Raw genomic sequence first — 57,269 nt, 5'->3', positions numbered from 1 at the left:
TAAAGCTTGGCAGCTTCAATCGCAAATGTCTTACGTTCACCAACTCCCACCGTATCACCTAAAATTGAAAACGATGTATTTTTCTTAACCTTAGCCACGCACTGTTCCTTTTAATAGAGCGCTTATTATCCTATGGGTAAAGGCTTAACCTTTACCACGCGTTGCTGTTCTTTTTGATGCCGCTGTTTTTTCAATAAACTCAACGATCATGCCAGCAATATCTTTTCCAGTTGCCACTTCAATACCTTCTAGGCCTGGTGATGAGTTAACTTCCATCACCAATGGACCACGTGCAGAACGAAGTAAATCAACACCTGCCACGTTTAAGCCCATTGCTTTAGCAGCTGCAACCGCTGTTCTTCTTTCTTCAGGAGTAATACGAACCAACGTCGCGCTACCACCACGGTGTAAGTTAGAGCGGAACTCACCTTCTTGCGCTTGACGCTTCATCGCAGCAATTACTTTATCGCCTAACACGAAACAACGAATGTCTGCACCACCGGCTTCTTTGATGTACTCTTGCACCATGATATTCGCTTTTAAGCCCATAAACGCTTCAATTACGCTTTCTGCTGCTTTACGTGTTTCCGCTAAAACCACACCGATACCTTGCGTACCTTCAAGTAGTTTAATTACTACAGGCGTGCCGCCAACCATGCTTAATAAGTCTTTAACGTCATCAGGCTTACTCGCAAAGCCTGTCACTGGCATACCTACGCCTTTACGTGACAATAATTGTAATGAACGTAACTTGTCACGAGAGCGGCTAATAGCGACCGATTCATTCACTGGGAATACACCCATCATTTCAAACTGACGTAAAACCGCACAGCCATAGAAAGTCACCGACGAACCGATGCGCGGAACGATGGCATCAAAATCTTTTAAATTTTCACCGCGGTAGTGAATTTCTGGTTGCTCTGAGTTGATGTTCATATAACAACGAAGTGCATCAATTACCTTCACTTCGTGGCCACGTTGCTCTGCAGCTTCGATTAAGCGACGTGTTGAATATAAGTTTTGGTTGCGAGATAAAATACCAAGTTTCATAGTTAAAAACCTTAACTGATAAACTCACACACGTAGCAACGTGTGATAAGTCTTTTTCCTATAATAAATGAGATAAAGCCGGGTCAACGACTATGCGATTTTCCATTGCTGTACGTCCTAACAACATTCTAAACTTCATTGTTGAACGGTTACTTAAAGTAACCCTTACAGGCCAGCTTTGGTCACCTGCGACTAATTTTGTTTCGATAAAGTAGCGAAGTTCACGTTGACCGCTTGAACTGGTCACGTATTTACGCTCAACCACTTTGGCACGGCACTCTACCGTTGTTTCTACATCTTCTTGCAGAGGATGGGTAGTAAATTTCACCCATGTTTCGCCATTTTCTGAAAATTCCTCAATGTCAAAAGCATGAATGCATGAAGTTCTCGCTCCAGTATCAACTTTTGCTTTGATTTTTTCTATTCCCAGTTCAGGCAGGCCAAGCCATTCTCGCCAGCCAACAATAATTTTTGCGCTCATTAATGTGCCCTCTTTAAAAAAGTGTCTTATACGCTACAGAGCTAGAAACACCAACGAAAATAATTTATCCCCTCGATAAATCGATTTAATTGACGTAGGCTAAACTATAATCAACTATATCGCACTATTTGTAAAACGAGAGTTCAATATGATCAATGGGTTACTTCATGTCTTAATTTTAGACGAACTAGGCGGCGCACGTGCTATAGAAAATAGTACTGAGCTGCAAAATTGGCAACCTGAGCACGGTAAACTTTGGGTGCACATGGATTACAGCCAAGCTGAAGCCGTTACATGGCTTGAGCAAAGTAACTTATTAACTGATTACGAGCTTGAATCCCTGATTGCCGATGAAACACGTCCGCGTCTGACCAAGGTCACTAATGGTAACATGCTGTTTTTACGAGGTGTTAACTTAAATCCTGCACAAAGCCCTGAAGACATGGTCTCGTTGCGCTTATTCATCAATGAAAACATTCTGATCACAACACGTAAGCGCCGTTTGCTATCCGTGCAGGATGTTGTCGAATCATTTGATGGCAGCAATGGTCCTTGCTCAATCTCTGAATTAGTATGCCAATTGGCGCAAAACCTAACCTCACGTATGCAAGCTGTTATCGACAGTTTAGATGACACACTCGATGGTTTTGAAGATGAAATTGACGAGCCAAACAAAGGCTTTGATCATCAATCATTAGCGCAAATTCGCCGCCAAACAATCGCATTAAAACGTTATTTAAGGCCACAGAAAGAAGCGCTTATTACTTTGTTAAACAACAAATATAAGTGGTTAGCTGAGGACGATAAGGCACGCCTAAACGAAACAACCAATATGTTGATCCGTTACTTAGAAGAGCTAGATAGCTCAATTGAACGCGCGCAAATTATTCAACAAGCGATTACTAGCCAAGTGTCTGAGCAACTAAACCAGCGCATGTATGTGATGTCGGTGGTTGCTGCACTGTTTTTACCACTTGGTTTCTTAACAGGCTTACTAGGTGTAAACGTAGGCGGTATTCCGGGCACTGAAAGCCCTTACGCATTTAGCTTATTTATTATTTTCTTGGTGGTGCTCACCGTTGGGATTGGCATTTACTTTAAAAATAAGAAGTGGCTATAACTCGACAACCTTTTTAATTAAATCAAGGCGGACGGCATATTCGCCTTTTTTTGTTGCCAAAATCAGGTGCTCACCATCGGGGTTCAGTATCTTCAAGGTATCAGCTTTTCCCTCTAGTAACTCACCAGATACTAAGGTAATGCGTAATAAGGATTTATGCATGCACCATAGTTCGTATTTATCGTAGTCACCACAGGCGATGGGTTGATAAGTCATTGGCTTTTGAGATTGCTAAAGGAATAAATCGAGCTTAGAAGATATTAACGTGAAGAGCAAATGGCGCTCTCGGCAGGGATCGAACCTGCAACTTAGCCTCCGGAGGGCCACGTGATATCCATTTCACCACGAGAGCACATTTGTCGTCATCAATACTGACTCGCGATATCAGCATGACAACCCGGCAATGATAATGGCATCTTGCACTAAATGCTAGCGTCGAGGCCTTTATATGCGCACAAATTCAGCAATTTGCATTAAAACACTTCACTTTCGTGCAGAACCAAGGTATTAACGTATACTTAATAAAATTAATAACAAGGTGGCAGTATTGCCATGTAAGGGGAATTTGATCATGAGTTTAATGTCTACAGAGCAAGTCGCGGAGTTTTTAGGTGTAAAAGTCGAACGCGTAAAACGTCTTGCTCGCGAACATTTACTGATCTCGAAATCACAAGATGACAAAGGTGAACCTTTGTTTGATCCAGAAGACGTAAAAAAATATAAAGAACTTGCCGAGCGAATTGGTGGTCTTTAATTTTTAGCTTTTTCTATGAAGTGGTTAAGCTGTGTTAGCAGTGGCGCCACTTTATCCACCGCGCCACGTTGTTCGTACCAGCAAATACATAAAAGCAAAAACAGCGCATGAAATGCCGCAAGCTTTTCAACTGATAAGTTAAACGCGTGATGTTCGCACACAAGCGCTTGGTAACGTTTAAGTAACGCCAGTTGCTGCTCATCATTTAACGCAAAGCTCACCACCAGCGCAGCTAAGTCGAAGTAAACATCATTACTTTTGGCATATTCAAAGTCGATTAAAAACATCCCCGTCTCATTCACAATGATATTTTCTTTCACTAAATCATTATGACAAAAACCCATGTCTTTAGGTGCTGAAGCAATATAAGTCAGTGACTGTTTAATTAGCTCAGCATATTGCTGGTAACGCGCTGTTTGCTGGTAGTAGTTAATTTCGTAGGCAATATCCATCGGCTCGGTGAGCACAGGGTAGCGATGTAAATTAACTAAATCGGGTAATAAGCTACTACAAAAATCACCGCTGGCAATGCTACCTGCCACGTATTCGAAAATAGCCGTATCGGTTGCTTGTTCTAACCAAAGTGGGGCTGGGCAGCAGCTTTGCTTTGCAAAATGCGCTTGCGCTGCAAGGCCTATCGCCGGCCAGTGGTCGCGATAGTGCTTAACCAAAAAATCTTGGCTTGCTGTTTTAACGAGGTAGTTATCATTACTTAGCCCCTCAACCAGCGGGCTGATTGAGGTGATAACTAAGCGTGAGTTGAAGCGCGTAAAGAGCGCATGAATTTGTTGCTCAGTTTTCATCTATAGCTGTGCAAGTGGCTTAGCCTGATGCTGCTCGTATTCTTCATACCAAGTTTTAAAGCCCCATGCGGCCATAATGGTATAAAACACGAAAAGTACTAAGGTTGGGTAATACCCTTTCTCAAAGTATAGATACATAGATGCTGCATCAATCACAATCCAGTACAACCAGTTTTCCAGCACCTTCTTGGCAACAAGATAGGTTGTCACCACTGCAAAACAGGTAGTAAAGCTGTCTAAATAAGCAAAATCAGCGTGAGTGTAATTGGTCATCACATAACCAATGGCAACTGAAGCCAGTGAGGTGGTAAGCAAAATCACGGCATGACGCTTTAACGACCATGAAATAATGGGCAGATGATCTTTATTATTCATGCCCCTGCGCCAAACCACCCAACCATATACCGCCATATACATGTAGTAAAAATTAAGGAGCGACTCCATCAACAGTGCGCCATTCCAGTACATTACGGTATAAATAAAGGTGCTTACAAACGCGGCTGGCCAACACCATAAGCTTTCTTTAATCGCTAACAGTAAATACGCCATCGATAAGGCAACGGCAATATATTCCCAATGCGACATGGCAGTAAAGCCAGAGAAAGTTTCCCTTAAAAATTCCATAACACGCGCTACTTTAGGTTTTAGTCTTCGCTAGGCGACAAGTCACCATGTAAGAATTTACAGACGAAAATAGCTTTACCAAACTCTTCATAAGAACGTTTGATTTCAGTATTAAGTACAGACATCACTAAATCATAGTCACCAAAAATCTGGGTAGATAAGGTGTTAGTGATCACTTTAAGCCCTTCGTAACTGTTTACACGGTCAATAAAACCTTTGATAAACGGAATGTAGTCTTGATGAAGTGGGTACTTACTGATCTCTACTGAAAGTTTCATTATGAGTTACCGAGTCTTTGAAAAGTATTGCATTGTAACCCGCTTGTACTAACAAGTCATGGCTATGGCTATTTTTTAGTGTAAAATCAGCCCCGATAAACATTGAGGATTCATTATGGCACGCCGCATCACTTACAAATTTAAAAACCAGCCTCGCGAAATCAATTTTGCAAAAGATAAATACCGCGATATGTACCATGCTATTGCAGCGGCTGAAGGCATTGATTTAACCAATTATTTAAAGATGGAACAGCAAGTCGAAATGACTTCAAAAGGCTCTGCGGCAGTACGTAACTTTCGTGACCAAGAGTTCGCACGAATGGGTTTCAGTGACGTGTATTTTATTAAAGAGTAACAAAGTTACTCTTGATACTCGTAGCTTACACGTGGGGTGATATTACACAGTAATTCGTAAGGAATGGTTGTTGCGCACTGGGCAATCTCTTCAACGGGAAGCTCAGGCCCCCACATAATCACCTCATCACCCACTTTGATGTTGTCGCGGTTATCACCAATATCCACCGTGATCATATCCATCGCTACACTACCAACAATACCATAGCGTTGTGATTTGATAACCACAGGTGTGCCCTGCTCAGCATGACGTGGATAACCATCACCATAGCCCATCGCAACCACCGCAAGCTTAGTCGGTTTATCGCTATGCCAGCGGCCACCATAGCCAACACACTGTTCGGCATCAACATCGCGTATCGCGATAACTCGCGTTGTTAAACGCATAACAGGCTCTAGTCCGTGCTGCTGCCCTACGCCATTAAGCATTGGCGATACGCCATAGAGCATCAAACCTGGGCGTACCCACTCACCGTGGCCTTTTGGCCAAGCAATAATGCCAGCAGAGTTTGCAAGGCAATGCTGCTCGCTTTTGCCATCTGCCAGTGAATCAAATAAGGCAATTTGCTGAGCGGTCTTTTCATCATTGATGTCGTCGGCGCACGAGAAATGCGTCATTAATTTAATGTCATCACGCGCATTTGGGCTTGCTTTTAAGCGATTGTAAAAAGACTCGAATTGCGAAGGAGCAATACCCAGTCGATGCATACCCGTATTCACTTTTAACCAGCATGCAATTGGTGCATCAAGGCTTGTGTTTTCAAGCGTTGTCAGCTGATTTTCATCGTGAATAATGGTTTGAAAGTTATTGGCAAGCAAGATAGGTAAATCGTCTTGGTGAAAAAAGCCTTCAAGCAACACAATCGGTTTTGTCTGTCCGCCAGCACGCAGTGCTAATGCTTCGTCAATACGTGCAACCGCAAAAGCGTCGGCATCATTTAAGTATTGGGCAATTTTTACTAAGCCATGGCCATAGGCGTTGGCTTTTAGCACCGCCATAACTTTACAACCAGGCGCAAAGCGTTTCACTTGCGCTAAATTATGAGCGAGTGCTTGTAGGTTGATTTCGGCAATGGCTAAACGCATTAGTATTCGTCGTCTATCGCTGGGCCCGCGTAGTTATCAAAACGCGAGAATTGACCTTGGAACGTTAAGCGTACTTTACCGATTGGACCGTTACGCTGTTTACCGATGATGATTTCAGCCACGCCTTTTTCTGTACTGTCTTCGTTATACACTTCATCACGGTAAATAAACATGATTAAGTCGGCATCCTGCTCAATTGAGCCTGATTCACGTAAGTCGGAGTTGATTGGGCGTTTATCAGCACGTTGCTCTAGGGTACGGTTCAGCTGCGATAGTGCAATAACCGGACACTGTAGCTCTTTTGCCAGTGCTTTTAATGAACGAGAGATTTCAGCAATCTCTAAGGTACGGTTATCCGACAAGCTTGGCACACGCATTAACTGCAAGTAATCGACCATGATCATACTAATACCGCCATGGTCGCGGGCAATACGACGTGCACGTGAGCGCACATCCGTTGGTGTTAGGCCTGATGCATCATCCACATACATTTTACCTTTTTCCATCAACAAGCCCATGGTTGACGACAGACGTGCCCAATCATCATCATCAAGCTGACCCGTACGCACCTTAGTTTGGTTAATACGACCCAGTGATGCCAGCATCCTCATCATGATTTGCTCTGAAGGCATCTCTAGTGAGTAAATGAGTACAGGCTTATCTTGTGTCATAGCTGCGTGTTCGGCTAAGTTCATCGCAAAGGTCGTTTTACCCATTGATGGACGTGCCGCCACAATGATTAGATCAGAAGGCTGCATACCCGCCGTCATTTTATCCAGATCGGTATAACCCGTACTTACGCCGGTCACACCATCTTGCGGCGACTGGTAAAGCTCTTCAATCTTATCAACGGTTTTTTCTAAGATACTGTGTAAGCTTTGTGGACCTTCAGTGCTTTTACTGCGCTGCTCAGCAATTTTGAATACTTTACTTTCAGCAAAGTCGAGCAGGTCATGGCTGGTACGCCCTTCTGGGCTAAAACCCGCTTCTGCAATTTCGTTCGCAACACCAATCATTTCACGAATAACAGCGCGCTCCCGTACGATATTCGCGTAAGCATCAATGTTCGCCGCACTTGGCGTGTTCTTGGCAATTTCAGCAAGGTAAGCAAAGCCACCAACACTACTTAACTGATTGTTTTTCTCTAAGCTCTCAGAAATAGTGATCAAATCGATTGGATCACCCCCTTCAGCAAGACTAACCATAGCCTCAAAAATCAGCTTATGGGTTCGGGTATAAAAATCCTGCGCAACCACTAACTCAGCAACACGGTCAAACGCTTGATTATCAAGCATTAAACCACCTAAAACAGATTGCTCAGCTTCTATTGAATGGGGAGGGACTTTTAACGTATCGACTTGCTTATCTGGTTTGGCCATAACATCACAAAACTAAAATTGAATGGCTCTATTCTATCGACTTGCTAAGGCTGTGCAAATAGTTAATACCAATCGACTTAAATATTTGGTCATTCTAGCGTGCTAAATAAAGCGCTAACTGCGTTAGAAATGTCTAAAGTAGAGTAACTACATGTCAAAATTTCTGCCTTGTTATCACTTCATTTATCTGTCGCTATTTAAGACCAACAACTTAACAAGATTGGTATAAGCGGGAAGTCTTCCCGCTTTATTGTAATTGAGTGAACTGTAATCGTTATTTCTGTTTACGAAGTTCAATGCGTCCGCTAATCGTATCCATTTCGATATCAGCATCCCCACCGTTAATACTAAATTCTAAGTCGCTAGATGGGCCGTATTTCGCCTTCGTTGCTTTGTCATCGCTTAGCTCATTAACGATTTTGCCGTTAGCGTGAGCTTCAATTTCAAACTTTGCCGATACATCCGCTGGAAAGTAAAACTCGGCGTCACCACTGACTGATTCAAAACGAATATTGGCATCTTCAAGCAGCTTATTGATGTGAACTTCAGCTTCACCGTTTACGGTATTGATTCGCAGTTTTTTAATTGCATCAAAAGCAAAGTCGATATCACCGTTTACGTTTTCAAGACGCACATCTTGCGCTTTGGTTTTTGACTTAATGTCGCCATTCACCGCGGTAAAGCGTAAAGCACCTTGCGAGTTTTTATCGTTAATTTCACCATTGACTGTTTCAAAGCGAATATCACCGTTTAAGTCGTGGGCATTTACATCACCATTGACCGTTTCAAAGCTCATGTTGCCGCTAATATCTTGCACTGTAATATCACCGTTAACGGTATCAATCTCTGCGCCCGCCTCAAGCTCTTTAGCACTAACCGTGACATTGACTCCGGCAAATTCAAGCTCACTGCTTTTTGGCATATAAATGGTTAAACGAGAGCCGTCACCGCTATTCCAGCCACCTAAATTACGCGGCATTTTTACAATAAATTCAACACGGCTGCCTTCAACCTCTAAACGATAACCTTGTGCCTTATCGTCAAGCTCACCTTCGATTTTAAGTTGTGGTTTATCCCACCCTTCAATACGTACATCACCACGTTGGTTTTCAATAAAAATGCGTTTATTAGCAGGTACATCAATTTGTTCATTAATGGTTTGTCCTGCCATTGCCATCAGTGGCAGTAATCCTAAAGTTAAGGCTAGTAATTTCATAATTGTCACTCCTAAATCGTTTGCCACTTCGGTGCATGCACCTTGTTAATTAAGTCCAGTTGTTGCTGATAAACCTGCGATAGCATTTGTAATAAAGCCGGGTTTTCAGGTTCATTCTCAAGTGCTTGCTTAATGGCACTTTCGGCTTCTTCTAACTCTTTTAGTTGTTGCTGCCAGTTGTCGGTTAATGCAGGTTGATTTTGATACTGCACCAACAAGCCTTGCTTTTGCTTAGTAAAATAATCGCTCATTGCCATCATGCTATTTGGCTCACCTTGGCCAACAAAAAGCTGTACGGTCAAAAGTGCTGCTATACAACAAGCGGCGATAGCAGCGAGCTTATTCCAACCATGCGTTGGCTTATCAGCTTGCTGTGTTTGCCCTGTTGCAATTGCTCGCTCAATCCCCGGCCAGAGATCTTTGTCTGGGCTAATATCTTGCTGCTGGTTAAGCGAGTCATTTAAAAATTGTTCAAATTCTGGCTTACTCATTTTCATACCACTCTTTTAATAACTGCCTTGCACGGTGAAATTGCGATTTACTTGAACCGACTGCCATATCAAGCATGCTTGCAATCTCTTCATGGCGATAACCTTCAATTGCATGGAGCACAAACACCATACGTGCTCTCTCAGGTAGTCTCAGTACTAATTTGTCGAGGCCGTTAAAGCCGTCGCAATCTGCTGCGCTTTGCTCATCCATACCGCTTTGTTCAAAACTCACTACTTTTTGAAACCAACTTTTATGTTTGCGAATGTAGCTAATCGCAATATTGCTGGTAACACTGTGTAACCAAGTCGAAAATTGTGAGCGTCCATCAAAGTTCGCGATTTTGTGCCACAACTGTACAAACACTTCTTGTGTTGCATCTTCGGCGTGCTCTTTGTCTGCAAGTAATCGCAAACAAAGGCTATAAACCCGCTTCACATGCAACTCATAAAGTGTTGCATAGGCTGCTTGATCACCGCTTTTTACGCGCTCTATCAAGGCATGCTCACTTTGCTGGGCGAACGCTTGTTCTGCATCTATCAACATCCTGGATGTTGTCCTTTATGATTATTGTTGTGAATTTAGTGTATTAGACGTAAGGAGGGATTCAAAAGGTTTAAATGAAATTAATTTTTTTTGTGTAAGCTACAAATAATTGAGCTTACACAATTTTATTTGGGGATTTGCATTATTCGGCAGGGGATGCTTCGCTTTCTTCTTCAGTTTTTTCTGCGTTTTTGTAGCTCCAACCTAAAAATACGATACGTGCCGATGAAGCAGGCGTCCCGCCATTTTGTACTTGTAGTAAACCTGCATCATAGTGAGCACCACTGCCCCCTGTTGCGGTAATTGTAGAGCCACGTACACTGCCAAACAGCTCACCACTGCCCGATAGTTTCACCGTTGTCAAAGGCGCATAAATCGCCGCATATAAATTCGCAGCACCGCTAAATTGCACCCCATTTACACCATTAAATGATGAGTAGAATGATAACGACGGATGACCACTAGTAGTTAACCCTTCTTGCTCAGTAATAACTTTTGCACCTGCGCCAATATTGACTTTTCCGGTTAACAACACCGTTAAGCTACTGTCCTTTTTAATTGTTAGGCTAGTATCCCCTTCCATCGAAAAGTCACCATCAATCAGTAAAATTACATCACCACCAGAAACTTCCATTTTGCCGTCACTGGTCATCTTGAGTCTATCAAGTGCAAAAATATACTCTTTGCTATTGCTACCATTAGCTTGGTTCTGTGCTTTAGAGTTAAACAAGAAAACATCAGCAAGGCTTGGCAAAATAACTTGGCTACCACCGCTACTAAAAAAGCCCCTTTCAGTATTAAGTTTAAATTGTTGCGTAGGACCAATCGAAACAGAACTATAACTGCTCACTTGGTCTGTGATGTCTGTCATTTTCTCTGGCAAAATTAACGGGTCACAACTGGTATCTGGGTTTGTAGGGTCATAATCGGGTGCTGTTGGGTCAGCAACGGTTATCGGTTCAACATTCGGGTTTACGTTAAACTTGCTGTCACTGTAGTGCACACCATCTTGTTGATTATTGTAGGTATCTTTAAAATCGCCTGAACCGCCATACATAATATCGAGTGCTTCGCCTTGGCTATTCGTGATGAATGTTGACCACTGCATTTTTGCATCACCATTGGCTCGCACCACACCCGAAACAGTTCCACCACGATGGGTATAATAACCCCGGGTAAAGACATTACCGTCAACACGTAAACCACTGCCAGGAGAGATATAAACGCCGGTATTTGAATGGATGTTACCAATAATTGGTGATGAACCATTTAAGTAGATAACCCCGGTCGCTTTTACATCACCCTTAATCGGTGAATGACCTGATAGCACCACGTCTGAGTCGCCAGCAATCGTTGAAACATCACCATCATTCGACTTGGTTTCTTCGTAGGTGCCTTTGCTCGAGTCGTAGCTATCGATACTACCACTCCCCGACAGATTAACCCCTTTACAGCCCACCATCGCATTAGTGAAAATCGAGCTGCCTTTCGCGCCTTGTACAGCAAAACGGGCGACTAAATTACTTTGTGCATCACCATCAAATCGTTGACCAAGGCTTGCAATTTCAAGCTCACCAGCAGCATTTTTACTTAAACTGGCATTAAAAATGGCATCATCAGCAATCACACCTGAGCCCGATGCATTACTGGTTTTACTGATCAAATCTTCAACCGCTAATACACCTTCCTCATTCAAGGTTTGTTGTAATAACTTAGCTTGTTCAAACACCCCTTTTTCAGCCATTAAGCGACTGTTTAATTTCTTTTGAAAGTTACCACTTAAGCGCTCTTGAACAATGTTTTCACGCGACGAACTAAGCACCACGATGCTGGCCATACTGGTCAAGATCAACACTGTTATTAGGGTAAAACCACCTTGCTTGTTAGACACCGCCAGCTCCGTATGCTTTGACTAATATTGCATTGGTTAAGGCAATATCAATGTTAATACCATTACCAAACTGCGCAGGTAAGTCATTTGGCTTCACACTCACAGTGACAAGTTCACCAGCGATACTAAAACTCAGCGTTTCGATACCTGTGAGTAATCGCTCTGAGGCAGCGCCATCGAGTGAACACATTAAGTTGCTACCATTTAAGCTATATACTTCAATCACCTGCGCAGTTGTCGCAGAGCCATCACAGGCAATGACACCACTTGGCTGAGTAATAGTAATCGTGCTTTTATCTGCACTGACAGTCGGTGGTAGTTGTGTTTGCTTAATGCTGCGGTTGAATACTTTACTGGTATAGCGAATCACTTCTTGAGCGTTTTCCAGCTCTTTACTCACCTCAATCGTGCTTTTAATCGCTGAGTACGACAAGCTCACTCCCGCTAGTAAAAAAGCCCCGGCTGCCAATGCCACCATCAGTTCAACTAAGGTAAAACCCTGAACGCGTTTGTTCATGAGCATACCGCCGTTAAATCAGGAAAACTGGCATTTAGACTAATTTGATTTTCTGCATTGTCTGTCATGCGCTTATCAACCCAAGCCACATTAATTTGCATGTCATCACTGTAAGTAGCTGGAATAGTCAGTTGATAAACACTTACTTGCGGCGCGAGCGAAGCTCTAAACGTCGCATCTTGGAAAAGTGCGGTATTGGTTTTTTGAATTTCACAAATGCGCGGCCACAAACGCTCAATGGTGTTTTGGCCTTGAATCAGTGACACGGTGTAATTAAAGCTATTAGTTGCATATTGCAGCGATTTTAGCTGCGCTGCCGCCAAGCCTAATAATGCGATGCCAGCGATCACCACCGAAATCATCACTTCTAATAATGAAAAGCCTGCCTGCTTATTCATGCACATCCTCGCTGTGAATTTTCTACTAACCAGTTTTGGCCACTTTTAAGCACACACATCACGTAATCTGTGGTATTTGTGTGTTCATCTTTCACTAAAATTTCAGCTTGTTTATCAACTTCACCACTGGCATTAATAGCTAATGCAACTAAGTTGACGGTAACTCCGCTTTTAGTGACCGAAAATTCTTTTAAAACCGTGTCTACGCCCCCCTCGTTGAGGGTCACTTGCCAGCTACTATTATTAACAACCAGATTGATAGGTTTGTCGCGTTTGACCGCTTCACTACGTGCAAATTTATAAGCACTATTTAACTGATTTGCAGTAGTTACGACGCGATCTTGCAAGATTTGTTGGCTAAAAGACGGAAAAGCCACAGCTGCCATAATGCCGATAACACTCAGCACAACCATTAACTCAATTAAGGTAAACCCTGCAATTCGACGCAAATGTGTTACTCCCAGCAATCAGTAAATGAAGCGCTGTAACTACCATCATGTTTCACGGTTAAGTCACCACAGCGATCGCTTGCTTGCGCCGAGCCCGATTTAGGAGCGGCTTTTAAACTGTAGCCACGATTTTTAAAATCGCTTACAGCACCTGATACTTTATCTGTTGCTGTATAAGTAAAGGTGTAATAGTCAGTATTTTGAGTTGCAAATGCATTGGGATAGCCACCATTTCGTGAATAAATACGTTCGAGGCTGGCGCTGTATTGCAGTAGCTCTTGTTGAATATCAGCACGGCGACTACGTTGCATGTGCTCAGTGTAAGCAGGTAGTGCTACGCTATACAGAATCCCTAAAATAGCGATCACGATAAGAATTTCTACTAGTGTAAAGCCTGTTTGTTTACCCACTCCATGTGATACTAATGCACTTTTCAACCTCAACCCCTTAATACTTTTTAACCAGCACAATATAAATGACAGCGTTGTCAGTGTCAATTTTAACCAATTTACTTTTATTCATTCGATTATACTAATAAGAAAAATAAAATTAAGAAAAAAGAACGTATGTTTGCAAAATAGGTAAGATTATAGGATTGGTATTTATGTGTTTTAAATTTAGAAACCAGTACTATTGAATGAGTAACGATGAACTCATAGTGGTACAAAACGCTACAATTCATAAATTTCAGGCACAAAAAAGCCGCACATAAGCGCGGCTTTTTTTACTTAATATTGCTATTAAGCTTCAGCGATAACGATTACTTTGATAGTAGCCGATACGTCTGAGTGTACTGCGATTGCTACGTCAAATTCGCCAGTCTCACGGATAGTACCTAGAGGTAAACGAACTTCTGATTTAGCAACTTCAACGCCAACAGCTGAAATAGCTTCAGCGATGTCGCGAGTACCGATAGAACCGAATAACTTGCCTTCGTCACCAGCTTTAGAAACTAGTGTAACTTCAGCTAATGCTTCTAACTTGTCAGCGCGAGCTTGAGCAGCAGCTAGATCTTCAGCGATCTTAGCTTCTAAATCAGCACGACGTGCTTCGAAAGTTTCGATGTTAGCTTTAGTTGCAGGAACTGCCTTACCTTGTGGGAAAAGGAAGTTACGTGCGAAGCCAGATTTAACTACAACCTGGTCACCTAGGCCACCTAGGTTTGCGATCTTGTCTAGTAGAATAACTTGCATGTCTCTACACCTTTTAAAAACTGTTAATCCGCTGCTTACTTATGTAAGTCAGTGTATGGAAGAAGGGCTAAGTAGCGAGCACGCTTGATAGCAGTTGCTAGCTGACGCTGATATTTAGCGCTAGTACCTGTGATACGGCTAGGTACGATTTTGCCACTTTCTGTAACATAGTTTCTAAGAGTAGCTAGATCTTTATAATCGATTTGTTGTACGCCTTCCGCTTTAAAGCGGCAGAACTTACGACGTCTGAAATAACGTGCCATGAGTAAAATTCCTCAAAAAATTCTTTCTATATGTTGAGCATGCAAGACCAATTGGCTTAAGCCGTTTCGGCCTTCGTGACGGTTTAAAAAACCCGTCACTTGCACTTGTTGCCCAACGTGCAATTGTTGAGTCTGTTGTTGCATTGGCGTGCCGCTGGCAACAACTTGAAGCCTGACATAACTATTACGGTTAAGGTCTGCTTCAACTTGCATCGATTTATGTTCAAGAACAAAAATACAATGCGGTATACCAGCAGGGCTTTGACTATATTTGGGGGTTTTACAAACAACCCCAGATAGTGTCAGCTGATTCATATAAGGATTAAGCGGTTGGCTCATCTTTTTGTCTCAACTGCAAGCGCCATGCTTGAACTCAAAACGATTAAGCAGCTGGTGCTTCTTTCTTCTCTTCTTTCGCAAGAGGAGATGCTTCAGTTACAGCGTCTTTAGTACGCATAACTAAGTTACGAAGCACTGCATCGTTGTAGCGGAAAGTAGTTTCTAGCTCGCTGATTACTTCAGTAGGTGCTTCAACGTTCATAAGAACATAATGAGCTTTGTGAAGCTTGTCGATTGGGTAAGCCAATTGACGACGGCCCCAGTCTTCAAGACGGTGGATAGTACCACCAGCTTCAGTGATAGAACCAGTATAACGTTCGATCATACCAGGTACTTGCTCACTCTGATCAGGGTGAACCATGAATACGATTTCGTAATGACGCATGGATATTCCTTACGGTTAATAGAGCCTTCTACCGTTTCGGCCAGTCGGTTTAAGGCAAGGAATTAAATTTAATAAGCCGAAATGAGCGCGCATTTTACGCTTAGATTGATAATTAAGCAAGATAAAACAGCAAACCAAACTAGATATTCTGCTCTAATAAAAATTTCTAAACGCTAAAAACAAAAAACCCAGCCGAGGCTGGGTTTTTGAGATTCTGAAAACTAAAATTACTTGATTTTAGCTTCTTTGAAAATCACGTGTTTACGAGCTTTAGGATCGTATTTTTTGATTTCCATTTTTTCAGGCATGTTACGCTTGTTCTTGTCGGTAGTGTAGAAAAAACCAGTACCAGCAGTTGAAACTAAACGGATCTTATCGCGCATGATTCAGTTCCTTAAACTTTTTCGCCACGAGCACGGATTTCTGTAAGAACCGCGTCGATGCCTTTTTTATCGATAATACGCATACCTTTAGTAGTAGTGCGTAGTGTTACAAAACGTTTTTCACTTTCAACCCAAAAACGGTGAGTTTGTAGGTTAGGTAGGAAACGACGTTTAGTCGCGTTTCTCGCGTGTGAACGGTGGTTACCAACCGCTGGACGCTTACCTGTAACTTGACATACTTTAGACATGTCTATATATCTCCAATAACTTCGCTCGAGCTTAATTTTCCCTTAGGCCAGTATTTGTGCCCCGGGATAAATCGAAGGGCGCTCTTTATACAGCTTATACAGGCAAAGATCAAGTAACAGATCTTATCCAATCAGCTCATGTGTAAATTTGATAGCGGCTAATTATAAAGATCGAATGCCCTTAGGGAAAGTAAAAACTGCATTTAAATTAAACTAATTTCTAAAATCAGCCTAAACTGCTCATTTTTAACACACTCTCTAAGCTATCAGGCTTTATATAAGCCCCCTTTCGGCAAACGACACACAATTTTCACCACCCACAATGATGTGATCCAGCACATTTATGTCAATTAAGGCTAAGGCTTGCTGTAATTTTGTAGTGATCAATTTATCGGCCTGACTAGGTTCAGCAACCCCACTTGGGTGGTTATGAGCAAGTATTAGTGCCGCCGCATTATTACGCAGTGCAGCTTTAACCACTTCGCGTGGGTACACAGAAGCGGCATTAATAGTGCCGTAAAAAAGTACTTCGTCTTTAATTAACTGGTTTTGACTATCTAAGTACAGCACCATAAATACTTCTTGCTGTAAGCCTCGCAGCTGAATAGTTAAATAGTCATACACAGCTTGCGGTGAATTAAAGAGTGCCTCGCGCTTACATTGCTCAAGCATATAGCGCCGGCTTAGTTCAAGTACCGCTTGAAGCTGCACATACTTAGCCGCTCCTAAACCCTTTTGAGCGCAAAACTCTTGCTCAGATGCATTAAATAAGTCGTGCAAAGTGCTGTTTATATTAAGCAGATGCTCAGCCAGCTCAATGGCATTCATGCCCGGCACACCGGTGCGTAAGAATATTGCTAATAACTCTGCATCTGAAAGTGCTTTGGCGCCTTGGGCAAGTAACTTCTCCCGCGGCCTTGCTGATAAAGGTAAATCGGTTAATGGCATTGCTTCATCCTTAAAACAACTATTCCATTTATTAAACTGTACTATAAAATCCAGTTTTTTCCTGTCAGGAATAAAGAAAACTTCATGCTATCGGTAAAGATTTGCTATCGTTAGCCCATATCGACAAAGGTTAAATTTCACGTAATGACAAAATCAGTAAATAAAAAAATCCTGCTAGGTATGAGTGGTGGTATTGCAGCCTATAAATGTGCAGAACTTGTTCGCCGCTTAAAAGATCAAGGCTGTGAAGTAAAAGTTGTCATGACCGACTCAGCCAAACACTTTATTACTCCTTTAACTATGCAAGCGGTAAGCGGTGAGATTGTTTCTGATTCATTACTCGACCCCGCAGCAGAAGCCGCAATGGGTCATATCGAATTTGCCAAATGGGCAGACCTTATTTTAGTTGCGCCTGCAACCAGTAATATTTTAGCAAAAATGGCGATGGGTATTGCAGATGACTTACTAACAACCCTACTACTGGCGACCCCTGCAAAAGTGGCGGTTGCACCTGCAATGAACCAACAAATGTATGCCCACCCTGCTACACAAGCAAATCTTGCCACACTTAGCGAACGTGGTGTGGCTATTTGGGGCCCTGGTAAAGGCGAGCAAGCCTGTGGCGATGTAGGCGCAGGCCGTATGTTAGAGCCTCATGAGTTAGTCGCACTTTGTACACAACCTGAAGTAGAGCCATTACTTGCAGGCAAAACCATCACAATTACTGCAGGACCAACCCGAGAAGCCCTCGACCCAGTTCGCTATATCTCTAATCACAGCTCTGGCAAAATGGGCTATGCCCTTGCAGAGGCTGCGCTTGCGCTAGGTGCAAAGGTAAACCTAATTTCAGGCCCCGTGACAATTAAAGCACCTGCGAATGCCCTGCTCACTAATATAGAAAGTGCTGAACAATTACTCGCCGCCTCAATGAAGCTAGCTGTGCAATCAGATGCATTTATCGGCTGTGCGGCAGTAGCTGATTACCGTGCAGCTGCAATTCATGAGCAAAAGATGAAAAAGCAGGGCGATGAACTGACCCTTAGCTTAGTTAAAAACCCAGATGTCATCGCTAATGTCGCGACGCTGAAAGAAAGTCGCCCTTATACCGTTGGCTTTGCGGCAGAAACTCAAGATGTTGCAAGCTATGCTCAAGGTAAATTAAAGAACAAAAATCTCGATATGATCTGCGCAAATGACGTATCAAAAGAGGGTCTTGGCTTTAATTCTGATCATAATGCTTTAACACTTTTCTGGCACAATGAGCAGCTAGATTTAGCAATGGGAAGTAAAAAAGATTTGGCCATGAGCGTGATGACTGAGCTTGCCAAGCGTTTGTAAAAATGCTGGAAAGAAACTGAATAAAACATTAACATAAGCCACTCATTTGCACAAAAAATGGCTTGTCTGACTCCCAACAGCGCAAGTAATAAATTATAAGAAAGGAATGGTCATGCCTGCGACAAAAAGAAGTAATCGCAAAGAGCAGATTCTGCAAGCACTCGCACAAATGTTAGAAACCAGCCCAGGTCAACGTATCACAACCGCAAAACTAGCGGCTGAGGTAGGTGTGTCTGAAGCTGCGTTATATCGTCATTTTCCGAGTAAAGCACGGATGTTTGAGGGCCTAATCGAGTTTATTGAAGATACCCTGTTATCACGCATTAACCTCATTTTAGAAAATGAGAAAGAAAGCCAAACACGTGTGTACAATATTTTACTGTTATTGTTAGCCTTCGCTGAGAAAAACCCGGGCATTACCCGCATTTTGACCGGTGATGCCTTACAAGGTGAACAAGAGCGTTTACGTGAACGTGTACAAGGCTTATTTGAAAAGCTAGAAACTCAGTTCAAGCAAGTGCTACGCGAGCGCAAACTGCGCGAAGGCAAAGCATTCCAGTCAGACGAAACCACCCTAGCCAACTTCTTACTCGCCTATGTAGAAGGTAAGATGAACCAATTCGTGCGCGACGACTTTAAAGCAAAACCAAGTGCACAATTTGAAAAACAATGGCCAGAGCTACAAAAAATTTGGTTGTAGTGAGTTGCTAGGGGAAAGTTTGAGCTGTCAGCCGTCAGCTATCAGGTTGAATTCCGAAAAGTTAGCGAGCTTCTAGGGGAAAGAGTAAAGTTAGCAAGCTGCTTTCTAACTTTCCCCTTTCTAACTTTCCCCTTTCTAACTTTCCTCTTTCTAACTTTCCCCTTTCTAACTTTCCCCTCGAAACTTTCTCCTCGAAACTTTCCCCTAGCAACTTTCCCCTTCCACCTCCCCAAACACGCCACTTATCGTATCTACTCGAATTGTTTATTAAAAACGCTACACTGGGTGCGTAAATTTAAAAACAACGAGAAAGATGAATGAAAGCGCAATTATCACTTTTGAGCTTAGCCTTGGTGACAAGCCTTGGTAGTGCACAGGTTGGTGCGAAAGAAGCTCTGCAATTTAAAGACGTGTTTGATTTTAAATACGCAAAAGGCACCCAACTTTCTGAAGATGGCCAAATTCTTAGCTTTAGTGCCGACCCGTATCGCGGTAATGCACAAGGTCAGGTTTATACATTAAACAACAACACCCTGCTAACTAGTGTTGAGCGCGGTACTCGCCCAACTATTAATAAAGCAGCAAACTGGGTGGCTTTTACTCAGGTACCAAGCTTACTTGAAAAAGAAACCACCAAGAAAAAAGACGAGCTAAAAAACAACCTTGTTTTAGTGAATACTATCAATGGTGAGCAACAAACCTTTAACGATGTAAAAGACTATGCACTATCGGATGATGGTGTATGGCTTGCTTACCGACTCGATAAAAAAGCAGAAAAAACAGATAAAAAAGACAGCGAAGAAAAAGACGAAAACAGCAGCGAAATAAAGCCAGACAAAAAAGATAAAAGCTTTGATTTAGTGCTTGTTAACCTTCAAGACAAAACCACTCACACCCTAAACAACGTATTCAGCTATGCGATTAACAGCACCGGTGAGCAATTATTAGCAAGCCAAAGCTTCAGTGATGGTGCCGACAACCAAGTTGTATTAGTTGCACTTAATAATGACTTTGCAACGAGTGTACTGATTGATGAGCCGGGCGTTGTGGCAAACAAAATAGCTTGGCAGCCAAACAGCAATACCGCGACGCTGTTAATTGGTAATTACGTGAATGATGATACACGCCGTCGTGATCACAGCTTACAGCTTTTACAAAACGGGGCGCTTTCAACCCTTCACTCTGCAGATAGCAGCTGGACTATTGGCAAAACAGCATCGCTAAAATGGTCTGAAGATGGTGCTCGTTTATACTTTGAAAACCACCCTAAACTCGCTGCAAAAGTTGCCGCAAAAGAATACAAAGATGAAGCCTCTTTATATGATTTCGATACCATTCGCGACCAAAAGGGCCTAAATGTTTGGCACAATAATGACGCTGAAATTAAGCCTCGCGAAGAGCAGCAATGGAACAGCACAAATAAGCTTCGTCACTACCAAGCGGTATATCATGTAAACGGTCAGCACGTTGTGCAGTTAAGCACGCCAAACATGCCTGAGGTTTCGCTTAATACTCATCGCGAAGCGCTATTAGGTTATTCAGATCTTCCATACCAAGAGCGTGTTATGTATGGCGGTTTCTACGCAGATTACTTCAGTGTTGATGTTAAAACCGGTAAACAAACCGCTATCGTCAGCGACTACCCGTTTAGACCAAGCCTTGCGCCAAATGGTCAATTTGCGGCATTTTTCCAAGACAGCCAAGTGCAACTTAAAGATTTAGGTAACAACAAGGTTTCGACCTTATCTAAAGCAATTAACGCTATTTTTGCTGATGATAAACATGACTACCCGTCACCTCAGCCGGGTTATGGTTTTGCAGGCTGGTTAAACGACAGCAGCCAAGTGCTGGTTTACAGTAAATTTGATATTTGGGCTTTTGATGTCGCAACACACAAGGCAACACGCCTAACTCAAGGTAAAGAAAGCAATACCCAATATCGTGTTATTAAACTAGATAAAGACCAAGTGGGCTTTGCCAAAGACGAGACTTTATTGCTAAGCGCAACTAACCTGCAAGATAAGCAAACTGAAATTGCAAAACTTGATTTAACAAGCAATAAAGTAAGCAAAGTACTTTCGGGTAAAAAGCGCTATGATGTAGTGAAAAAGGCAAAAAATGCCGATAAATATCTTTTTACAGCACAAACATATCAGCAATTCCCTGATTACTACCAAACTGACTTTAGCTTCAAAAAGCCACAGCGTGTTACCAACCTAAACCCACAAATTAGCAACTTTGCATGGGGCGAAAAACCTGAGCTTATTAGCTATAAAGGGTTTGATGGTGAAGATTTACAAGGTGTATTAATTAAGCCTGCGGGCTACAAAAAAGGCGATAAGGTTCCAGTGGTTGTGTACTTCTACCGCTATATGAGCCAACGCATGTATGACTTCCCGAAAATGGAATTAAATCATCGCCCTAACTTCCCGATGTTTACTTCAAATGGCTATGCGATTTTCTTACCTGATATCCGTTTTGAAATTGGTCATCCGGGTAAATCGTCAACCCAAACGATGATCAACGCCACTCAAAAGTTGATTGATTTAGGCATTGCTGATCCAGATAAAATTGGTTTACAAGGTCACTCATGGGCAGGCTACCAAAGTGCCTTTATGATCACCCAAACAGATATGTTTAAGGCTGTTGTATCGGGTGCGCCAGTATCTAACATGACCAGTGCATACAGCGGTATTCGCTTAAAATCAGGCCTTGCGCGTCAGTTCCAATACGAAACAGGGCAAAGCCGCATTGGTAAAACGTTATTCGAAGCGCCAGAGCTATACATCGAAAACTCACCGGTGTTCTTCGCCGATAAAGTGAATACCCCAATTCTGATTATGTTTGGCGACAAAGATGATGCTGTACCGTGGCACGAAGGGGTTCAATACTACCTCGCGCTTCGTCGTGCGGGTAAAGATGCCACCTTCTTACAATACGAAGGTGAACCACATCACCTGAAGAAATTCCCTAACCAAGTGGATTTCTCAGTACGCATGATGGAATATTTTGATCACTACTTAAAAGGCAAACCAGCTGCTGAGTGGATCAAAAACGGCGTACCCTTTATTGAAGAATAAGCAATAAGCTGAATTTAAGCTTACTGCACACCTCCCCCAGAGCCAGCATTTTTGCTGGCTTTGTTCTATAAAATCAATCACACCATCTATTTTTTCGATTTTATCAATCGATTTAAACCCCAGTTTGTAAGTGGAAAGTTAATCAGAACAAATCTATATTTCACCCAACTTCTAACTGGAGACAACACAATGTTTAAGAAATCAACGTCAGCTTTGTCTAAAGTAGCTGTTGCGGTATCACTGTTGGTGGCAACAGGCGTACAAGCTACAAACGACATCAAATCAAACCAATTCTGGTGGCCAGAGCAATTAGATCTTAGCCAACTTCGTGCCCATGGCACAGAGTCTGATCCTATGGGTCCTTACTTTGATTACAAAAAAGAATTCTTAAAGTTAGACCTAAATGCAGTGAAAGCTGATATTGAGAAAGTATTAACTGATTCTCAAGATTGGTGGCCTGCTGACTACGGTCACTATGGTCCGTTCTTCATCCGTATGGCGTGGCACGCATCAGGTACGTACCGTACTTTTGATGGTCGTGGTGGCGCAGGCGGTGGTCAACAACGTTTCGACCCATTAAACAGCTGGCCTGATAACGCGAACCTTGATAAGGCGCGTCGTTTACTTTGGCCTGTAAAACAAAAATACGGTCGCAGCATTTCTTGGGCTGACTTAATGGCGTTAACAGGTAACGTTGCGCTTGAATCAATGGGCTTCAATACCTTCGGTTATGCCGGTGGTCGTGAAGACGATTGGGAACCAGATTACGTATACTGGGGTCCTGAAGGCAAAATGTTAACTGACGAACGTCGTGACAAAAAAGGCAAACTTAAAGGCCCATTAGCGGCAGTTGAGATGGGCTTAATTTATGTAAACCCAGAAGGCCCTCACGGTAACCCTGATCCACTACTAGCAGCAGAAGACATTCGTTTATCTTTCGGCCGCATGGCAATGAACGATGAAGAAATCGTTGCGCTAATCGCCGGTGGTCACAGCTTTGGTAAAGCACACGGTGCGAAAAAAGCAACGTGTTTAGACAAAGAGCCAGCAGCAGCAGGTATCGAAGAGCAAGGCTTAGGTTGGAAAAACAAGTGTGGTAAAGGTCACTCAGAAGATACCATCACGTCAGGTCTTGAAGGTGCATGGACAGTGACACCAACACGTTGGTCAATCAACTACCTACAAAACTTATTCAGCTTTGAGTGGGTTAAAACTAAGAGTCCTGCAGGTGCGACTCAGTGGATCCCTGAAAATGGTCAAGCGTCTAACCTAGTGCCAGATGCACACATTAAAGGTAAGCGTCATGCGCCTATCATGTTCACAACTGATATCGCGTTAAAAGCAGATCCTGAGTTCCGTAAGATTTCAGAGCGTTTCTTAAACGACCCGAAAGAGTTCGAACTGGCATTTGCTAAAGCATGGTTCAAACTAAACCACCGTGATATGGGCCCACGTGCTCGTTACCTAGGTGACTTAGTGCCAGAAGAAGTATTAATTTGGCAAGACTACATCCCTGCGGTTGACCACAAACTAGTAGACAGCAAAGATATCGCGTCACTTAAAGCTAGCATCTTAGATTCAGGTTTATCTGTATCTGAACTAGTGCGTGTTGCTTGGGCATCAGCAGCAAGCTACCGCGACACAGATATGCGTGGTGGTGCAAACGGTGCACGTATTCGTTTTGCTCCGCAAAAAGATTGGCCAGTAAACAACCCGAAAGAAGTGGCTAAAGTACTGAGCAAACTTGAGAAAATCCAAACTAAGTTCAACAAAAAAGCATCTGGTGGTAAAGAAATTTCACTAGCAGATATGATTGTTCTTGGTGGTGCGGCTGCAATCGAAAAAGCAGCAAGCGACGCGGGTTTCTCTATCTCAGTACCATTTAAGCCAGGTCGTATGGACGCGTCATTAGAAATGACTGACGTTGAATCATTCGAAGTACTTGAGCCAACAGCAGATGCGTTCCGTAACTACTACAGCTCAGCATGGAAGTCACCGGCTGAAATGTTAGTTGAACGTGCTGATTTACTAAGCTTATCAGTACCAGAAATGACTGCTCTACTAGGTGGTATGCGTGCCCTTAACGCGAATACTGACCAAACTAAACACGGTGTATTCACGAAAAAACCTGGCACATTAAGCAACGATTTCTTCGTTAACCTATTAGATATGTCAACGAAGTGGTCTAAGTCTTCTGAGGAAGGTGTTTACGAAGGCCGTGACCGTAAGTCAGGCAAACTTAAGTGGACAGCAACACCAGTAGATTTAATCTTCGGTTCAAACTCAGAGCTACGTTCAATTGCTGAAGTGTATGCCTCTGACGATGCTAAACAGAAGTTCGTTGATGACTTCGTAGCAGCGTGGACTAAAGTAATGACGCTAGATCGTTTCGACCTACGTTAACCCATATTTTCACAACCAACAAAGCCGCTAAGTTAGCGGCTTTTTTTATTTTCGTTGATAATTTACTCGACAAGGCAGCGGTTTACGTTAAAAATAAAACTTTATTATTATATTTATTTGGACACAGGCATTAGGGATGATTGCGCGCTTTTTACTGCTTTTTGTTATCTACTCATTATGCCTAAGCATGACGACCCAAAGCCGTGCAGATAACTCCCCTATTGTTAATATCGATCAACGTAGCGTTGACCTCACTCAATTTGCTATGAGCTATTTTATTGATAGCACAGGCGCCATGTCTCTTTCGCAAGTTCAGCAGCAAAATTTTACCAACAGTCAAAACGAGCTTACTTTGGGCACTAACGCTAAAACGACGTGGTCAAAAATAGTTATAAAAAATAGCTACAGCGATACCCTACGCTTATTTGTACATAACCCTGATGCCTATCATTTAGAAGAAGTCAGCTTTTACGAAACACAATCAGCTCAACTGATAAACCAATCGGTTATCCAACTTGATAAAACAGGCCCTAAAGCCAATATGTTTGGTGGCAGTGCCGTGTTTTCGTTTTATATTGCCCCCAACCAACAAAAAATAATTTACGTAAAAAGCATCACCTTTTCTCATCAGTGGTTTGCACTAACGATTTATGATGAAGAGCATTCAAAGCGAGCCCTTGTTGGGAATGGTAATTACATTGCGCTACTTGTCGGGATGATGTTAGCGCTGATGATTTATAACTTCTTCTTGTATTTATCGGCCCGTAAAATCGAGAACATTGTTTACGCCCTGTATCTTATCTCTGGTACGGTGTGGGTGGCGCTATCTTATGGTGTTGCTGCTAACTTCTTTGGTATTTTTAGTGCTGAGCTATTACAGCTCAATTCTAACTTACTGAGCATGCCAAGCTTTTTAGTAATTTTTGTAATGCTCATTTTCGAAACCAAAAAGCATTACCCTAAAGAGCATATCGCGCTGTCGATTATTTTGTTCTTACTGGTTGCTGACTTTATCTATAGCTTGTTCGATATTGTGGGGGCATTAAAACCTGCCAGTAGCTTGGCAGCTTTAATGATGACGGTGACATTTGGAGTATCTATTTCGCTGTGGCGCAAAGGTAACACACTGGCAAAATACTTTTTGCTCGGCCACTCTATGTTCGTTATTTTCAATATGCTGGCGGTGCTTTATTACAAGGGGATCAGCGACGCAAACGTGATAAATAGCCACGGTGTAGGCATAGGTATTTTGCTCGAAGCGTTAATGATGGCGTTTATTCTTTCTTATCGAATTAAGAGCCTCGAAAAAATTAAAGCACAGCAAACTGAGCTCAATCGCTTGGTCGATACAGATCCTATGACAGGCCTGTATAACCGCCGTTACTTTGACAGAAAAAGTGAAGAACTCATTGCCGCGATGGCAAGTAATCAGCAAGAGTTAACCCTCCTAATTGCTGATCTCGACCACTTCAAAAACATCAACGACACATATGGTCACGATGTTGGCGATAAAGTCATTATCGCATTTGCCAACATACTCACCTCAGAGCAAGGCCTTGCTGATATAGCCTGCCGTTACGGCGGCGAAGAGTTTGTGTTATTACTCAATTGTGACCTACTTGATGCCAAGCAAGTTGCCGAGCGAATTCGCCAAAAAGCCCAAGAAACCTACATCACCATTGATGAAGTACAAACCGTGCAATTTACCGTGAGTATTGGTGTACACAGCGTAGCTCATGCTTCAACAACCGTGAAAGAAACCCTCACCATTGCCGACAAAGCATTGTATAAAGCGAAAAGTAACGGCCGTAATTGTGTTGAAGTGGCTGCTTGAGGGGAAAGTTTCAAGTTTCAAGTTTCAAGTTTCAAGTTTCAGAGTAACTTAAGGCGTTAAAACTATTAGCTGAAATGAATAATGGTTGTTCCAGGTTGCTTTTTAGCTTGGTACATAGCCGCATCCGCTTCTTCAATTAATTGGTTTGCTGCATACACACCATCGCCGAGAAAATGCGCTGTCACGCCAATACTCGCAGTGACTTCAATTGACTTACCTTTACAACTAAAAGGGGCTGAAAATTGATCCGCAATTTTATGTGCCAAGCGATTCAGAATCGTCGTGTTAGTTACGCCTGAAATAGTCACTAAAAACTCATCGCCTCCCATTCTTATCACATAATCGGTACTTCTGACGGCAGCTTTAAGTTGCTTTGCAACCCATACCAAAACTTCATCGCCTAGTGCATGACCATGCTGATCGTTGATTTGTTTAAAATCATCTAAGTCGATATAAATAAAGCCCATTCCCTCAGCCACATCACCATTTTCACTAAATACATCATTTAATAATTGCTCTAGATAACGACGGTTCGGTAATTGAGTAAGCGGGTCAAGGTTCGCAAGCTCAATCAAAGCCTGCTCTTTATTTTTTCGAGCTGAAATGTCACGCACAATCGCAAGAAGATAGCTTTTCCCTTGATGGTCGATATGACACACACTCACTTCTGTAGGAAAAACCTGACCATCTTTTTGTTTTAAGCACGACTCAAAAATAGTGGTTTCTTGAGCTTTTATACGCGCCACCCTTTCTTGCCATTTCGCCTTGGTATCGTAGTCAGGGTTAATGTCTGGAATGGTTAGCTTTAAAAGCTCCTCCTTTTCATAACCTAAGCACCTATAAGCAAATTGATTACAATTAAGGATTTGACCAAACTGAGGGTTTGCCACAAAGATGGCATCATTCGATTTATCAACCAAATGGGTCAGCAAAATATCTGCGGCCGCCTCTTTATTGACTGTTGTTAAGTCAATAATTTGCGAAATATAACGCACAACATTACCGTCATTATCCATCTCGGCAACAATATTCAGCTGACAATAAATAGCATGACCCAACTTATGCATGTAACGCTTTTCGATTTGTAATGGCTGCTCAGGAAACTGGTTAAGCTTGGCACGAATAGCTTTATTTAACTCTCTGTCATCAGCATGAGTTATAACAACATCATCGGCGTACACTTCATCGCCTTCGTAACCTAATAGTTGTTTTAGTGCCGGGTTTGCATATTCGAGTTTGCCGCTAGGCGAGGAAAGAATGACAGGAATAGGTGTAATTTCAATTAGCCGATAAACCGGATTAACAAACATCTGTACGTCATTAAGTTTCATGGGCAACTCGAGTTCAATACATTATCACTACTCAGTAAAATGAAATAATAGACTATAAATCAGCTATCAGCTATCAGCTATCAGCTATCAGCTATCAGCTATCAGCTATCAGCTATCAGCTATCAGCTATCAGCTATCAGCTATCAGCTATCAGCTATCAGCTATCAGCTATCAGCTATCAGCTATCAGCTATCAGCTATCAGCTATCAGCTATCAGCTATCAGCTATCAGCTATCAGCTATCAGCTATCAAAATTATGTAGGGCGTCATTTGTGGTGGCAAGAATTGATTCTAGGTTTTGGGTGCTAGGCGCTAGGTGCTAGGTGCTAGGCGCAAATAAAAGACATCGAGTTTCTTCTTTTAGTCACTGTTTATTAAGAACGAAACCCGAGAGTGCGAAGCTTTGGACTTAAAGTGCACATTTGCTACTCAACTCTATAACAAGCTGATTTGCTTTTGTTAAAGTATTCAGAATTAGCTCGGTAATATTGTGGAACTTTCAAGTTGATATCCAATAAACCAGCCTTTTCAAGTTGATGCTTAAATGCATCTTCATCAAATGGACCATCAACTTGATCACTGTTTAAATTGATAATCCAATATTCTTTTGATTCAGAATAGTGTGTGATTATAGTGGGAATTCCGCTTTTATTATAACAATCAATGCTTTCAGCGACCATTCTCAGCACCAAAAGAAAGCCTTTTTCCTCTACTACATCAACAACCTGATCAGGAATAATAACTGTATTTTCTATTTCATTAACAAAATATTGGTGATCCTTATCAGCATCAACAAACTTTATATTTGAGCGTTCTCTATCTTGACCACAAGCCGTAAAAAAACCGACCATAATGATTAAAAGTACAATTATTTTTATTTTCATATTTTTTACCTGAACGTATTCTGGTTCATAAGAAATTACGTCACCAACATTCCTTCAACAGACAAGAGTCAGGTCCTACTTTTTGCCACTACCTCGCCCATGGCGTCAGAAAATGATTTAGCTTATCCCCAATGTTTTACTTAACTACTTATCACCAATCATATGCATGAAAAATAAATGGGTAACCTTATAGTTGTCTAGTTTAGGTGCTAGGTGAAAATATAAGATATCCAGTAACTTCTTTGAGTCACTGTTTATTACAAACAAAGCCCGAGAGTGCGAAGCTCTGAATTAAAAAGATATTATCTATTTGTCGTTTGCTACTTCTTCATCAAACCAAACATGTTCTTGCTCTCCACCCAGCATGAATCGATAACCAGGTGGCAAAGCCATATAAATAGCTACTTCAGGTCTATACTCAACAATATGAGTAAAGTGAACCATTTTTAAACTCGAAATATCTCCATTATATTCGTCAGTGGTTAGCCACCATCCAGTCATATGTTTTGGAGAGTGATAACGAACTCCTTCGAGTGGTAAACCTTCATAAACACCATCTGAGATTACTACCATGCATTCTTGATCGATAGGTGTATATTTCGCTTTGTAATTTAAGCAACACTCATGCTGTACTGCCGTTAGCTCATTAATATCTATCATTATTCCTTCAATGTCATATAATCAAAACGAACAAGAGAATAACACCACACCAAAAAAAACGAAAAGCCCAGCGAGTTGCAGGGCTTCAGGTTCAAAACTTCCAAGCTTTCTCTTGTTAATCGTAATAGCCATCTTTAAATAAAATAACACTCTCACAAGCACTATTAGAATCTTCACCTAGGTCAGGAGAATAGCCCCCAATCCCCAGAGAATAAGAGGTAAATGAGTCACCTTCTAGTTCAATTGCATTATCAATAGACTTAAGAAACTTAACTATATCTTCAAAGCTAGAAGCAACTAAGTTAATACCCTTGAAGTATAGTAACGCAGGTTCACAAAACTCTAACGCCTCTACAGTTGCAAAACTATCGTAATATACAAACAAGCCAAGATTCTCGTAAAAATCACAAGGATGCTCTGCGGCTGGCGTCCTTTTGAAGGTGTTATATGAGCTGCTAATGGCATTTCGGGCTTCATCTAATGACATTCCAAATTGAATTTCATCAATCCCCGTCAAAGGTGTCACATTAAATCTCATCTTAGCTCTCAAGCCACTTTGCATCTGTAACGACCATATAAATAAAGCCATTATCAGTAGATGTTCTATACATCCCAATAGCATTTAGCGCTTTGGCTAATACTGAGGTCATTTCCCAACCGTCAACTTCAGTTGCAGACCATCGACCTGAGACAAGTTGCTTCAATCCTAGTTCCTCACCCAACTCTCTAACAACTCTAGATGAGGCTTTTACTTTTTCTTCGAGACTAGTGTTTGCCCATGCCCACATCCAAGTATTAGACTTGGTGGAAAAAGAGCCTGCGAAATGAATACTAGCTTCGACTTCTTGAACACCTTTGTTGGAAAATATTATTTTTCCTGTTTCTTGGTGCCAATCCCAACGTTCATGGTTACCAACATTAAAATTGTCTAAGAAATCATTATGCTTTGGTTCGATGAAAGAAAAGCTATCGGTTACTAGTTCATGGTAGATATCATCATTCTGAACCCAATTTCTTTCACGGATATCTTCATAACAGTGCTCGCATAGCACCTTAATATCGGCAAAAGCTTCGGAATTTTCATTCCATTCACCTTCAGTGTCCAACACTTCCTCACACCTATCACACCATGCGTCAGGACATAGCTCGTCTGGATAATCTGGGTCATAACCAAGATTAAAGCCTAGCCCTTTCCCATTTATTAAATGACAACATAAGAAACTAGCGTTTCCTTCTCCATGGGTTTTACATGTTACTTTGTTATCCGTATCACTCATACTTCATTTCCATTAATTCAGAATATTCAATGCAGCTATCATATGCGACATGAATTCATTCAAATTAAATAATTACAGGGCTTCTCCGTTTTCAAACCTAAAGTGCTCTTGAGAAGCTGAAATAAACCTCCCAACAAATTTGGCCTCATAATGAAGTGGCTTTTTAGGTGTAAAATAATCATTTTCTATACACCAATCATAGGCCCCTTGGTTTAAAGATTATTCTGTCAGCAACCCCGATAGACTATGCTTTTTAATCCAACTTTCAGCTTGCGAGTAGTCAGAGAACGCACCGCTAGAGAAAGTTGCACCATCTCCGTGAAAAATCCAAACGGAACTCATTCGTCCGTACCCTTAGATATGGTAATACTGGCATTACTTTCGTTTAGGTCGTATAAATCGTCCAAATGAATGTGAAAGCCGTCTTCTCTTTCGCAATGTGCCATTCCGACTATAGCTCTAGCTAAAAGTAACAGTCCATCTTTATTGCCTTCCAATTGCAGGCTCCCATCTGTTGACAGTGAATATTCGAGTCTAGCCTCCTCGACAGGCTCAATAAAAGGAATCCCATTTTCACCAAACTCTACTATTAGCTCTTTGCTTTCTGCCACTTTAATCACTTAATTTTTAACTATTTATTAATCAACAACAGTAACATACAACTTGAAAACAACAAAAAGCCCCGCGAGTGCGAGGCTTAGAATTCAAACTATGTCGTCAAATATTTAATAAAGACTCATCAAACCAAACATCAACATAATCTCCAGCGATTAAAAACCTATAACCCGGAGGTAGCGCAAGATACTTTTTGATATCAGGACACCACTCACCTAAATGAGCAACATGAAGAGGAACGAAAAAATCAGGTTCTTCAGAAAACACTTCTCCACCCCAAATGTACCAACCTGTTGTATCTCCTTCAGGGGAGTGTCTTAGTCCATTAATAGGAATAACCCCTTGCTTGACGTTACGAGAAATCCCAACTTTCATATCTTCGGGAGATGATACAAAGTCAGCATTAAATTCATTACAGACCAATCTTTGAGTTTTCGTAATTTCAGTCATTATAAATCATGCTCCTTTTACTGCGCTTCAAACACATGGGAGCAGGTTTTGCTTTTTGTCACTACCTCACCCATACCAGCAAGCGCTTCTTTTCATTGAGCAGCTTAGCCAGTCTTGAAAACAAAATCCCAAGCCACCAAACCAGAAACAAAAAGCCCCGCGAGTGCGAGGCGATGAGGTTGGATTCAAGTCGAGTTAACCCCGAAACTGATTTATTGAAACCCATGCCTCACTCCATGGTGCGAGGCTTTGGGTTCAAATTAAAGCTTCTACTTTTGAAAAAATTCTTTTATTAACTCACCTGAGTTTATATCAAAAATATATGATTTAGAAATTCCGCAGTGATCAATATCTAGTTTAGACTTGGAGATAATACCGTCTTTTAAAATAACTGCATTTTTCATTAAGAAACTTACAACGATTTCATTTTCAGTACTTTCAACATACGCCTCAAAACAATTAATATCCTTTGCGTTCGTGGCAAACTTTGAATAAGCAGTAGTAATAGCTTTAACACTCTTAATATCTATTGTTGTAGCAACTATATTCTCCTGCACCCCATGTGATAATGGAGAAGAAATGGCCAGCAGAACATATAATAAAAATCTAATAATCATCAAAATTTCTTCACTCTTATTTTTCCTGAAGGAGTACCCAGCACTCTCGTATACTTTTCACCTCGGGTCTTGCGATATTTCTCTGTAGCCGCAGCAAAAGCTCTACCTGTTTTTCTATCTTCGCTTGAAAATCTGTCGCTATCGAATTCGTCATTCCGCCTTTTAGTCCTTACAACTTTCCCATCGCTTTCTTTTGAATAGTCTCCATGAGTATGGTAGTCACCAACCAATGTTTTAGCGTTTCCTTCAAAACCGACTCCTGTCTCATCGCCTTTCACCGGATCACTTGCAACATATTTTACAATTTCTTTACCATCTTTGTCTTTTGAAACTACTCTATTGATCGTGCCACCATACTCTAGATTATCTTGTATAGATTTATCATTAATATGTTCGACCGCATCCTTTCCTGCTTCTTCAGGTGTATCAAATGGATCTCCCGGCTTTTGACCATCAGGGTCTATATACCTATAAGGGTTATTATATGCGTAATTAAATCTATTGAACCCTTGAACACTACCTCCAGAGAAGTGCTCAAGAGAACCAACAGGATCATTCGAGTAGAAACGACCTATGACTGGATCATAGTATCGTGCCTGCATATAAATTAGTACGATTTACGATCCCATAAATTTAAAGCCAACTATTGAACAATGATCCCTCAAACACAATTTTTTAAATTAGAGTTTCAACTTCAACAAACCCAAGCCAGAAAAACAAAGCCCCGCGATTGCGAGGCTTTGGATTTAAATCTCTGATCAACCTAATGAAGCTAAAAGTTCATCATATTTAAATAGTACAGATCTAAAATCATTAGGATTTACAATTTTATCTAGCTTCTCTTTTATCACAGGGATATCCTCTTCTCGGATTCCCTCTGCTAATAAGTTTAAAATAGCGCACCTATCTCGATAATCTCTGGAGTCAGAATAGCAAACTAATAGGTTCCCAATTGAGTATGTTGGATCAAGTTTATATAACGCATAGTGAATTCTTAAAACAGTTCCACTCTGAAGCTGCCCACCTTTTAACTTACTAATCAAAAGCTTAATAACTTTTTCATTTTTAGAATTTAGCTCAGCTAGACTAGTTACACATGAATTAACGACATAACAGCTTGGGTCATCTAATAATTCGCAAATTTTTTCTAAATTATCAAGTAAATCAAATTCAGCAAGAAATTCTATACAATCAGAGCGAATAAGTTCATCGCTATCTAATAATCCTCTGTTAAAAATATTTTTAATTTCTTCGGTATACTCAAAGCATGCCAATTTAAAAAATGATCTTTCTCTTATTTCACTATCATCAGATAATACACCTTTTTTAAGCTTATCAAATGATTGTGGGGTTTCATCACTAATAACTTCTATATCATCCATATAAACGTTCAGCATATTAGTCATATCATTTTACTCCAGAACTCATAGTGTCAGGTCTTTCTTTTTGCCACTACCTCGCCCATGGCATCAGAAAATAATTTAGCTTAACCCCAATGGTTTTATTTAACTACTTATCAACAATCATATGCATGAAATAAAAATAACTGAGTAACCTTTTGGTTCCTTAGGCTTTAGGTGATAGTTTTGGCGCAAATATAAGATATCGAGCTTCTTCTTTGAGTCTCTGTTTATTAAGAACAAAACCCCACGAGTGCGAGGCTTTGTTCGACAGCGTTAGCTGTTCATTAATTCTCTTACTTGAATTTGTATTTGTTTTTCGCATTATCCAGCGTTAAGTGAATCAAACTCGGTGCACCTGCGCCATGAAAGCCTGAGTCGTAGTAGACTAGCTCCCAAAGACGCCCATCATTAGGATCTCGCAGTAAAGTTGACCACCCATCATCGGAATATGCAACGACTAACATTACGTTATTTTTTAAATAATCAATTCGCTGTGCCATTTTATCCGCCACAACTTTACCGTTTAAAAAAACATGCTTACCGATTAATTTGTTTTCATCTTTCCTTAGATTCATGTCTTATCAACCTAAATACTGTTCTTCTGGTACTTTTCAGTTTCGGATTACAAATCCCTCCAGCGCGCTAAAGCACGACCTACAAGCAAGTGCTAACCTAGCTTCTAGAGCCTAGCGCCTGTGACCTGACCACTAACCACTAACCACTAACCACTAACCACTAACCACTAACATCTTTCCCCTAGCAACTAGCAACTCAAATTAACAATACTGCCCTGCTGCAAAGCCACAGCTCCAGGCGTATTGGAAGTTGTAGCCGCCTAGCCAACCGGTGACGTCGGTGACTTCGCCGATGAAATAGAGGCCCGGTGACTTTTTAGCTTCGAAGGTTTTAGAACTTAACTCGTCGGTGTCTACACCGCCAAGCGTGACTTCGGCGGTTCTGTAACCCTCTGTGCCGTTTGGTTTAATTTGCCAATTGTGAATGTAGTCATGTAACGCGTCGATTTGCGCATGGCTTAGCTGGTTTACATTACAATCAGGGATCGCTTTAGTATCGTGCAGCATTTCAACAAAACGCTTTGGTAAAATGGTCGCTAGGGTATTTTTTAGTGACTTTTGCCCTTGGCTTTGACGCCACTGCTCAAGCTGCTGTTTTAAATCGAGCTCGGGTAACAAGTTGATGTACACAGTTTGCCCTGCACGCCAAAAAGAGCTGATTTGTAAAATAGCTGGGCCCGAAAGGCCGCGATGAGTAAACAAGATGTTTTCTTTAAACTGGGTGCCATCTTCACTGGTAACCAAACAAGGAATACTGATCCCCGATAACCCATCAAAGCGATCTTTATCATGCTGGTGTAACGTAAATGGCACTAATGCCGCCATGGTTGGTAGCACTGTTAAACCAAATTGCTCTGCAATTTTATAACCAATTGGTGATGCACCGAGCTTAGGCATGGTTAATCCGCCCGATGCGACAACTAACGACTCACATTGATAGCTGTCTTGCTCAGTAATAACTTCATAGCCCGCATCGGTTTTTGTCACGCTGAGTACTTCGTTACGCGGCGCTATGTTAACACCCGCCCACTCACACTCAGTTAAAAGAATGTCGACGATATCTTGTGCGCTGTTATCACAAAATAACTGGCCCAGCGTTTTATGGTGATAGGCCAAGCCGTGACGGTCCACCAGCTCGATAAAGTCATGCTGGGTATAACGACTTAAACACGATTTTACAAAGTGAGGATTACCACACAAGTAGTTGTCTGGGCTTGCGTTTTCATTGGTGAAGTTACAACGCCCGCCGCCGCTGATTAATATTTTACGGCCCGGCTTTTTGCCCATATCAAGCACAGTAACATTGCGACCACGGTAGCCTGCTTGTGCAGCACACATCAAACCTGCGGCACCGGCGCCAATCACAATTACATCTACTTGGGTCATTACTCATACTCACTAAAAAAATTTAGCTGATTATAACAAGTTATTGTCGCTGCTGTGTTAACACTGAGGTGTTTTTACAAAAAAGATAAAACCAAAAAACGAAATAAAGTAAAAACTCAAAACCGTAAAATTATAACTTTATTATGAGAAATGCGTAGAAAAACACCATTAAAAGACTAGTTTAGACGTCTATACATTTAGTTATAACCAAAATAGAGACAACCATAATAAAACGATATTTTAACTAAATTTACATTTATTTTACCTTTGTCCCCCTTCGCGAAAAATATCGTGGAGATTTACATAACAATCTAGGGATCATTATGACAACTAACAACAACTTGAAGAAGTGCGCAATTGCACTGAGCTTGACTGCGTTGTTTGGGACGACGGCAGCAATGGCTACTCCAAACCAACTAATGTCACCATCTATGCAGGAAACTGCGGCGAAATTACAAGGCCAAGAAGGCTTTGGTACACAATTCATCATCAAGTATAAAAACAACAGTGATGAAATGATGACAATGTCGGCAGCAGAACAAACGCCGACTATGATGAGTAAAAAAGCAAAAGGCTTTGTTAAAAACTTCACCAGCAAAAAAGGTAAAGTAAAAGCACAATACGTTCGTGCAATGGCGATGAATAATCACCACGTAATGCGTGCTGATAAAAAACTTTCTGCTGAAGAAGCACAAGAATTCATGCAAGAGATGGTTGCAACAGGTAACGTTGAATACATCGAAATCGACCAAATGTTAAAGCCATTTGCAACGCCTAACGACCCTCGTTATAACGACCAATGGCACTACTACGAGCAAGCGGGTGGTCTTAACCTTCCTACAGCGTGGGATACAGCAACGGGTAGCGGTGTGGTTGTTGCGGTACTTGATACAGGTTACCGCCCACATATTGATTTAAATGCCAACATCCTTCCTGGCTATGACATGATCTCTAACGTGTCTGTAGCTAACGATGGGGGTGGTCGTGATAGCGATGCTCGCGATCCGGGTGATGCAATCAGCGCTAACGAATGTGGTTACACACATGGTGCGCAAAGCTCAAGCTGGCACGGTACGCACGTTGCGGGTACTGTTGCGGCAGTGACTAACAACGGTGAAGGTGTTGCCGGTGTTGCTTACGATGCGAAAGTAGTTCCTGTACGTGTACTTGGTAAATGTGGTGGTTTAACTTCTGATATCGCTGACGGTATTATCTGGGCTTCAGGTGGTTCGGTTTCTGGCGTACCAGCAAATGCTAACCCTGCAGATGTTATCAACATGAGTTTAGGTGGTAGCGGTTCATGTAGCTCTACAACACAAAGCGCTATCAACCAAGCACGTAACAACGGCACTGTGATCGTAATCGGCGCGGGTAACGATAACGATAACTCTGCAAACTACAACCCAGGTAACTGTAATGGTGTTGTAAACGTTGCATCTGTTGGTCGTAACGGTGGTCGTGCTTATTACTCAAACTACGGTAGCAACATTGACGTTGCAGCACCGGGTGGCGCACAAAGCTTTGCGAATGACTCTGAAGGTGTGTTATCAACACACAACTCAGGCTCTACAAGCCCAAGCAGCGATTCATATCACTACTCGCAAGGTACGTCGATGGCAGCACCACATGTTGCGGGTGTAGCAGCGCTAATCAAGCAAGCTAAACCATCTGCAACGCCAGATGAAATCGAAAGCATCTTAAAATCAACAACTCGTTCTTTCCCTGCAACATGTACAAGCTGTGGTACAGGTATTGTTGATGCAGCAGCCGCTGTGGCAGCAGCATCAGGCACAACACCGCCACCACCAACAGGTAATGTGTTAGAAGATGGTCAAGCCCTAACAGGTTTAAGTGGCTCTGCTAGCAGCCAAACTTTCTACACAATGGAAGTGCCAACAGGTGCAACTAACGTAACCTTCACAATGAGTGGCGGTACAGGTGATGCTGACCTTTACGTTCGTGCAGGTAGTGCACCAACAACGTCAACCTATGATTGTCGTCCTTATAAAGGTGGTAACAACGAAGTATGTTCTATCGATAACCCAACAGCAGGTACTTACCATGTAATGCTGAATGGTTACTCTGCATACTCAGGTGTTAGCCTAGTGGGTGATTTAACAGTGTCTGGCGGTGGTTCAGGCTCAGGTTCACCACAAGCAGGTGGCGGCACAGTGACTGATATCTCTGCAAGTGCTGGTCAGTGGAAGCACTACACGCTAGAAGTACCAGCAGGTATGGCAAGCTTCACTGTTACGACGTCTGGTGGTTCGGGTGATGCTGACTTATTCGTTAAGTTTGGTAGCCAACCAACAACTTCAAGTTATGACTGTCGTCCGTACAAAAACGGTAACGCAGAAACATGTACATTCAGTAACCCACAAGCAGGTACTTGGCACTTAAGCTTAAATGCATACAAGACCTTCTCTGGTGTAACATTGGATGCACAGTATCAACCTTAATAGTTGATCTCCTAAGTTCCCCCTGGGACTTTTTAGCCGGACTTACGTCCGGCTTTTTTGTATTGCTATTAAAGCTTTTCAAGCACAGCTTCAGCGCGACTTACTACAAACTCTTTATCTTGTTCAACAAACAGCCCTGTTACCGTTTGGTTTTCAACGATCATCGCATAACGCTTTGAACGTACGCCACCAAAACCAGCGGTGTCTTTATCTAAACCAAGTGCTTTAGTAAAGCTTGCATCACCATCAGCTAACATACGAATATGCTCTGCGTTATGAGCTTCACCCCATGCTTTCATTACAAATGCATCGTTCACTGATACACAGTAAATTGCATCAACGCCTTTAGCGGTAATTTTATCGGCTAAAGTAATAAACTCAGGTAAGTGAGCGTTTGAACAGGTTGGCGTAAATGCACCAGGCACCGCAAATAACACTACTTTTTTATCTGCAAATAATGCCTCTGTTGATAGTGTTTGCATGCCCTCACTGGTTAATTCGCTAAGGGTTGCCGCAGGTAGAGTTTGGCCTTGTTCGATCATCGTGATTCCTTGAAAGAAAATAAGAGTACAGAGTATATACCCAAAAAATTGAATACCGCATGATTTAAGGGCAAACAATGCAAACCATTGCTCGCCCTTTGAAGAGTTATAAACCTAAACTGGTTTTAATGGTGTGCATTTGCTCTTGTAGGCGGTGCTGAATATCACTAACCAGTGAGTTCGATTCGCTTACCTGCCCTTTCATGCTTTGCATTGATTGGCTAAAGTTTTCGAGTAAGGCATTTTGTTGTTTAGCCAGCTCCATAGCATCAAATGCTACCTTGTTAGCATCTTGCGCATTGTCGGCAACGCCTTCTGAATTACGTTTAAGTTCTTGAGCATTTTGTGTTTGTAGCTCGGCATCATTAGCCAGTGCGCTAATTTGCTCCGATACCATGGTGGAGTTTTCACTTAAGCGGTTTAGCTGATTGTTAATATCATCAAGCGAACCTTGTGTTTGTCTGGCAAGTTTTCGTACTTCATCGGCGACAACTGCAAAGCCTCGACCATGCTCACCTGCGCGTGCCGACTCAATCGCCGCATTCAGTGCCAGTAGGTTTGTTTGCTCAGCAATGTTTTTGATTACTTCAATGACTTGGCCAACATCATCAACGCCTTTTAATAACTCTTTTAAGCTACCTAGACCTTGCTCAACACGCTCTTCAGTACGAGAGCTTGCGGTTAACATGCTGTCGGCAAAGCCTAGGCTCTGCTCCATCGCACCAAAGGTTTGTTTGGCGTTGTCAGCCACTTGACCATTAATGTTATTGACCTGCTCGCCAATGTGCTGAATATCACTTAATAAGCCTTGGTTTTGTTCCACTTGAGAGTGGCTGGCATCTGTTTGCTGTGCAATAGTATGTAAGTGCTCGCTCATCTCTAGCATAAAGTCATTAATAACTTTAAGCATTTGTGCTCGCTCTTCTGCCTCACCTCGCTGGCGCTCAATCAATTGATTAAAGTAATGGGCAATTTCACCGACTTCGGTTTTCGGATTTTTACTCTCGATATTTTTAAGCTCATTACTTTCAATTAAGAAAGCAAAGCCATCGCGCAACTGACGCAGTGGGTTAAGCACTTGGTTACGCTGAACAAAGTAAACGCCACCCGCTAAAACCACCAGCATGCCAATAGCCACGCAAAACACGATAAATACTTGTTGTTTAAGTTGGCTTTGTTCATCTTTTAGTTTTTGCTCTGCACCGAGTACCGTTGCTGAAAGCGCACCGATTTGTTCGCGTAGTGCCTGCATACCGGTTTGACGTAGCTCAGCTTGTTCAAGGGTCGATGCTAAATCACGTGGAAAGCGTTTAGGCCAGCTACTTAGCTCGGCTTTAATGTCACCCGCTAAATCTTCAGCTTCTTCACCTAGAAACAAGGCGTCTTCATCCACTTCGCTCATTACACCTAGGTTTTCGAGTCTATCGATTTTGGCAGCAAGCGAATTTAGGTTTTCAACACTTTGATTGAGGCTATTTTTAGTGTCTTGATCAAAGTTGATCACCAACTTGTAAGTATACAAGGCAAGTGATGTCACTTCGCTGTAGTAGTCAGCGGCAAGTTGGTAATACTCAAGAGCAAGCGCGGTTTGCGGCTCGGCTTTGCTTGCATAACCAATTAACGATGAGGCAGAGCCTGCCATTTGTCTTAACGAGTTATCAAGTAGCGCCATTTCGTTGCCCGATAGCTTTCCTAACGCGCGATACTTGCCATTAATGTCTTTATCGAGCTCTGTTAGCTGACTATTTAGCTGACCTGCAAGGTCATCAGGTAGCTCTGCTAAATGCTGCTTTTTAACATCGCTTATGAGCGTTGACGCTTTATTTAAATGTTGGCTGTCACCTTGCTCTAAATAATCATCAAGGTAACTTTTTAAATCAATAATGATGGTGTTTTTAAGCTTATTATAAGCGTTATCTTGCTGCTCTAATCCGAGTAAAGTTTGACTGGCCCAGAACAAGGTGGCTGCCAGTAAGATACTGGCGAGTGTGAGTAAAACGGCCAATAGCCGAGTAAATGATGACACGCGCATAAACGATATTCCCAAGTAACGTTACGCGCGTAGAATATTAACCTTTTATGACAATTTGATGAAAAACCACCACAAACAACTACACGAAAAAATCAAATGCATCCGAAAATATTAGATTTAAACCATCGCGGCTTTTACGTATACATCAAAGCGGTTCTTTTTGGTTTTGATTTGCATACTCGGGGTTTTGTCATTTAAAAATGGGGCGTAATCAGGGCGCTTCACGACGACTCGCTTACTGGCAAGTGGATAAGCAAATTCTAATAAATCATCAGCATCGCTGTCTGCACCGACGAGTTCTTGAAATACTCGCATTTCCTTTTTAACAAGGGCTGATTTTTCACGATGAGGAAACATAGGATCTAAGTACACAACATCAGGCACTTCGTTACATTGCGCCAGTAGAGTATGGCTAGAGCCAAACACTAGGCTCATGTTTTCTTTCATCCAAGGGCCAATTTCAGCATCGTTATAGGCGCGTTCTAAGCCATCAAATAATAGCGCAGCAACCACTGGGTGGCGTTCATGCAAAATCACTTTACAGCCAAGAGATGCCAGTACAAAGCCATCGCGGCCAAGTCCTGCGGTGGCATCTAGCACCACAGGCGTGGCACCTTTGTTTAAACCAACCGCTTTTGCGATAGCCTGCCCTTTACCACCACCAAACTTACGTCGATGAGCTGCGGCACCCGTTACAAAATCAACATGAATAGCGCCAAGCTTTGGCTCGTCCTTTTTCTTAAGGCTCAAGCCTTGATCGTCGTAATGAAGCGAAAAGCCTGCATTTTGCTCAGCCCACTTGGCCAAACCAAAACGCTGTTCAATCGCATCTAAATAAGGACGCATTTCTTTAAAAGGACAATGAATTACCACGCAAAACTCCGAGCTATCTGATTCGCAGCCAGTATAGCATGGCTTAAAATAGCTCGATATCCGTTTGTGAGGTCACATTTTCGGTCTCACTCGGCTCAGCCATTTTTTGTAAGCTCGCTAAAAGCTCACTACGCGATTCGATAATATGCTTTAGCTGAAACTTTATAAACGATAAGTCTTCATTCAGTGAGGTAAATATCAGCTGAGTTTGCTTTAATTGCTGCAAGTGAAATGCGACTTCGTCGCTGCCCGATAAACCACTTTGCTCAATAGACTTATTTAGCTCATCAAGTTGGGCGGCAAATTTCTCCACAGCATGTTCGCGCGAATCACTGTTTTGGTACATTTGATCAGATAGCTCATTAAACGAGTTACCAATTTGCTGCGCCTGAGTCAGTGCCCGCTCATTGTTTTCCATATCTTGTACTTTGGCGTTAGTCACTTCAAGAATATGCGGGAATAGATCTTTATAACGACCATAAAGCTGGGCATCATCTAGTGGCATGTTTTTGACCAGCATCGACACTTTAGGGTAATTAATAATTGTGCGATGGCTAAAATCAACAAAGCGATTTGCATCACGGTGTTTTTCGAGTAGCTCTTGCTCAAGTGGACACACCCCGCCCTCAGCACTACAAAATATACCTACATCTTGATACCAAAACGCCAGTACGACATCGAGCTCCATCGGATTAAAAAACTCAAACATATGCTCAGATAGCGCTTTGATATCATGTGCATGATAGCTTTGCCCAACGTAGCGCATGATGCGGCCCATATCGCCTGAATCTGTCATCGCGATTTCGGCAGTGATTTGCGCTCGCTCTACATCACTTTTAAGCTTTTTAGAGTGCTGACGATATTGATATAACACGCGAATACGTGCCATGAGTTCTTCAGCATTAAATGGTTTTACAATATAGTCGGCTGCACCTGCGTTATAACCTTTTACACGGTCTGGAAGGTCAGCTTTACCCGATAAAAACATCACAGGCGTGTCTTTTGTTTGCGGGTTAGCTTTTAATTCGTTACATACCTCAAAACCTGTTTTACCCGGCATTTCGATATCAAGTAAAATGATGTCAGGGTTGTACTTTAACGCCTGTCTTAAACCTTCGTCGCCATTTTTAGCATGGATCAGTGTGCAGAAGCCCGATAGCGATTCCTCAATCACATGATGGATATATTTATCATCATCAATGGCTAATACAAGTTTTGACATGCTTAATTCCTATAAACTCTTTTTTAAGAAGGATAGTACGAGAGCGTGATTTTGCGAAGAAATATTAATAAAAAAAGCGCCTTACGGCGCTTTAGATCAACAAACTTTATTATGCAGCAATGCCGCTGTGTCTAAGTAGTGCATCAACTTGTGGTTCGCGTCCACGGAACTTTTTAAATAGCTCCATTGGCTCTTCACTGCCCCCTTTCTCTAAAATGTTCTTTAAGAAAGCTTCGCCCGTTGCTGGATTAAAAATGCCTTCTTCTTCAAATTTAGAAAACGCATCGGCCGAGAGTACTTCAGCCCACTTGTAAGAGTAGTAACCTGCGCTATAACCACCCGCAAAAATATGGCTAAAGCCATGCTGAAAACGGTTAAACGCGGGGGCTTTAACAACGGCCGTTTTACTGCGCACCTCATCTAGTGTTGCTTGAATATTACATGGTTCACCCGCTTTGTACGTATGGTGAATCGTAAAATCAAACAACGAGAACTCAAGCTGACGTAGCATTTGCATACCTGATTGGAAGTTCTTCGCCGCAAGCAGTTTATCTAATAACTCTTTTGGTAATGGTTCACCTGTTTCGTAATGACCCGAAATAAAGCTTAAGGCTTCTTCTTCGTAACACCAGTTTTCAAGGAACTGACTTGGCAACTCAACGGCATCCCATGCTACACCGTTAATACCTGCAACCGGCGCTGCATCAACTTGCGTCAACATATGGTGAATACCATGACCAAATTCATGGAATAAGGTCGTTACTTCGTTATGGGTAAACAAGGCTGGCTTATCACCCACTGCTTTATTAAAGTTACATACTAAATACGCAACAGGGGTTTGTAATTCGCCGTTAGCACGTACTTTACGACCCATGCAGTCATCCATCCACGCGCCGCCGCGTTTGCGATCACGAGCGTATAAATCTAGATAAAAACGACCACGTAAAGTATTGCTGCTATCGTAAATTTCGAAAAAGCGTACATCTGGGTGGTACGTATCAAACTCTGTGACTTCTTTAACGTTAATACCAAATAAACGATTAACTGTAGTGAATAAGCCACTTAAAACTTTATTGGCAGGGAAATATGGGCGCAGTACTTCATCAGAAATCGCGTACTTTTCTTGCTTAAGTTTTTCGCCGTAGTAAGCGTAGTCCCATGCAGCAAGCTCCGTCACACCGTGCTTGTCTTTTGCGTAGGCTGTTAGCTCAGCAAGCTCTTGCTCAGCTTGCGGTTTTGATTTGTCGGCTAAATCTTCTAAGAATGAGAAAACTTGCTCTGGCGTTTCTGCCATTTTAGTCGCCAATGACATATCAGCGTAGCTGTTAAAACCAAGTAACTCGGCAAGCTCATGACGCAGTGCAAGCTCTTCGCTCATAATGGCAGAGTTATCAAACTCACCGGCATTAGGGCCTTGATCAGAAGCACGCGTCACAAATGCAGTGTAAAACTCTTCACGTAACTCGCGGTTATCTGCGTAGGTCATGATTGGTAAGTAAGATGGAAAATCTAACGTGAATACCCAGCCATCTAGCTCTTTGCTTTTAGCTGTATCAGCACCAAGGGCTAATGCAGACTCAGGTAAACCAGCCAGTTCGCTTTCATCAGTAATGTGCTTTTGCCAAGCAAGTGTGGCATCCATCACATTATTGCCAAACTTAGAAGCCAGCTCAGATAAACGCGCACTGATTTCACCATAACGCTTTTGTTGCTCAGGCTTTAAAGCAATACCAGATAGCTCAAAATCACGTAGTGCATTAGTAATGGTTTTTTGTTGGGCAATGGTCAGTGTTTTAAATTCGTCACTGCTGTGAAGTGCATTGTAAGCATCATACAAACCTTGATGCTGACCAACAAAGGTTGAATACTCAGATAACAACGGCAAACATTGCTCATAGGCTTCACGTAGCTCGTCGTTATTAACGACAGAATTCATATGTGATACCGGTGAAAATAAGCGTGATAACTTGTCATCAGCTTCTTCAAGCGGAAGCACCAAATCATTCCATGTGTATGATTTAGTTGCCAGTACCTCGTCAATTTTGGTACGACACTCAGCAATCGCCGCTTTTAATGCTGGCACTACGTGTGCTGGTTTAATTTTAGAAAACGGCGGAAGCCCTTCTAAACCAATGAGTGGGTTATTTTCTGCAATTGTCATTTTAGTTCTCAAATTTTATGCGAAGATGATTTTGAAGTTGGGGCGAATTGATGAAATACAAGGGGCTTAACCTTGGTCTTTATTATGCTATTATCAACTTATTACTAAATCGATTAATTAATAAAGAATTATCTATTTTTGAGGACAAACTATGGCTCAGCATTTTGATTACATTGCAATTGGTGGTGGTAGTGGCGGTATTGCCTCTGCAAACCGTGCAGCAATGCGTGGCGCAAAAGTCGCTCTTATTGAAGCAAAACACATGGGTGGCACCTGTGTAAACGTGGGTTGTGTTCCAAAGAAAGTAATGTGGCACGGCGCACAAATTGCTGAAGCAATTAACGCATATGCACCTGACTACGGCTTTGATGTTGAATTAAAAGGTTTTAGCTGGGCTAAATTAGTTGAAAGCCGCGAAGCTTACATTGGTCGTATTCACCAAGGTTACAACAAATACTTATCTAGCAATGGTGTAACTGTAATCAATGGCTTTGCTAAGTTTGTTGATAACAAAACAGTTGAAGTAAATGGTGAGCTATACACAGCAGACCATATTCTTGTTGCTGTTGGTGGCCGCCCTACTATTCCTAATATCCCAGGCGCTGAGCTTGGCATTGATTCGAACGGCTTCTTTGAACTAGACGCACAGCCTAAGCGTGTTGCTGTGGTTGGTGCAGGCTACATTGCCGTTGAAATCGCAGGTGTACTTCATAGCCTTGGTACAGAAACACACTTGTTTGTTCGTAAAAACAAACCGCTTCGTACTTTTGACCCATACATTGTTGATACGCTTGTCGAGATCATGGCTAAAGAAGGCCCGACTCTTCACACTGAGTGCACACCAAAAGAAGTGGTTAAAGAAAGCGATGGTAGCTTAACAATTCACTTTGAAAATGGTCACAGCCAAAACGTTGATGAAGTTATTTGGGCAATTGGCCGTACACCTACAACTGACAAGATCAACCTTGCAGCGGCAGGTGTTGAAGTAACTGAAGGCGGTTACGTTAAAGTAGACGAATTCCAAAACACCACTGCTGAAAACGTGTACGCAGTTGGCGATATCATCGAAAACGGTATCGAACTTACGCCAGTAGCCGTTAAAGCGGGTCGTATTTTATCAGAGCGTTTATTCAATAAAGAATTACCTGATGATTTAAAAATGGATTACGAGCTAGTGCCTACAGTGGTATTCAGCCATCCACCAATCGGCACAATTGGTTTAACAGAGCAGCAAGCAATTGATCAATACGGCAGCGATAACGTTAAAGTATATAAATCAAGCTTTGCAGCAATGTACACAGCGGTTACTCAGCACCGCCAAGCATGTAACATGATGCTAGTGTGTGCAGGCGAAGACGAAAAAGTTGTTGGCTTACACGGCATTGGCTTTACCGTTGATGAAATGATCCAAGGCTTTGCCGTTGCAATGAAGATGGGCGCAACCAAAGCAGACTTTGATGCTGTTGTGGCAATTCACCCGACTGGCTCTGAAGAATTTGTAACGATGAGATAAATTCGCGTTACGAGTCAATTTTAAAACCTTGTGGTGCTGCCACAAGGTTTTTTTATGCCTATGATTACAAAGTGAGGGTGAGTTGTTAAACTCAGTTAAAAGAATAAAAACGTAAACTACTTTGCAATCAATCACTTTATTCCCTGTGCACCTTGTCCAGTGCATCTTTTTGTTTCAAATGTTATTTGGTGCATTATTAATTAATAGCCAAAAACAAAGTCGTTCCTTGGTGCTGTTGTTTGCATTCCAAGGCTGTGTGTGCGCCTTTAACCTGTTAGAAGGATTAGGGTTTTCTAGTTACTTAATCACCCCAGCGTTTACATTACTGTATGGGCCTATGATTTACTTTTTTACCTTGTCGATTACAGGTAAACAGCCCTTTAAAACATCACACTACGCGGTACACTTAATTCCTGCGGCTATTTCCTTAGCCTTTACCCATTACACGCAAGCGATTATTTTACTTGGTTCGCTCAGTCAACTTGGCTACTTTTACTTTGCTTATGGCATTTTAAAGCGCTATCACAAACAACTTATGCATGCGCGATCAGATGCTGAGAGCCTTAAATTAAAGTGGCTGATCAAAGCATTATTTATTTTTGCCATTATTGTCATATTCGATTTGCTGCGCATGAATGCGCAACCAATTACGCCACTCGATTTAAAGATGCACTGGTATTTATTAAACGAAATACTGTTACTGCTAATGTTTAGCTTTTTGTTGTTTCACACCATCAAAAATAGCTTTCAATTCGAGCCAGTCACATTGTCTGAAGAACCCGAAGCTGAACAAACTGATTCGTCTGACGAGCAACTTGCACAGCAAATTTTCTCAACCATTGATGACTTGATTATTAACGAATCGCTTTATCGACAACCTAGGCTCTCACTGAACGACTTAGCAAATCAAACTGGACTCGGTAGTAAAGAAATATCTTGGGCTATTAACAGCACAACGGGAAACAACTTTTGTGAGTACATCAACCAGCATAGAGTGAATGATGTTAAACGCGAAATAGAGCAAGACTCACCTCAAAAACTCAGCCTGATAGAGCTGGCATTTCAAGCTGGCTTTAATTCTAAATCGACGTTTAATGCCGTGTTTAAAAAAGAAACGGGATTAACACCGAGTCAATTTAAGAAGCAAACGCAAAATAATTAGCTCATAAAACAGACAAAAAACGTCCTAAATCCTATTTTAGGACGCTTTTTTACAACCCAAACGCTAATTTAAACAAAAAACAGCTTTGAGACTCCTGATGAACAAGTCCTATTTTTTACTACTCACATTGTGCCTATTAATAAACTTTTCGGGTTTTGCGTTTGCAACGAATCACTCTTTAGAAGTAACGAATCAAGCCTTAAAAGTACAACCAAGTCGTGTTGGTGCAAGCGACCCAATCGCTTACTTTCAATCGAAAACAGCAGCAATAGAGTTTGCTAAACAACAAAACTGGGCTCAGGTGAATAAACTCACAGAAAAGCTCATTAATGAATATCAACATGATGGCGATACTTGGTATTTACTTGGTCTCAGTTATTTTCAATTGGCCGATTATCAAAATGCCAGCAATGCTTTGAAACGCGCACTTGCAATTGGAACTAGCTTAAAAGGCATTCCTAATGGGGCCAGTAATCCGAACGATTTAATGGTGAAAATCGCAGAGGCATACGCAGAGCTTAATAACCAACTGCAAGCTGAATATTGGCTTAAAAAAGCACTGGCATCTAGATGGGATGACCGCCCAACACTAGCTGGCACCAGCTTATTTAAAGCTGGTATTAATCCTCACTTTGAACGCTTTGCGCAATCGGCCAGTTATAAATCACTTGCGGGTAATAATTTGGATACTGAACTCAATCGAGATCAAAAATGGCGCGCCGATTTAGCGTTTTTAGTCGCAGAAATTAAACGTTTACACGTGGCAATGTATCAAAACATGAGCTCACAACAGTTTGCAGAAAAAGTAGCTGAGATTGATAAATCGATTCCTGAACTGACTGATCAGCAAATTGTTTTTCAGTTTATGGAGCTAATTGCATTACTTGGCAATGGTCATAATCTATTGATCCCAGCATGGGGTGAAAAAGGCAACTTTCAGCAACTACCATTTCAGTTTTATCAATTTAGTGACGGCTTATACATCACCAAAGCGAGTAGCGATTACCAACAATATGTTGGCTATAAAGTTGAGGCATTTGCCGATACACCAGCCCAGCAAGCTCTTGAGTTAACTAAGCGTGTTAATGCTCGCGATAATGAAATGCAAACCCTTTGGTTGGGTCCCTATTATTTAAGTTTGCTTGATGTGCTAAACGGGCTTGGCATTTGCAAAGGTAACGAGGTAACACTCACGCTCAGCTCACCAAAAGGCGCTATCACCACAGTTACACCAGCGCATAAATCAATGCAATTTGCAGGCTTTCCTAAGTTACCAAAACTTGCTGAACACCCCACGCTTAGATACTTAGCACAAAACAATACACCGTTTTGGAGCGAACAAATAAAAACAAATAAATTACTGTATGTGCAATTCAATGATGTGCGTAATAGCAAAGATCTCACCCTTGCTGAATTTGCCATGCAGCTACAAGCACAAATCAAACACGATGATATTGAGCATCTGGTATTGGATCTTCGCCATAACAGTGGTGGTAATGGCTCGCTCACCCCGCCTTTGGTGGCAACGGCCGCATTTTTTAAAGTATTAAAGCCACAAGGAAAGTTATTTATATTAATTGGCCGCAATACGTTTTCGGCAGGTCATGATGTAGCAGTTAAGATTGCCAATATAGTGCCAGCGATTTTTGTAGGTGAATCATCAGGCACCCGCCCTAATGTGGCAGGAGAAGCAGGCTGGTTTAATCTACCATACAGTAAACAAACAGGCCTTATTTCGAGCCAATTCCACCAGCAAAGCCGCGCGGAAGACCATCGTATTTGGTTAGCACCCGATATGCCAATTACGCTTTCTGCAAAAGACTACTTTGCAGGTATCGATCCGGTGATGGATGCTGTTTTAACCATAACTAAGCAGTAAACAGTACTGGCACAAACCTTGTAACTGTTAATAAAGTAACCAGTTATAGCAATAAATTACCCTTATTTACTGTGTAATTAAGCACTTATTACGCAGTAAACAAGGCGTTTTTACAAGGAGGCACGGTGTCTAAGTCTGCAATTTTATATCGCATGGTGACCGATGAGCATATTTGCCCATTCGGTTTAAAATCAAAAGATTAATTAGAGCGTCATGGTTACGATGTTGATGATCGTCATTTAACCAGCCGTGAGCAAACTGACGAATTCAAACAGCAGCATGATGTAAAAACCACACCACAAACCTTTATCAATGATAAACGTATTGGCGGTTACGATGATTTGCGCGACTTTTTTATTCTACCTGAGGCAGGTCAGCAAGGTACCAGTTATACGCCTGTTTTAGCGATTTTTGCAGTGACCATGCTACTAAGCTGCGGTTTTACTTATGCCAGCGGTGAAGCTTTATTTTCTATGCAAAATCTGATGCTGTTCGTTGCATTATCCATGGCGGTATTAGCCATACAAAAGCTGCAAGACTTATTCAGCTTTTCTAACTCATTTATTACCTACGACTTACTGGCGATGCGTATCGTGCCCTATGCCTATGCTTATCCATTTATCGAGGCGTATGTAGCGTTAGGTATGGTGGCTAAACTACCAGCCTTAGCTGTTGCACCATTTTCATTATTTATTGGTGGTATAGGTGCGATATCGGTTATTAAGGCTGTGTATATCGATAAGCGAGAGCTAAAATGCGCCTGTGTTGGTGGCGACAGTAATGTGCCGCTCGGCTTTATCTCACTGAGTGAGAACCTATTTATGATTGCTGCAGGTATATGGATGCTTATTAGCATTTAGCAACATGTATAACAGTGGCTTAAATCTGCGGTTAAGCCACTTTAAAGCGTGATTTTAGCCACCGTTACGTAAATCGCGCTCGAATTCACTTTCGGTTTTTACTGGATGACAAGTCGATTTGACCGCGCCTTTTTTGCTGTCGTTATCTTCGGTGCTATAAATGGTATAGGTGTAATCAGTTTCGAGTTCACCACCTAAACATTCATGCTCAGCGTAGATTTCATTTTCAGCCCCATCAACCACGGCCTGTGATGCACAGCCTGCAAGCATAGCAAGTGCGAGTACAATTGGAATTGCTTTCATATCTTGATCCTAAAATGCTATTTTTATTTTTGCTGTAAGCAATAGGTTAGCTCACACAATTAAGTTAACGGCAAAGTACCTTTATTGATACAAAATTTGTGTAAGTTTTTGTGTAAACAGAAAGCGAGGATAAGTGAGGCAGGTCAAGAATTTAACCTGCCATATAATAAATGGTTTTAAGCCGTGCCACCCACGGTTAGGTTATCAATTTTAAGGCTTGGTTGCCCTACACCTACAGGTACGCTTTGGCCATCTTTACCACACACGCCAACACCTTTATCAAGCGCTAGGTCGTTACCAACCATCGAAATTTGCTGCATCACTTCTGGGCCATTGCCAATCAGTGTTGCGCCTTTGATAGGTTGCGTGATTTTACCGTTTTCAATTAAGTAGGCTTCAGAGGCACTAAATACAAACTTACCTGACGTAATATCTACTTGGCCGCCACCAAAGTTAGGCGCGAAGATACCTTTTTTCACCGAGCTGATGATATCAGCTTGGCTGTGCTCACCACCTAACATATAGGTGTTGGTCATACGTGGCATAGGTAAATGAGCGTACGATTCTCGGCGTGCATTACCAGTAGGGTTAACACCCATCAAACGCGCATTTAGCTTATCTTGCATGTAGCCTTTTAGAATACCGTTTTCAATAAGCACGTTATACGCAGCAGGCGTCCCTTCGTCATCCACGTTCAATGAACCACGGCGATCAGCAATGGTGCCATCATCCACGACTGTACACAGCTCAGATGCCACCTTTTCACCTACTTTACCGCTAAACGCAGATGCGCCTTTACGGTTGAAGTCACCTTCTAGGCCATGGCCTACCGCTTCGTGTAGTAACACACCCGGCCAACCTGCGCCTAGCACGACTTCCATGCTACCGGCAGGTGCATCGATTGCTTCTAGGTTTACTTTTGCTTGGCGAACAGCTTCTTCGGCGTATTCCATCCAACGCGGTTTGCCATCGACTAACTCTTTAAAATAGCCATAATCTAAACGCGCACCGCCCCCTGCACCACCGCGCTCACGACGGCCGTTCTTCTCAAGTAACACTGAGCAGTTTAAGCGAATAAGCGGGCGAATATCGGTGGCAAAGGTGCCATCACTTGCAGCAATTAACACTTCTTCATAAACCGCCGACATTGAACTGATCACTTGCTCAGCATCCGGCGCTAATTGACGAATATAGTTTTCAAGTTCACGTAGCAGGCTTACTTTGTCATCGTTGCTCATGCTTTGAATTGGTTGATGCGGCGCATACTGTTGTTTAGCAGCTACATCACTGAATACTTGAATCGTTTTGTTTTCGCCAGCATTGGCAATGCTGCGCGCTGCCGTTGCGGCTTTGTTTAACGCTTCAAGGTTAATCGCATCTGAGTATGAAAAACCGGTTTTTTCACCGCTAACAGCACGCACACCCACACCACGCTCAACGTTGTATGAGCCTTCTTTTACTAAGCCATCTTCAAGCACCCAAGATTCGTGGTGACTCGATTGAAAATACAGGTCGGCATAGTCAACTTGGTGCTGATGAATAAAAGCGAGCGTTTTTTCTAATTCTTCTCTCGTAAGTTGGCTGTCATGTAATAAATGCTGTTCAACCGTGTTCATAATAAATGCTCTCTAAATCGTTGCTGAGACTGCACAGGCATGTCTTGGCGAATTGTATTCAAGCGGTTTAAATCAAGCTCATGGCTGATAAACCCGGTACCAGAGGCAAGCTCACTGAGCGTTTCTCCCCATGGTGAAATAATAATGCTGTGACCATAAGTGTGGCGGCCATTTTCATGCTCGCCCCACTGTGCTGCGGCAACCACATAGCATTGAGTTTCGATTGCCCGCGCAGCTAATAAAATATGCCAATGAGCAGCACCGGTGACGGTGGTAAAGGCACTGGGCACTAAAATAAGCTCAGCCCCTTGGCGCTGCATGGCGGTGAATAAGCCACTAAAACGTAGATCATAACATACTGCTAAGCCAATTTTACCAAATGGCGAGTCAACCACCACAATATCGTTGCCTGCTTGCGTCGCATCAGACTCACGGTAACTGCGCGTAGTGTCGGCAACATCCACATCAAATAAATGAATTTTATTGTACTGTGCAACCACATCGCCTTGGTTATTGAATAAAAACGAGGCGGCTAGATACTTACCATTTTGCTGCGAAACAGGCAGGGTGCCAGCGGCTAACCAAATATCATGTTGCTTGCATAAATCGGCAAGTTTCGTTTTATATGCCTCACTTTGTAGACCTAATTGATAGCTAGCTTGGCTTTGCTTACTAAAGATCAAAAAGCTTTCGGGTAAACACACTAGCAATGGCCGAGTTGCAGGAAGCGTTGATAATGTCTGTGCTAGAAAAGCGAGGTTTTGCTCAGCATTCATGCTTGAGCACATTTGTACTGCAACAACCTGTGGGTGAGGATTAGCCTTCATTATTATCTAAACTCGCTGAAGATGCGGCATCTTTTAATTTTAATTGCGTCGACGACTGCGGCTGGCTTTGCGCAGCTTGCGGTAACGTCACTTCACGGCTCTTACGATCCACTTCTTTCACAACTGGGTCATTCATACTGCCTGTTACTTTAAAGTTGATCTCTGAAATCACCCGCGCCGAGTGAATCACTTTATCGATTGCCAGCGCCGCAAGGCCACTTACTGGGTTAACCATCCAGGCCACAATAACAGGAATACTCGACGTCACCTGCGGTGCGACTGCTAGGTCGTAATCAATTTCAAAGGTGTTTAAATTAGTATGGCCTTTAATCGTTAAATCAGCAGGCACACCATCAAGCTTGGTATCTTGAGTGTAAGCAATGCCCTTTTCTAGCTGCATGGTGCCTTGCATGCTGTTATAGAAAAAGCCTTTAGAGAATACATCTCTAAAATCCAGTTTCAGCTTACGCACTAACGAATCTAAACTCAGTAATGAAAATACTCGCGCACCACCATCACTGATCTCAGCAAGGTGCCCTTCACCTAAACGCCAATCTAACTCACCGGCTAAACTTGGCACATCAAAGCTATAAGGTGCGCCTTGCCAAGCAAGATCAAACTTAATATTGGCATCTGAATCTTTTACTGTGGTGGTGATATCAAACTCATCAAATAACTCGCCAATATCGTCACTTTGTAAGTTACCACTAAAGCGTGTTTGCCCATCGGCAAATTGCCCTTTACCACGTAATACGTGGTCGCCTTTGTCGATAACCAGCTCAGTAAACAAGAGTTTATCGCCCTCCCCAACTAAGCTGCTTTTAATTTTATCGAGCTGATACTCAGCGACTTTACAATCTTCACAGTTAAACTCGATGACTGGGACATGGGTTAACCAGCTTAAATCTTCTGGTTCTGAGTCTTGCTCTGTTTGCTCTGCGACTTCGTTAAAATTAATACGCAGGTAGTCAGTAAAAATTTGAATTGGTCTGCGCGTTTCACCGGTTGGAATAAGTGCGTCGGCACGTAATTCTTTGGCATTTAGCTTTAACTCTAAGTCTGATTGTTTTGGCGCTAAGCGAAATTCAAAATCATTAAAGTCGATATTGTGTAGTGCCAGTTTATTAAATTTACCCGTTACGTTATTGAACGTAGGCATCACACTTGGCGCATCTGACTTAACTTTGGTAAGCGCAATAATCTGATCAATTAAGCCAAACCAAGGCACTATTTCAGTTTCGGGTAAATCGATAGATACTGCAAAACCTTCACGATTAAGCCCTAAATCTTGTGCCCCCAAAATTAAATGGGCATTACTAAATTTCTTTTCGCCGTTATCTAAAATCGCATTAAAGAATAACTGCTCATCGATATTTGCGGTGATCAAATTAGAGATATGGTCACCCTGCACGATCGCAGTTAATGGCCATTTCTGCTCTGCGCCTTTGTTATAAGGTGCAGGTAGCTGGCTAGTTACACCGATTAAATTACCACTTACATCGGCGCGGTAATTAAAGTCATTAGGTAAAAAGTTAAGCGACACATTTATATCAACATCACTTTGACCGCTTAAGTAACCGGCCAATAAACCATGGGCTTGTTCAATCAAAGGTTCAGCTTCAAGGGCCAGCTTTATCGCAATTTCGGCGCGATAGGTATCAGCCACATTTTCACTGTTGTAGTTGGCAGTAAGTGGCATGCCCATCCAATCTGCTTTGGCATTTTTTAAGTCTATTTTATCGTTATTAAACTTAACAATACCGGTCATGTGGTTAAGGGTGATACCTGGCTGTGCAAGGTAAACCGGAATATTAGCCAATTCAACTTCACCTATCGCATCAACATGACCCGAACGTAAATTAACTAACAGCTCAATATCGGCAGTTGCTTCGCCTTGTGGTTGCACAACTTCAAAAACACTCGCCAAAGGCTTGGCAAGCGGAGTCGCCGTGAAGAAAGGATTAAGCTTATCGCCATGAGCACGTTTATTAATGGCAACTTTTAGGATTTCTGCATTCATTAAATCAGCAATACTGACATGGACACTCTCACCTAGAGAGAGGTTAACCAGTTTGCCCGACTTACTATAGATATCCATGCGCTCATTTTCGAAATGTAAAATGACGTTGGCATCTTCAACTTCAGGCCAGCTTGGTGAAAACTTATATTTAGCATTTTCAACATTCGCCAATACTTCAAATTGACCTTGCTGCTCTTTAAACGGGAACCCTTTAAATGGCCCCGAGAACAGCACTTGAGCTTTATTGACTTCACCGCCCTTAATTGCGCCATTAAGGTAATTAACTAGCTTTTCGCTCATCACAGGTAACGGGAAATAATGCCCAGCGACTTTGGCATCCGCCGCGTAAGCTTCGGCATATAAATCTAACCGCGGCTCATCAGTCAGGCTTAGCATCATCTCTGCAGCCACAGTCACTTCGTCGTTATCAAGCCAAATATTATCGCTACTGATACGCCAGCCATCATCGTAATGGTGTAGGTCGAGTTCAACATTTAATTGATTGTAGGCAATATCTTGACTAAAGCTGCCATTGGTCAACAGTTGGTTATTCTCGCCATATAGCTGAATTCGACCAGCAGTTTGATTAATTAAGCCATCAACACGAATAGCTTGACCGCCCGGAATACCTTGTAGCGCCAGCCAATTAATTTGCTCGCCTTGGAACCAAAGCTGCCAGTTATCTTGTTGACCGAACTCAAGGTAGGCATCACTTAACTGACCATTGGGTTGACGCGCTAAAAACGGGGCAAGCACTTCAAAGTTACTTAACTGCGATAACTTTGCCAGCAATGCAAAATCAAATTGCTTTAGCCAAATTTGACTTTTATCACCAAGTTGAGCTTCAAATTGTAAGGTCGGCCATTGTTTTAAATCGCTTTCAAAGGTGAGTCCGGTGCTTTTTAAGCGCCAGCCGTCTTGCTTTGGAAATAAATGAAAACCACCTTCGCTCAAGCTAATTTGATGTGCTTCTTGGTTTTGTTGCCAGTTGATGAAACTCGGTAGCCACTGCACTTTCACATCGCTGATCAGGCCTTTCTCAAGGCTAAACCAGGTTTGTAAATTGATGTCGGAATTAAGTTGCTGCTTGTCGGTATTAATATATTGTGCCAGCCACTTAGACACATCGACGTTCGCCGCTTGCACATAGATATCGCCAGCCATGGTTTCGAGGGTCGATCCATTCAGTGCCATGCGGGCATCAAAGCTACCCACTGAAATTCCCGGTAACGCTAATGTGCCCGAACCTTGATGTTGCTCAGGGGTATTTTGCCAGACAATGTTCTCAAGGATCAGCTTACGCTCTTTACCGTCACTAAGGGTAAAGTTCAAACTGCTGTCTTGCACCGCAAAGTGACCCGTTTCACCAAGGAACAGGCTTTCGATCAATTCTTTTTGTTCAAAACTGCCTGTTTGCTGGTTATTGCCCAGATCAAGCATGGTGGGTAAATCAACATCAGCATGAAAACCATTAATAACAAAGTAGCTCGATTTAAGCTGACGGGTTTTTATAGATTCCCATAAATTAACCTCAAGGCTTGCTTTATCGATGGTGAGTGCGATGGGTGAGGTTTGGTTATCTTCAAACGAAATATCTTCGATAACTAAAGCGGGTCCCTTACCCTGCCAGCTGGCTGAGATAGAACCGATCGCTAAGTTTACGTCAAAGCGTTCATACAGAAACGCTTCAATATCATCTTTGTAGTCATTCGCGTAAGGCAGTGAGTACTTCACTACCGAGACAATAACGGCCAGCAGTACGAGAGTGATAGCAAAGACTTGCCATAACTTACGTAAACAATAAAAGCAGACCGTTTTTGCCTTCATTACATCATTACCACATCAAACTGTTCTTGGTTGTATAAACTCTCTGTTTGAATACTGACTTGCTTACCGATAAATAGTTCCAGCTCGGCAAGGTTGTGGTATTCATCATTGATCAGTGCTTCACTTACCGATGGAGAGGCATAAACCATAAACTTATCAGCTGCATAAGCACGGTTTACCCTAACAATTTCACGCAAGATTTCGTAGCAAACTGTTTCTACGGTTT

At 42.1% G+C, this 57,269-nt stretch carries 58 protein-coding genes, 1 tRNA gene and 2 pseudogenes (2 of these 61 cut by a window edge); 13 read left to right on the top strand and 48 right to left on the bottom strand.

Features of this window, described 5'->3' with window-relative positions:
* The 3 genes in view from P4S60_RS01845 to P4S60_RS01835 are tightly spaced (at most 58 nt apart) and all read right to left on the bottom strand, a layout consistent with a single transcriptional unit that may run on beyond the window.
* Window positions 1-98: the start of a succinylglutamate desuccinylase/aspartoacylase family protein gene (locus tag P4S60_RS01845; RefSeq protein WP_063699801.1), read on the bottom strand. It extends 961 nt beyond the left edge of the window; 98 of the gene's 1,059 nt are visible here — the first part of the coding sequence; it begins with the start codon at window positions 96-98; the stop codon falls past the left edge of the window.
* Window positions 99-144: 46 nt separating this feature from the next.
* Entirely contained in the window at window positions 145-1,050 is a 906-nt protein-coding gene (rimK, locus tag P4S60_RS01840) for a 30S ribosomal protein S6--L-glutamate ligase (RefSeq protein ID WP_063699803.1), read from the bottom strand.
* Between the two features lie 58 nt (window positions 1,051-1,108).
* A complete protein-coding gene (locus tag P4S60_RS01835) occupies window positions 1,109-1,531 on the bottom strand; it encodes an ATP-dependent zinc protease family protein (protein ID WP_063699806.1) in 423 nt (140 codons plus the stop codon).
* 148 nt (window positions 1,532-1,679) lie between these two features.
* Between P4S60_RS01835 and P4S60_RS01830 the strand changes: the two genes are divergently transcribed.
* Window positions 1,680-2,651 (top strand): zinc transporter ZntB, encoded by a 972-nt coding sequence (locus tag P4S60_RS01830; protein ID WP_337114829.1) that lies wholly within the window; start codon window positions 1,680-1,682, stop codon window positions 2,649-2,651.
* On the opposite strand, the gene P4S60_RS01825 is transcribed toward P4S60_RS01830, so the two are convergent.
* The gene (locus P4S60_RS01825; protein WP_337114828.1) at window positions 2,646-2,867 is read right to left on the bottom strand and encodes a Rho-binding antiterminator; all 222 of its coding nucleotides are present in this window, start codon (window positions 2,865-2,867) and stop codon (window positions 2,646-2,648) included. The genes P4S60_RS01830 and P4S60_RS01825 overlap by 6 nt on opposite strands.
* Window positions 2,868-2,928: 61 nt before the next feature.
* A tRNA-Arg gene (locus P4S60_RS01820) sits at window positions 2,929-3,003 on the bottom strand.
* Between the two features lie 219 nt (window positions 3,004-3,222).
* On the opposite strand from P4S60_RS01820, the gene P4S60_RS01815 reads away from it, so the two are divergent.
* A complete protein-coding gene (locus tag P4S60_RS01815; protein WP_054563404.1) occupies window positions 3,223-3,405 on the top strand; it encodes a helix-turn-helix domain-containing protein in 183 nt (60 codons plus the stop codon).
* On the opposite strand, the gene P4S60_RS01810 is transcribed toward P4S60_RS01815, so the two are convergent.
* From P4S60_RS01810 to P4S60_RS01800, 3 genes are read right to left on the bottom strand one after another with little or no spacing between them, the layout of a single operon-like run.
* Complete coding sequence (locus P4S60_RS01810; RefSeq protein ID WP_337114827.1) at window positions 3,402-4,208, bottom strand: phosphotransferase family protein; 807 nt, start codon at window positions 4,206-4,208, stop codon at window positions 3,402-3,404. The two genes, P4S60_RS01815 and P4S60_RS01810, sit on opposite strands and share 4 nt — an antisense overlap.
* Window positions 4,209-4,832 carry a nicotinamide riboside transporter PnuC gene (gene pnuC, locus P4S60_RS01805; protein ID WP_337114826.1) on the bottom strand — a complete coding sequence of 208 codons (624 nt, stop codon included), beginning with the start codon at window positions 4,830-4,832 and terminating at the stop codon, window positions 4,209-4,211.
* 20 nt (window positions 4,833-4,852) lie between these two features.
* A complete protein-coding gene (locus tag P4S60_RS01800; protein ID WP_054563401.1) occupies window positions 4,853-5,110 on the bottom strand; it encodes a YkoF family thiamine/hydroxymethylpyrimidine-binding protein in 258 nt (85 codons plus the stop codon).
* Window positions 5,111-5,225: 115 nt separating this feature from the next.
* Between P4S60_RS01800 and P4S60_RS01795 the strand changes: the two genes are divergently transcribed.
* A complete protein-coding gene (locus tag P4S60_RS01795; RefSeq protein WP_054554201.1) occupies window positions 5,226-5,465 on the top strand; it encodes a DUF2960 domain-containing protein in 240 nt (79 codons plus the stop codon).
* Between the two features lie 5 nt (window positions 5,466-5,470).
* On the opposite strand, the gene alr is transcribed toward P4S60_RS01795, so the two are convergent.
* The 17 genes from alr to radC form a co-directional block, all read right to left on the bottom strand.
* Window positions 5,471-6,550 carry an alanine racemase gene (gene alr / locus P4S60_RS01790; protein ID WP_337114825.1) on the bottom strand — a complete coding sequence of 360 codons (1,080 nt, stop codon included), beginning with the start codon at window positions 6,548-6,550 and terminating at the stop codon, window positions 5,471-5,473.
* Window positions 6,550-7,929 carry a replicative DNA helicase gene (dnaB, locus tag P4S60_RS01785; RefSeq protein WP_337114824.1) on the bottom strand — a complete coding sequence of 460 codons (1,380 nt, stop codon included), beginning with the start codon at window positions 7,927-7,929 and terminating at the stop codon, window positions 6,550-6,552. The genes alr and dnaB overlap by 1 nt, the downstream gene beginning before the upstream one ends.
* 274 nt (window positions 7,930-8,203) lie before the next feature.
* Window positions 8,204-9,145, bottom strand: coding sequence for a DUF4097 family beta strand repeat-containing protein (locus tag P4S60_RS01780; RefSeq protein ID WP_337114823.1), 942 nt, complete (start codon window positions 9,143-9,145; stop codon window positions 8,204-8,206).
* Between the two features lie 11 nt (window positions 9,146-9,156).
* On the bottom strand, window positions 9,157-9,642 hold the full coding sequence (locus P4S60_RS01775) for a hypothetical protein (RefSeq protein ID WP_337114822.1): 486 nt from the start codon (window positions 9,640-9,642) through the stop codon (window positions 9,157-9,159).
* Complete coding sequence (locus tag P4S60_RS01770; RefSeq protein ID WP_054554197.1) at window positions 9,629-10,180, bottom strand: RNA polymerase sigma factor; 552 nt, start codon at window positions 10,178-10,180, stop codon at window positions 9,629-9,631. Before P4S60_RS01770 ends, P4S60_RS01775 begins: the two co-directional genes overlap by 14 nt.
* A 142-nt stretch (window positions 10,181-10,322) precedes the next feature.
* On the bottom strand, window positions 10,323-12,071 hold the full coding sequence (locus P4S60_RS01765; RefSeq protein ID WP_337114821.1) for a DUF7305 domain-containing protein: 1,749 nt from the start codon (window positions 12,069-12,071) through the stop codon (window positions 10,323-10,325).
* A complete protein-coding gene (locus tag P4S60_RS01760) occupies window positions 12,064-12,588 on the bottom strand; it encodes a prepilin-type N-terminal cleavage/methylation domain-containing protein (protein WP_337114820.1) in 525 nt (174 codons plus the stop codon). The genes P4S60_RS01765 and P4S60_RS01760 overlap by 8 nt, the downstream gene beginning before the upstream one ends.
* Entirely contained in the window at window positions 12,585-12,986 is a 402-nt protein-coding gene (locus P4S60_RS01755) for a type IV pilus modification PilV family protein (RefSeq protein WP_337114819.1), read from the bottom strand. The genes P4S60_RS01760 and P4S60_RS01755 overlap by 4 nt, the downstream gene beginning before the upstream one ends.
* The gene (locus P4S60_RS01750) at window positions 12,983-13,435 is read right to left on the bottom strand and encodes a GspH/FimT family pseudopilin (RefSeq protein WP_337114818.1); all 453 of its coding nucleotides are present in this window, start codon (window positions 13,433-13,435) and stop codon (window positions 12,983-12,985) included. Before P4S60_RS01750 ends, P4S60_RS01755 begins: the two co-directional genes overlap by 4 nt.
* Before the next feature lie 5 nt (window positions 13,436-13,440).
* Window positions 13,441-13,872, bottom strand: a complete 432-nt coding sequence (locus P4S60_RS01745) for a type IV pilin protein (protein WP_337114817.1) — start codon at window positions 13,870-13,872, stop codon at window positions 13,441-13,443.
* Between the two features lie 303 nt (window positions 13,873-14,175).
* Window positions 14,176-14,628: a 50S ribosomal protein L9 gene (rplI, locus tag P4S60_RS01740; protein ID WP_054554192.1), complete on the bottom strand. Its 453-nt coding sequence runs from the start codon at window positions 14,626-14,628 to the stop codon at window positions 14,176-14,178.
* A gap of 35 nt (window positions 14,629-14,663) precedes the next feature.
* Window positions 14,664-14,891: a 30S ribosomal protein S18 gene (gene rpsR, locus P4S60_RS01735; RefSeq protein WP_002962753.1), complete on the bottom strand. Its 228-nt coding sequence runs from the start codon at window positions 14,889-14,891 to the stop codon at window positions 14,664-14,666.
* A 12-nt stretch (window positions 14,892-14,903) separates the two neighbouring features.
* Window positions 14,904-15,206, bottom strand: coding sequence for a primosomal replication protein N (priB, locus tag P4S60_RS01730; protein WP_036973732.1), 303 nt, complete (start codon window positions 15,204-15,206; stop codon window positions 14,904-14,906).
* Between the two features lie 67 nt (window positions 15,207-15,273).
* Complete coding sequence (gene rpsF, locus P4S60_RS01725) at window positions 15,274-15,615, bottom strand: 30S ribosomal protein S6 (RefSeq protein WP_036973113.1); 342 nt, start codon at window positions 15,613-15,615, stop codon at window positions 15,274-15,276.
* 227 nt (window positions 15,616-15,842) lie between these two features.
* Window positions 15,843-15,998: a 50S ribosomal protein L33 gene (gene rpmG, locus P4S60_RS01720; protein ID WP_022946036.1), complete on the bottom strand. Its 156-nt coding sequence runs from the start codon at window positions 15,996-15,998 to the stop codon at window positions 15,843-15,845.
* A gap of 11 nt (window positions 15,999-16,009) precedes the next feature.
* A complete protein-coding gene (rpmB, locus tag P4S60_RS01715; protein ID WP_036973115.1) occupies window positions 16,010-16,246 on the bottom strand; it encodes a 50S ribosomal protein L28 in 237 nt (78 codons plus the stop codon).
* 273 nt (window positions 16,247-16,519) lie between these two features.
* Complete coding sequence (radC, locus tag P4S60_RS01710; RefSeq protein ID WP_188730347.1) at window positions 16,520-17,194, bottom strand: RadC family protein; 675 nt, start codon at window positions 17,192-17,194, stop codon at window positions 16,520-16,522.
* A 144-nt stretch (window positions 17,195-17,338) separates the two neighbouring features.
* Between radC and coaBC the strand changes: the two genes are divergently transcribed.
* The 5 genes from coaBC (at window position 17,339) to P4S60_RS01685 (ending at window position 26,549) form a co-directional block, all read left to right on the top strand.
* Entirely contained in the window at window positions 17,339-18,532 is a 1,194-nt protein-coding gene (gene coaBC / locus P4S60_RS01705; protein ID WP_337114816.1) for a bifunctional phosphopantothenoylcysteine decarboxylase/phosphopantothenate--cysteine ligase CoaBC, read from the top strand.
* A 112-nt stretch (window positions 18,533-18,644) separates the two neighbouring features.
* Window positions 18,645-19,232, top strand: a complete 588-nt coding sequence (slmA, locus tag P4S60_RS01700) for a nucleoid occlusion factor SlmA (protein ID WP_337114815.1) — start codon at window positions 18,645-18,647, stop codon at window positions 19,230-19,232.
* Window positions 19,233-19,549: 317 nt separating this feature from the next.
* Complete coding sequence (locus tag P4S60_RS01695; RefSeq protein ID WP_337114814.1) at window positions 19,550-22,312, top strand: S9 family peptidase; 2,763 nt, start codon at window positions 19,550-19,552, stop codon at window positions 22,310-22,312.
* 189 nt (window positions 22,313-22,501) lie between these two features.
* Window positions 22,502-24,715: a catalase/peroxidase HPI gene (gene katG, locus P4S60_RS01690; protein ID WP_337114813.1), complete on the top strand. Its 2,214-nt coding sequence runs from the start codon at window positions 22,502-22,504 to the stop codon at window positions 24,713-24,715.
* Window positions 24,716-24,851: 136 nt separating this feature from the next.
* Window positions 24,852-26,549, top strand: a complete 1,698-nt coding sequence (locus P4S60_RS01685) for a diguanylate cyclase (RefSeq protein ID WP_337114812.1) — start codon at window positions 24,852-24,854, stop codon at window positions 26,547-26,549.
* A 65-nt stretch (window positions 26,550-26,614) separates the two neighbouring features.
* On the opposite strand, the gene P4S60_RS01680 is transcribed toward P4S60_RS01685, so the two are convergent.
* From P4S60_RS01680 to P4S60_RS01620, 13 genes and pseudogenes are all read right to left on the bottom strand, one after another.
* Window positions 26,615-27,880 carry a sensor domain-containing protein gene (locus P4S60_RS01680; protein WP_337114811.1) on the bottom strand — a complete coding sequence of 422 codons (1,266 nt, stop codon included), beginning with the start codon at window positions 27,878-27,880 and terminating at the stop codon, window positions 26,615-26,617.
* A gap of 425 nt (window positions 27,881-28,305) precedes the next feature.
* On the bottom strand, window positions 28,306-28,764 hold the full coding sequence (locus P4S60_RS01675) for a hypothetical protein (RefSeq protein WP_337114810.1): 459 nt from the start codon (window positions 28,762-28,764) through the stop codon (window positions 28,306-28,308).
* A gap of 306 nt (window positions 28,765-29,070) precedes the next feature.
* Entirely contained in the window at window positions 29,071-29,424 is a 354-nt protein-coding gene (locus P4S60_RS01670) for an immunity protein Imm33 domain-containing protein (protein WP_337114809.1), read from the bottom strand.
* A gap of 115 nt (window positions 29,425-29,539) precedes the next feature.
* Complete coding sequence (locus tag P4S60_RS01665) at window positions 29,540-29,962, bottom strand: hypothetical protein (RefSeq protein ID WP_337114808.1); 423 nt, start codon at window positions 29,960-29,962, stop codon at window positions 29,540-29,542.
* Between the two features lies 1 nt (window position 29,963).
* Window positions 29,964-30,701 (bottom strand): DUF6882 domain-containing protein, encoded by a 738-nt coding sequence (locus P4S60_RS01660; RefSeq protein WP_337114807.1) that lies wholly within the window; start codon window positions 30,699-30,701, stop codon window positions 29,964-29,966.
* 72 nt (window positions 30,702-30,773) lie between these two features.
* Window positions 30,774-31,043: pseudogene (locus P4S60_RS21515) on the bottom strand (DUF7710 domain-containing protein).
* The gene (locus P4S60_RS01650; RefSeq protein ID WP_337114805.1) at window positions 31,040-31,312 is read right to left on the bottom strand and encodes an Imm32 family immunity protein; all 273 of its coding nucleotides are present in this window, start codon (window positions 31,310-31,312) and stop codon (window positions 31,040-31,042) included. Before P4S60_RS01650 ends, P4S60_RS21515 begins: the two are co-directional and overlap by 4 nt.
* A gap of 106 nt (window positions 31,313-31,418) precedes the next feature.
* A complete protein-coding gene (locus tag P4S60_RS01645; RefSeq protein ID WP_337114804.1) occupies window positions 31,419-31,766 on the bottom strand; it encodes an immunity protein Imm33 domain-containing protein in 348 nt (115 codons plus the stop codon).
* A gap of 269 nt (window positions 31,767-32,035) precedes the next feature.
* A complete protein-coding gene (locus tag P4S60_RS01640) occupies window positions 32,036-32,383 on the bottom strand; it encodes a hypothetical protein (protein ID WP_337114803.1) in 348 nt (115 codons plus the stop codon).
* The gene (locus tag P4S60_RS01635) at window positions 32,383-32,985 is read right to left on the bottom strand and encodes an RHS repeat-associated core domain-containing protein (RefSeq protein ID WP_337114802.1); all 603 of its coding nucleotides are present in this window, start codon (window positions 32,983-32,985) and stop codon (window positions 32,383-32,385) included. Before P4S60_RS01635 ends, P4S60_RS01640 begins: the two co-directional genes overlap by 1 nt.
* 156 nt (window positions 32,986-33,141) lie before the next feature.
* Complete coding sequence (locus tag P4S60_RS01630; RefSeq protein ID WP_337114801.1) at window positions 33,142-33,789, bottom strand: HEAT repeat domain-containing protein; 648 nt, start codon at window positions 33,787-33,789, stop codon at window positions 33,142-33,144.
* A 290-nt stretch (window positions 33,790-34,079) separates the two neighbouring features.
* Entirely contained in the window at window positions 34,080-34,361 is a 282-nt protein-coding gene (locus P4S60_RS01625; RefSeq protein WP_337114800.1) for an Imm27 family immunity protein, read from the bottom strand.
* Window positions 34,362-34,562: 201 nt separating this feature from the next.
* Window positions 34,563-35,747 carry an NAD(P)/FAD-dependent oxidoreductase gene (locus P4S60_RS01620; RefSeq protein ID WP_337114799.1) on the bottom strand — a complete coding sequence of 395 codons (1,185 nt, stop codon included), beginning with the start codon at window positions 35,745-35,747 and terminating at the stop codon, window positions 34,563-34,565.
* Between the two features lie 323 nt (window positions 35,748-36,070).
* Here P4S60_RS01620 and P4S60_RS01615 point away from each other — a divergent pair, with 323 nt between their 5' ends.
* Window positions 36,071-38,206 (top strand): S8 family peptidase, encoded by a 2,136-nt coding sequence (locus tag P4S60_RS01615; RefSeq protein WP_337114798.1) that lies wholly within the window; start codon window positions 36,071-36,073, stop codon window positions 38,204-38,206.
* A 68-nt stretch (window positions 38,207-38,274) separates the two neighbouring features.
* Here P4S60_RS01615 and P4S60_RS01610 read toward each other — a convergent pair whose 3' ends face one another.
* The 5 genes from P4S60_RS01610 to prlC all read right to left on the bottom strand — a co-directional run bounded on the left by P4S60_RS01610 (window position 38,275) and on the right by prlC (window position 45,036).
* A complete protein-coding gene (locus tag P4S60_RS01610; RefSeq protein WP_063529354.1) occupies window positions 38,275-38,748 on the bottom strand; it encodes a peroxiredoxin in 474 nt (157 codons plus the stop codon).
* Between the two features lie 106 nt (window positions 38,749-38,854).
* Window positions 38,855-40,780 carry a methyl-accepting chemotaxis protein gene (locus P4S60_RS01605; protein ID WP_337114797.1) on the bottom strand — a complete coding sequence of 642 codons (1,926 nt, stop codon included), beginning with the start codon at window positions 40,778-40,780 and terminating at the stop codon, window positions 38,855-38,857.
* A 117-nt stretch (window positions 40,781-40,897) separates the two neighbouring features.
* Window positions 40,898-41,653, bottom strand: coding sequence for a class I SAM-dependent methyltransferase (locus P4S60_RS01600; protein WP_119853841.1), 756 nt, complete (start codon window positions 41,651-41,653; stop codon window positions 40,898-40,900).
* 43 nt (window positions 41,654-41,696) lie between these two features.
* Complete coding sequence (locus tag P4S60_RS01595; RefSeq protein WP_337114796.1) at window positions 41,697-42,875, bottom strand: response regulator; 1,179 nt, start codon at window positions 42,873-42,875, stop codon at window positions 41,697-41,699.
* 109 nt (window positions 42,876-42,984) lie between these two features.
* On the bottom strand, window positions 42,985-45,036 hold the full coding sequence (prlC, locus tag P4S60_RS01590; protein WP_337114795.1) for an oligopeptidase A: 2,052 nt from the start codon (window positions 45,034-45,036) through the stop codon (window positions 42,985-42,987).
* Window positions 45,037-45,187: 151 nt separating this feature from the next.
* On the opposite strand from prlC, the gene gorA reads away from it, so the two are divergent.
* The 4 genes and pseudogenes from gorA to P4S60_RS01570 all read left to right on the top strand — a co-directional run bounded on the left by gorA (window position 45,188) and on the right by P4S60_RS01570 (window position 50,450).
* Window positions 45,188-46,549: a glutathione-disulfide reductase gene (gorA, locus tag P4S60_RS01585; protein WP_337114794.1), complete on the top strand. Its 1,362-nt coding sequence runs from the start codon at window positions 45,188-45,190 to the stop codon at window positions 46,547-46,549.
* Window positions 46,550-46,727: 178 nt separating this feature from the next.
* Entirely contained in the window at window positions 46,728-47,711 is a 984-nt protein-coding gene (locus tag P4S60_RS01580; RefSeq protein ID WP_337116810.1) for a helix-turn-helix domain-containing protein, read from the top strand.
* A 97-nt stretch (window positions 47,712-47,808) separates the two neighbouring features.
* Entirely contained in the window at window positions 47,809-49,590 is a 1,782-nt protein-coding gene (locus P4S60_RS01575; RefSeq protein ID WP_337114793.1) for a hypothetical protein, read from the top strand.
* 125 nt (window positions 49,591-49,715) lie between these two features.
* Window positions 49,716-50,450, top strand: a pseudogene (locus tag P4S60_RS01570) (MauE/DoxX family redox-associated membrane protein).
* Window positions 50,451-50,504: 54 nt separating this feature from the next.
* On the opposite strand, the gene P4S60_RS01565 reads toward P4S60_RS01570, so the two are convergent.
* The 5 genes from P4S60_RS01565 to rng form a co-directional block, all read right to left on the bottom strand.
* Window positions 50,505-50,753, bottom strand: a complete 249-nt coding sequence (locus P4S60_RS01565) for a hypothetical protein (protein WP_171038288.1) — start codon at window positions 50,751-50,753, stop codon at window positions 50,505-50,507.
* A gap of 176 nt (window positions 50,754-50,929) precedes the next feature.
* Window positions 50,930-52,369 carry a metalloprotease TldD gene (tldD, locus tag P4S60_RS01560; RefSeq protein WP_063699876.1) on the bottom strand — a complete coding sequence of 480 codons (1,440 nt, stop codon included), beginning with the start codon at window positions 52,367-52,369 and terminating at the stop codon, window positions 50,930-50,932.
* A complete protein-coding gene (locus P4S60_RS01555; protein WP_119853844.1) occupies window positions 52,366-53,196 on the bottom strand; it encodes a carbon-nitrogen hydrolase family protein in 831 nt (276 codons plus the stop codon). Before P4S60_RS01555 ends, tldD begins: the two co-directional genes overlap by 4 nt.
* Window positions 53,186-57,043: a YhdP family protein gene (locus P4S60_RS01550; RefSeq protein WP_337114792.1), complete on the bottom strand. Its 3,858-nt coding sequence runs from the start codon at window positions 57,041-57,043 to the stop codon at window positions 53,186-53,188. The genes P4S60_RS01555 and P4S60_RS01550 overlap by 11 nt, the downstream gene beginning before the upstream one ends.
* Window positions 57,043-57,269, bottom strand: the 3' end of a protein-coding gene (gene rng, locus P4S60_RS01545; RefSeq protein WP_063699882.1) for a ribonuclease G. Its footprint extends 1,246 nt past the window's final position; the window shows 227 of its 1,473 coding nt (coding positions 1,247-1,473); its start codon lies off the right edge, out of view — the gene reads right to left on this strand; its stop codon occupies window positions 57,043-57,045. Before rng ends, P4S60_RS01550 begins: the two co-directional genes overlap by 1 nt.

It is taken from the genome of Pseudoalteromonas sp. Hal040 (assembly GCF_037162425.1).
Taxonomy (GTDB): Bacteria; Pseudomonadota; Gammaproteobacteria; order Enterobacterales; family Alteromonadaceae; genus Pseudoalteromonas; species Pseudoalteromonas gelatinilytica.
The sequence above is the reverse complement of the archived record's forward strand: the minus strand, read 5'-3'. Positions and strand labels throughout refer to the sequence as shown.

What these genes read in the sequence shown, in the direction of transcription:
- rimK (WP_063699803.1), bottom strand. Translation starts at nt 1,050, where the DNA reads ATGAAACTTGGTATTTTATCTCGCAACCAAAACTTATATTCAACACGT.
- P4S60_RS01835 (WP_063699806.1), bottom strand. Translation starts at nt 1,531, where the DNA reads ATGAGCGCAAAAATTATTGTTGGCTGGCGAGAATGGCTTGGCCTGCCT.
- P4S60_RS01830 (WP_337114829.1), top strand. Translation starts at nt 1,680, where the DNA reads ATGATCAATGGGTTACTTCATGTCTTAATTTTAGACGAACTAGGCGGC.
- P4S60_RS01825 (WP_337114828.1), bottom strand. Translation starts at nt 2,867, where the DNA reads ATGACTTATCAACCCATCGCCTGTGGTGACTACGATAAATACGAACTA.
- P4S60_RS01815 (WP_054563404.1), top strand. Translation starts at nt 3,223, where the DNA reads ATGAGTTTAATGTCTACAGAGCAAGTCGCGGAGTTTTTAGGTGTAAAA.
- P4S60_RS01810 (WP_337114827.1), bottom strand. Translation starts at nt 4,208, where the DNA reads ATGAAAACTGAGCAACAAATTCATGCGCTCTTTACGCGCTTCAACTCA.
- pnuC (WP_337114826.1), bottom strand. Translation starts at nt 4,832, where the DNA reads ATGGAATTTTTAAGGGAAACTTTCTCTGGCTTTACTGCCATGTCGCAT.
- P4S60_RS01800 (WP_054563401.1), bottom strand. Translation starts at nt 5,110, where the DNA reads ATGAAACTTTCAGTAGAGATCAGTAAGTACCCACTTCATCAAGACTAC.
- P4S60_RS01795 (WP_054554201.1), top strand. Translation starts at nt 5,226, where the DNA reads ATGGCACGCCGCATCACTTACAAATTTAAAAACCAGCCTCGCGAAATC.
- alr (WP_337114825.1), bottom strand. Translation starts at nt 6,550, where the DNA reads ATGCGTTTAGCCATTGCCGAAATCAACCTACAAGCACTCGCTCATAAT.
- dnaB (WP_337114824.1), bottom strand. Translation starts at nt 7,929, where the DNA reads ATGGCCAAACCAGATAAGCAAGTCGATACGTTAAAAGTCCCTCCCCAT.
- P4S60_RS01780 (WP_337114823.1), bottom strand. Translation starts at nt 9,145, where the DNA reads ATGAAATTACTAGCCTTAACTTTAGGATTACTGCCACTGATGGCAATG.
- P4S60_RS01775 (WP_337114822.1), bottom strand. Translation starts at nt 9,642, where the DNA reads ATGAAAATGAGTAAGCCAGAATTTGAACAATTTTTAAATGACTCGCTT.
- P4S60_RS01770 (WP_054554197.1), bottom strand. Translation starts at nt 10,180, where the DNA reads ATGTTGATAGATGCAGAACAAGCGTTCGCCCAGCAAAGTGAGCATGCC.
- P4S60_RS01760 (WP_337114820.1), bottom strand. Translation starts at nt 12,588, where the DNA reads ATGAACAAACGCGTTCAGGGTTTTACCTTAGTTGAACTGATGGTGGCA.
- P4S60_RS01755 (WP_337114819.1), bottom strand. Translation starts at nt 12,986, where the DNA reads ATGAATAAGCAGGCAGGCTTTTCATTATTAGAAGTGATGATTTCGGTG.
- rplI (WP_054554192.1), bottom strand. Translation starts at nt 14,628, where the DNA reads ATGCAAGTTATTCTACTAGACAAGATCGCAAACCTAGGTGGCCTAGGT.
- rpsR (WP_002962753.1), bottom strand. Translation starts at nt 14,891, where the DNA reads ATGGCACGTTATTTCAGACGTCGTAAGTTCTGCCGCTTTAAAGCGGAA.
- priB (WP_036973732.1), bottom strand. Translation starts at nt 15,206, where the DNA reads ATGAATCAGCTGACACTATCTGGGGTTGTTTGTAAAACCCCCAAATAT.
- rpsF (WP_036973113.1), bottom strand. Translation starts at nt 15,615, where the DNA reads ATGCGTCATTACGAAATCGTATTCATGGTTCACCCTGATCAGAGTGAG.
- rpmG (WP_022946036.1), bottom strand. Translation starts at nt 15,998, where the DNA reads ATGCGCGATAAGATCCGTTTAGTTTCAACTGCTGGTACTGGTTTTTTC.
- rpmB (WP_036973115.1), bottom strand. Translation starts at nt 16,246, where the DNA reads ATGTCTAAAGTATGTCAAGTTACAGGTAAGCGTCCAGCGGTTGGTAAC.
- radC (WP_188730347.1), bottom strand. Translation starts at nt 17,194, where the DNA reads ATGCCATTAACCGATTTACCTTTATCAGCAAGGCCGCGGGAGAAGTTA.
- coaBC (WP_337114816.1), top strand. Translation starts at nt 17,339, where the DNA reads ATGACAAAATCAGTAAATAAAAAAATCCTGCTAGGTATGAGTGGTGGT.
- slmA (WP_337114815.1), top strand. Translation starts at nt 18,645, where the DNA reads ATGCCTGCGACAAAAAGAAGTAATCGCAAAGAGCAGATTCTGCAAGCA.
- P4S60_RS01695 (WP_337114814.1), top strand. Translation starts at nt 19,550, where the DNA reads ATGAAAGCGCAATTATCACTTTTGAGCTTAGCCTTGGTGACAAGCCTT.
- katG (WP_337114813.1), top strand. Translation starts at nt 22,502, where the DNA reads ATGTTTAAGAAATCAACGTCAGCTTTGTCTAAAGTAGCTGTTGCGGTA.
- P4S60_RS01685 (WP_337114812.1), top strand. Translation starts at nt 24,852, where the DNA reads ATGATTGCGCGCTTTTTACTGCTTTTTGTTATCTACTCATTATGCCTA.
- P4S60_RS01680 (WP_337114811.1), bottom strand. Translation starts at nt 27,880, where the DNA reads ATGAAACTTAATGACGTACAGATGTTTGTTAATCCGGTTTATCGGCTA.
- P4S60_RS01675 (WP_337114810.1), bottom strand. Translation starts at nt 28,764, where the DNA reads ATGAAAATAAAAATAATTGTACTTTTAATCATTATGGTCGGTTTTTTT.
- P4S60_RS01670 (WP_337114809.1), bottom strand. Translation starts at nt 29,424, where the DNA reads ATGATAGATATTAATGAGCTAACGGCAGTACAGCATGAGTGTTGCTTA.
- P4S60_RS01665 (WP_337114808.1), bottom strand. Translation starts at nt 29,962, where the DNA reads ATGAGATTTAATGTGACACCTTTGACGGGGATTGATGAAATTCAATTT.
- P4S60_RS01660 (WP_337114807.1), bottom strand. Translation starts at nt 30,701, where the DNA reads ATGAGTGATACGGATAACAAAGTAACATGTAAAACCCATGGAGAAGGA.
- P4S60_RS01645 (WP_337114804.1), bottom strand. Translation starts at nt 31,766, where the DNA reads ATGACTGAAATTACGAAAACTCAAAGATTGGTCTGTAATGAATTTAAT.
- P4S60_RS01640 (WP_337114803.1), bottom strand. Translation starts at nt 32,383, where the DNA reads ATGATTATTAGATTTTTATTATATGTTCTGCTGGCCATTTCTTCTCCA.
- P4S60_RS01635 (WP_337114802.1), bottom strand. Translation starts at nt 32,985, where the DNA reads ATGCAGGCACGATACTATGATCCAGTCATAGGTCGTTTCTACTCGAAT.
- P4S60_RS01630 (WP_337114801.1), bottom strand. Translation starts at nt 33,789, where the DNA reads ATGACTAATATGCTGAACGTTTATATGGATGATATAGAAGTTATTAGT.
- P4S60_RS01625 (WP_337114800.1), bottom strand. Translation starts at nt 34,361, where the DNA reads ATGAATCTAAGGAAAGATGAAAACAAATTAATCGGTAAGCATGTTTTT.
- P4S60_RS01620 (WP_337114799.1), bottom strand. Translation starts at nt 35,747, where the DNA reads ATGACCCAAGTAGATGTAATTGTGATTGGCGCCGGTGCCGCAGGTTTG.
- P4S60_RS01615 (WP_337114798.1), top strand. Translation starts at nt 36,071, where the DNA reads ATGACAACTAACAACAACTTGAAGAAGTGCGCAATTGCACTGAGCTTG.
- P4S60_RS01610 (WP_063529354.1), bottom strand. Translation starts at nt 38,748, where the DNA reads ATGATCGAACAAGGCCAAACTCTACCTGCGGCAACCCTTAGCGAATTA.
- P4S60_RS01605 (WP_337114797.1), bottom strand. Translation starts at nt 40,780, where the DNA reads ATGCGCGTGTCATCATTTACTCGGCTATTGGCCGTTTTACTCACACTC.
- P4S60_RS01595 (WP_337114796.1), bottom strand. Translation starts at nt 42,875, where the DNA reads ATGTCAAAACTTGTATTAGCCATTGATGATGATAAATATATCCATCAT.
- prlC (WP_337114795.1), bottom strand. Translation starts at nt 45,036, where the DNA reads ATGACAATTGCAGAAAATAACCCACTCATTGGTTTAGAAGGGCTTCCG.
- gorA (WP_337114794.1), top strand. Translation starts at nt 45,188, where the DNA reads ATGGCTCAGCATTTTGATTACATTGCAATTGGTGGTGGTAGTGGCGGT.
- P4S60_RS01580 (WP_337116810.1), top strand. Translation starts at nt 46,728, where the DNA reads ATGTTATTTGGTGCATTATTAATTAATAGCCAAAAACAAAGTCGTTCC.
- P4S60_RS01575 (WP_337114793.1), top strand. Translation starts at nt 47,809, where the DNA reads ATGAACAAGTCCTATTTTTTACTACTCACATTGTGCCTATTAATAAAC.
- P4S60_RS01565 (WP_171038288.1), bottom strand. Translation starts at nt 50,753, where the DNA reads ATGAAAGCAATTCCAATTGTACTCGCACTTGCTATGCTTGCAGGCTGT.
- tldD (WP_063699876.1), bottom strand. Translation starts at nt 52,369, where the DNA reads ATGAACACGGTTGAACAGCATTTATTACATGACAGCCAACTTACGAGA.
- P4S60_RS01555 (WP_119853844.1), bottom strand. Translation starts at nt 53,196, where the DNA reads ATGAAGGCTAATCCTCACCCACAGGTTGTTGCAGTACAAATGTGCTCA.
- P4S60_RS01550 (WP_337114792.1), bottom strand. Translation starts at nt 57,043, where the DNA reads ATGAAGGCAAAAACGGTCTGCTTTTATTGTTTACGTAAGTTATGGCAA.